At 66.8% G+C, this 57671-nt stretch carries 50 protein-coding genes (2 of these 50 only partly in view); 33 read left to right on the top strand and 17 right to left on the bottom strand.

Annotated features, from left to right (window positions below; translation table 11 throughout):
• A protein-coding gene (locus HZY97_RS15785; protein WP_180145739.1) for a TonB-dependent receptor crosses the window boundary here: on the top strand, positions 1-1099 show its 3' portion. Its footprint begins 1706 nt before the window's first position; only the last 1099 of its 2805 coding nucleotides appear in the window; the start codon falls outside the window, past its left edge; the stop codon is at positions 1097-1099.
• A gap of 88 nt (positions 1100-1187) precedes the next feature.
• On the top strand, positions 1188-3068 hold the full coding sequence (locus HZY97_RS15780; protein WP_180145736.1) for a family 43 glycosylhydrolase: 1881 nt from the start codon (positions 1188-1190) through the stop codon (positions 3066-3068).
• Positions 3069-3144: 76 nt separating this feature from the next.
• On the opposite strand, the gene HZY97_RS15775 is transcribed toward HZY97_RS15780, so the two are convergent.
• A complete protein-coding gene (locus HZY97_RS15775) occupies positions 3145-4065 on the bottom strand; it encodes a Gfo/Idh/MocA family protein (RefSeq protein WP_180145733.1) in 921 nt (306 codons plus the stop codon).
• Between the two features lie 115 nt (positions 4066-4180).
• Here HZY97_RS15775 and HZY97_RS15770 point away from each other — a divergent pair, with 115 nt between their 5' ends.
• Genes HZY97_RS15770 through HZY97_RS15750 form a run of 5 tightly spaced genes read left to right on the top strand, consistent with a single transcriptional unit; the run spans position 4181 to position 10080 of the window.
• Positions 4181-5983 carry an IlvD/Edd family dehydratase gene (locus HZY97_RS15770; protein ID WP_180145730.1) on the top strand — a complete coding sequence of 601 codons (1803 nt, stop codon included), beginning with the start codon at positions 4181-4183 and terminating at the stop codon, positions 5981-5983.
• The gene (locus tag HZY97_RS15765) at positions 5983-6837 is read left to right on the top strand and encodes an SMP-30/gluconolactonase/LRE family protein (protein WP_180145727.1); all 855 of its coding nucleotides are present in this window, start codon (positions 5983-5985) and stop codon (positions 6835-6837) included. The genes HZY97_RS15770 and HZY97_RS15765 overlap by 1 nt, the downstream gene beginning before the upstream one ends.
• 11 nt (positions 6838-6848) lie before the next feature.
• Complete coding sequence (locus tag HZY97_RS15760) at positions 6849-8003, top strand: aldose epimerase family protein (RefSeq protein ID WP_180145725.1); 1155 nt, start codon at positions 6849-6851, stop codon at positions 8001-8003.
• Positions 8004-8017: 14 nt separating this feature from the next.
• Positions 8018-9154 (top strand): cellulase family glycosylhydrolase, encoded by a 1137-nt coding sequence (locus tag HZY97_RS15755; protein WP_180145723.1) that lies wholly within the window; start codon positions 8018-8020, stop codon positions 9152-9154.
• Positions 9154-10080 carry a family 43 glycosylhydrolase gene (locus HZY97_RS15750; protein ID WP_180145720.1) on the top strand — a complete coding sequence of 309 codons (927 nt, stop codon included), beginning with the start codon at positions 9154-9156 and terminating at the stop codon, positions 10078-10080. The genes HZY97_RS15755 and HZY97_RS15750 overlap by 1 nt, the downstream gene beginning before the upstream one ends.
• A 13-nt stretch (positions 10081-10093) precedes the next feature.
• Here HZY97_RS15750 and HZY97_RS15745 read toward each other — a convergent pair whose 3' ends face one another.
• Positions 10094-10831: a FadR/GntR family transcriptional regulator gene (locus tag HZY97_RS15745; RefSeq protein WP_180145718.1), complete on the bottom strand. Its 738-nt coding sequence runs from the start codon at positions 10829-10831 to the stop codon at positions 10094-10096.
• 153 nt (positions 10832-10984) lie between these two features.
• Between HZY97_RS15745 and HZY97_RS15740 the strand changes: the two genes are divergently transcribed.
• The 5 genes from HZY97_RS15740 (at position 10985) to HZY97_RS15720 (ending at position 16019) form a co-directional block, all read left to right on the top strand.
• Positions 10985-12628 (top strand): sodium/sugar symporter, encoded by a 1644-nt coding sequence (locus HZY97_RS15740; RefSeq protein ID WP_373684398.1) that lies wholly within the window; start codon positions 10985-10987, stop codon positions 12626-12628.
• Positions 12619-13488 carry a 2-dehydro-3-deoxygalactonokinase gene (locus HZY97_RS15735; RefSeq protein ID WP_180145995.1) on the top strand — a complete coding sequence of 290 codons (870 nt, stop codon included), beginning with the start codon at positions 12619-12621 and terminating at the stop codon, positions 13486-13488. The genes HZY97_RS15740 and HZY97_RS15735 overlap by 10 nt, the downstream gene beginning before the upstream one ends.
• Positions 13485-14117 (top strand): 2-dehydro-3-deoxy-6-phosphogalactonate aldolase, encoded by a 633-nt coding sequence (locus HZY97_RS15730; RefSeq protein ID WP_180145715.1) that lies wholly within the window; start codon positions 13485-13487, stop codon positions 14115-14117. Before HZY97_RS15735 ends, HZY97_RS15730 begins: the two co-directional genes overlap by 4 nt.
• 81 nt (positions 14118-14198) lie before the next feature.
• The gene (locus HZY97_RS15725) at positions 14199-15230 is read left to right on the top strand and encodes a family 43 glycosylhydrolase (protein WP_180145712.1); all 1032 of its coding nucleotides are present in this window, start codon (positions 14199-14201) and stop codon (positions 15228-15230) included.
• An 87-nt stretch (positions 15231-15317) separates the two neighbouring features.
• On the top strand, positions 15318-16019 hold the full coding sequence (locus tag HZY97_RS15720) for a toll/interleukin-1 receptor domain-containing protein (RefSeq protein WP_180145710.1): 702 nt from the start codon (positions 15318-15320) through the stop codon (positions 16017-16019).
• Positions 16020-16185: 166 nt separating this feature from the next.
• On the opposite strand, the gene HZY97_RS15715 is transcribed toward HZY97_RS15720, so the two are convergent.
• Entirely contained in the window at positions 16186-17514 is a 1329-nt protein-coding gene (locus HZY97_RS15715; protein WP_180145707.1) for an MFS transporter, read from the bottom strand.
• 202 nt (positions 17515-17716) lie between these two features.
• Between HZY97_RS15715 and cyoA the strand changes: the two genes are divergently transcribed.
• From cyoA to HZY97_RS15680, 7 genes are read left to right on the top strand one after another with little or no spacing between them, the layout of a single operon-like run.
• Positions 17717-18856, top strand: a complete 1140-nt coding sequence (gene cyoA, locus HZY97_RS15710; RefSeq protein ID WP_257215100.1) for a ubiquinol oxidase subunit II — start codon at positions 17717-17719, stop codon at positions 18854-18856.
• A gap of 14 nt (positions 18857-18870) precedes the next feature.
• Positions 18871-20871 (top strand): cytochrome o ubiquinol oxidase subunit I, encoded by a 2001-nt coding sequence (cyoB, locus tag HZY97_RS15705; protein WP_180145701.1) that lies wholly within the window; start codon positions 18871-18873, stop codon positions 20869-20871.
• A 3-nt stretch (positions 20872-20874) separates the two neighbouring features.
• Complete coding sequence (gene cyoC, locus HZY97_RS15700; protein WP_180145697.1) at positions 20875-21504, top strand: cytochrome o ubiquinol oxidase subunit III; 630 nt, start codon at positions 20875-20877, stop codon at positions 21502-21504.
• Entirely contained in the window at positions 21501-21866 is a 366-nt protein-coding gene (gene cyoD, locus HZY97_RS15695) for a cytochrome o ubiquinol oxidase subunit IV (RefSeq protein ID WP_180145693.1), read from the top strand. The genes cyoC and cyoD overlap by 4 nt, the downstream gene beginning before the upstream one ends.
• The gene (locus HZY97_RS15690; protein ID WP_373684397.1) at positions 21863-22570 is read left to right on the top strand and encodes an SURF1 family protein; all 708 of its coding nucleotides are present in this window, start codon (positions 21863-21865) and stop codon (positions 22568-22570) included. Before cyoD ends, HZY97_RS15690 begins: the two co-directional genes overlap by 4 nt.
• Complete coding sequence (locus tag HZY97_RS15685; RefSeq protein WP_180145690.1) at positions 22567-23859, top strand: ATP-binding protein; 1293 nt, start codon at positions 22567-22569, stop codon at positions 23857-23859. Before HZY97_RS15690 ends, HZY97_RS15685 begins: the two co-directional genes overlap by 4 nt.
• Positions 23856-24389 carry a response regulator transcription factor gene (locus HZY97_RS15680; protein ID WP_180145687.1) on the top strand — a complete coding sequence of 178 codons (534 nt, stop codon included), beginning with the start codon at positions 23856-23858 and terminating at the stop codon, positions 24387-24389. Before HZY97_RS15685 ends, HZY97_RS15680 begins: the two co-directional genes overlap by 4 nt.
• Positions 24390-24411: 22 nt before the next feature.
• Here the strand turns inward: HZY97_RS15680 and HZY97_RS15675 are convergent, their stop codons facing one another.
• Positions 24412-25119, bottom strand: coding sequence for an imm11 family protein (locus tag HZY97_RS15675; protein WP_180145685.1), 708 nt, complete (start codon positions 25117-25119; stop codon positions 24412-24414).
• 190 nt (positions 25120-25309) lie between these two features.
• Here HZY97_RS15675 and HZY97_RS15670 point away from each other — a divergent pair, with 190 nt between their 5' ends.
• The 6 genes from HZY97_RS15670 to HZY97_RS15645 all read left to right on the top strand — a co-directional run bounded on the left by HZY97_RS15670 (position 25310) and on the right by HZY97_RS15645 (position 32704).
• A complete protein-coding gene (locus tag HZY97_RS15670; RefSeq protein ID WP_180145683.1) occupies positions 25310-25720 on the top strand; it encodes a hypothetical protein in 411 nt (136 codons plus the stop codon).
• Between the two features lie 104 nt (positions 25721-25824).
• Positions 25825-27417 carry a glycosyltransferase family 39 protein gene (locus tag HZY97_RS15665; RefSeq protein WP_180145680.1) on the top strand — a complete coding sequence of 531 codons (1593 nt, stop codon included), beginning with the start codon at positions 25825-25827 and terminating at the stop codon, positions 27415-27417.
• Between the two features lie 79 nt (positions 27418-27496).
• Positions 27497-28012, top strand: coding sequence for an RNA polymerase sigma factor (locus HZY97_RS15660; RefSeq protein WP_180145677.1), 516 nt, complete (start codon positions 27497-27499; stop codon positions 28010-28012).
• A gap of 33 nt (positions 28013-28045) precedes the next feature.
• Positions 28046-28981 carry a FecR domain-containing protein gene (locus HZY97_RS15655; RefSeq protein WP_180145673.1) on the top strand — a complete coding sequence of 312 codons (936 nt, stop codon included), beginning with the start codon at positions 28046-28048 and terminating at the stop codon, positions 28979-28981.
• Positions 28968-31352, top strand: coding sequence for a TonB-dependent receptor domain-containing protein (locus HZY97_RS15650; RefSeq protein ID WP_180145671.1), 2385 nt, complete (start codon positions 28968-28970; stop codon positions 31350-31352). Before HZY97_RS15655 ends, HZY97_RS15650 begins: the two co-directional genes overlap by 14 nt.
• A 203-nt stretch (positions 31353-31555) precedes the next feature.
• On the top strand, positions 31556-32704 hold the full coding sequence (locus HZY97_RS15645; RefSeq protein WP_180145669.1) for a glycosyltransferase family 2 protein: 1149 nt from the start codon (positions 31556-31558) through the stop codon (positions 32702-32704).
• Positions 32705-32817: 113 nt separating this feature from the next.
• Here HZY97_RS15645 and mprF read toward each other — a convergent pair whose 3' ends face one another.
• The 3 genes from mprF to HZY97_RS15630 all read right to left on the bottom strand — a co-directional run bounded on the left by mprF (position 32818) and on the right by HZY97_RS15630 (position 36618).
• The gene (gene mprF, locus HZY97_RS15640; protein ID WP_180145666.1) at positions 32818-35385 is read right to left on the bottom strand and encodes a bifunctional lysylphosphatidylglycerol flippase/synthetase MprF; all 2568 of its coding nucleotides are present in this window, start codon (positions 35383-35385) and stop codon (positions 32818-32820) included.
• Positions 35385-35813, bottom strand: a complete 429-nt coding sequence (locus HZY97_RS15635; protein ID WP_180145664.1) for a DUF2147 domain-containing protein — start codon at positions 35811-35813, stop codon at positions 35385-35387. The genes mprF and HZY97_RS15635 overlap by 1 nt, the downstream gene beginning before the upstream one ends.
• A gap of 73 nt (positions 35814-35886) precedes the next feature.
• Positions 35887-36618 carry an AcvB/VirJ family lysyl-phosphatidylglycerol hydrolase gene (locus tag HZY97_RS15630; protein ID WP_180145661.1) on the bottom strand — a complete coding sequence of 244 codons (732 nt, stop codon included), beginning with the start codon at positions 36616-36618 and terminating at the stop codon, positions 35887-35889.
• A 118-nt stretch (positions 36619-36736) separates the two neighbouring features.
• Between HZY97_RS15630 and HZY97_RS15625 the strand changes: the two genes are divergently transcribed.
• From HZY97_RS15625 to HZY97_RS15615, 3 genes are read left to right on the top strand one after another with little or no spacing between them, the layout of a single operon-like run.
• The gene (locus tag HZY97_RS15625; RefSeq protein WP_180145660.1) at positions 36737-37204 is read left to right on the top strand and encodes a PDZ domain-containing protein; all 468 of its coding nucleotides are present in this window, start codon (positions 36737-36739) and stop codon (positions 37202-37204) included.
• Positions 37173-37856 carry a response regulator transcription factor gene (locus HZY97_RS15620; protein ID WP_180145657.1) on the top strand — a complete coding sequence of 228 codons (684 nt, stop codon included), beginning with the start codon at positions 37173-37175 and terminating at the stop codon, positions 37854-37856. Before HZY97_RS15625 ends, HZY97_RS15620 begins: the two co-directional genes overlap by 32 nt.
• Positions 37825-39219 carry an ATP-binding protein gene (locus HZY97_RS15615; RefSeq protein WP_373684396.1) on the top strand — a complete coding sequence of 465 codons (1395 nt, stop codon included), beginning with the start codon at positions 37825-37827 and terminating at the stop codon, positions 39217-39219. The genes HZY97_RS15620 and HZY97_RS15615 overlap by 32 nt, the downstream gene beginning before the upstream one ends.
• Positions 39220-39305: 86 nt before the next feature.
• On the opposite strand, the gene HZY97_RS15610 is transcribed toward HZY97_RS15615, so the two are convergent.
• The 6 genes from HZY97_RS15610 to HZY97_RS15590 form a co-directional block, all read right to left on the bottom strand.
• Positions 39306-39650 carry a hypothetical protein gene (locus tag HZY97_RS15610; protein WP_373684395.1) on the bottom strand — a complete coding sequence of 115 codons (345 nt, stop codon included), beginning with the start codon at positions 39648-39650 and terminating at the stop codon, positions 39306-39308.
• Positions 39647-42970, bottom strand: a complete 3324-nt coding sequence (locus tag HZY97_RS15605) for a glycosyltransferase (RefSeq protein WP_180145654.1) — start codon at positions 42968-42970, stop codon at positions 39647-39649. Before HZY97_RS15605 ends, HZY97_RS15610 begins: the two co-directional genes overlap by 4 nt.
• A gap of 313 nt (positions 42971-43283) precedes the next feature.
• Positions 43284-43412, bottom strand: a complete 129-nt coding sequence (locus HZY97_RS21010) for a hypothetical protein (RefSeq protein WP_257215099.1) — start codon at positions 43410-43412, stop codon at positions 43284-43286.
• Between the two features lie 80 nt (positions 43413-43492).
• Positions 43493-44884 (bottom strand): PepSY domain-containing protein, encoded by a 1392-nt coding sequence (locus tag HZY97_RS15600; protein ID WP_180145651.1) that lies wholly within the window; start codon positions 44882-44884, stop codon positions 43493-43495.
• Entirely contained in the window at positions 44881-47172 is a 2292-nt protein-coding gene (locus HZY97_RS15595) for a TonB-dependent receptor (RefSeq protein ID WP_180145648.1), read from the bottom strand. The genes HZY97_RS15600 and HZY97_RS15595 overlap by 4 nt, the downstream gene beginning before the upstream one ends.
• A gap of 57 nt (positions 47173-47229) precedes the next feature.
• The gene (locus HZY97_RS15590; protein ID WP_373684394.1) at positions 47230-47664 is read right to left on the bottom strand and encodes a DUF2946 family protein; all 435 of its coding nucleotides are present in this window, start codon (positions 47662-47664) and stop codon (positions 47230-47232) included.
• A 79-nt stretch (positions 47665-47743) separates the two neighbouring features.
• Between HZY97_RS15590 and HZY97_RS15585 the strand changes: the two genes are divergently transcribed.
• Entirely contained in the window at positions 47744-48235 is a 492-nt protein-coding gene (locus tag HZY97_RS15585; RefSeq protein ID WP_180145645.1) for an asparaginase domain-containing protein, read from the top strand.
• Between the two features lie 192 nt (positions 48236-48427).
• On the opposite strand, the gene hutU is transcribed toward HZY97_RS15585, so the two are convergent.
• From hutU to hutI, 4 genes are read right to left on the bottom strand one after another with little or no spacing between them, the layout of a single operon-like run.
• Positions 48428-50083 (bottom strand): urocanate hydratase, encoded by a 1656-nt coding sequence (hutU, locus tag HZY97_RS15580; RefSeq protein ID WP_180145641.1) that lies wholly within the window; start codon positions 50081-50083, stop codon positions 48428-48430.
• On the bottom strand, positions 50080-50889 hold the full coding sequence (hutG, locus tag HZY97_RS15575) for an N-formylglutamate deformylase (protein ID WP_180145638.1): 810 nt from the start codon (positions 50887-50889) through the stop codon (positions 50080-50082). Before hutG ends, hutU begins: the two co-directional genes overlap by 4 nt.
• The gene (hutH, locus tag HZY97_RS15570) at positions 50886-52415 is read right to left on the bottom strand and encodes a histidine ammonia-lyase (RefSeq protein ID WP_180145635.1); all 1530 of its coding nucleotides are present in this window, start codon (positions 52413-52415) and stop codon (positions 50886-50888) included. The genes hutG and hutH overlap by 4 nt, the downstream gene beginning before the upstream one ends.
• Positions 52412-53599, bottom strand: a complete 1188-nt coding sequence (hutI, locus tag HZY97_RS15565) for an imidazolonepropionase (RefSeq protein ID WP_180145632.1) — start codon at positions 53597-53599, stop codon at positions 52412-52414. The genes hutH and hutI overlap by 4 nt, the downstream gene beginning before the upstream one ends.
• 59 nt (positions 53600-53658) lie before the next feature.
• On the opposite strand from hutI, the gene HZY97_RS15560 reads away from it, so the two are divergent.
• The 4 genes from HZY97_RS15560 to dgcN all read left to right on the top strand — a co-directional run.
• Positions 53659-54999, top strand: a complete 1341-nt coding sequence (locus tag HZY97_RS15560; protein ID WP_180145630.1) for a formimidoylglutamate deiminase — start codon at positions 53659-53661, stop codon at positions 54997-54999.
• Positions 54996-55688, top strand: coding sequence for a UTRA domain-containing protein (locus tag HZY97_RS15555; protein WP_180145627.1), 693 nt, complete (start codon positions 54996-54998; stop codon positions 55686-55688). The genes HZY97_RS15560 and HZY97_RS15555 overlap by 4 nt, the downstream gene beginning before the upstream one ends.
• A gap of 69 nt (positions 55689-55757) precedes the next feature.
• Positions 55758-56639, top strand: a complete 882-nt coding sequence (locus HZY97_RS15550) for a LysR family transcriptional regulator (RefSeq protein WP_180145624.1) — start codon at positions 55758-55760, stop codon at positions 56637-56639.
• Between the two features lie 83 nt (positions 56640-56722).
• A protein-coding gene (dgcN, locus tag HZY97_RS15545) for an N-acetyltransferase DgcN (RefSeq protein WP_180145620.1) crosses the window boundary here: on the top strand, positions 56723-57671 show its 5' portion. The gene runs 86 nt beyond the window's last position; only the first 949 of its 1035 coding nucleotides appear in the window; the start codon lies at positions 56723-56725; the stop codon falls past the right edge of the window.

Genomic DNA, 57671 nt, shown 5'->3' with positions numbered 1-57671 from the left:
CTACACCGGCTATCTCCAGGCGCGTTATGCCTTCGACATCGCCGGCGTGCCGATCGACGGCCTGATCGGCGTTCGTGCGACCAAGGCAGAGGTCTCGCTCGACGGTCTGCGCCGCACCACCACCGGCACCGGCGCTGCCGCGGTGACCACGATCACGCCGATCTCGACTTCGTCGAGCAACAGCGATTTCCTGCCCAACGTCAGCATGCGCATCAAGCTCGACCCGAAGCTGCAGATGCGCATCGCCTATACCGAGACGCGCACGCGCCCGGGCTTTGGCCAGCTCAATCCGACGCTCACGATCGGGGCGCTGCCGACCGGCAACACCTGCGCCGATCCGAATGGCGCGGACTGCATCCGCAGCGCCAGCTCGGGCAATCCGGACCTGAAGCCGACCACCTCGAAGAACTATGACGCCTCGGTCGAATATTACTTCAGCCGCAGCGGCGCGCTCACCCTGGGCGGGTTCTACAAGGACGTGAACGGCTTCATCAACACGTTCACTACCGACGTTCCGGATCCCGTGTTCGGCCGCCTGCGCATGAGCCAGCCGCAAAATGGCGGCGCGGGTCGGATCAAGGGCATCGAGGCCGGGGTGCGCAGCTTCCTGCGTGCACCGTGGCTGCCGACCTGGCTGAACGATTTCGGCGGGATGGTGAACTATACCTATCTCGACGCGAAGTCGGTGCTGGCACCCAGCCTCGCCGCGACCCTGCCGGGCCTGCAGCGCATCGCCGGCACATCGAAGCACACGGTGAACCTGTCGGGCTGGTACGAGAACAAGTTCGTCTCGCTGCGCGTCTCGTACAATTATCGCACCGACTTCATCGACAGCTACGGCCAGGTCGCCGATCCGGCGCTGGGCACCCCGGCGCCGCTGGGCCCGACGCTGCCGATCAAGGTCGATGCGCGCGGTACGGCAGACTTCGCCGCGACGCTTTCGCCGACGGATAACATCACGCTGAGCTTCAACGTGAACAACTTCCTGGGCGGCGCCTACCGCAACTACCGCACGTTCAACGCACAGGGGCAGGCCTATGCGTGGCAGACGCGCTTCCTGGAGAGCGTCTATCGTGCGGGCATCCGCTTCCGGTTCTGATCGCCGGAACGACGTAGCTTAACCTGGTACCGGGCGGCGTCGCGACGGAAGGATCCTTCCCGAGCGGCGCCGCCTTTTGTTTGATGTGATGAGGGACGACATCGTGAAGTATTTCCTGGCCGCCGCGCTCGCCGCCACTTCGCTCCTTCCGGCCGCGGCGCTGGCCCAGCAGGCAGCGCCGGCGAACCGCCCGCCGGCGGACGACATCTTCCTCGATCACCCGTCGCAGGATCGCAACGCGACGGTGATGCCTGCGGCCGATGCGCAGCCGGTCAGGTCCTTTTTCAACGCGCATGCGATCACCGATGCCTCGGTCGCACAGGCCGCCGATGGCCGCTGGTTCGTTACCGGCACGGTGATCCGCGACGGGCGGCGCGACGGCATCCAGCTCTGGTCCTCCGCCGATGACGGCAAGAGCTGGACCGCGCTCGGCGTCGTCCACGGCGCCGGCCACCGCTATCTCGCGCCGGACATCCAGATCCGCGGCGATCTCGTCCAGCTCGCCTTTGCCGACGACAATGGCTGCGCGCATATCGCCCGGGGCTCGCTCGCCAATCTGAAGGGCGGGTTCACTGAAAGTCCCTGCCTGGTGACCGACGTGGCCGACGTCTCGTCGTTCATCGATGCGGACGGCGCCAATTATCTGCTCTGGAATGGCGGCATGATCGCGAAGGTCGCCGCCGACTCCTCGAAGCTCGCCGACGCGCCGCGCTTCCTCAAGCCCGATCCGGCGCTGTTCAAGACCGATCCGCCCGCGGGCAAGGACTGGCCGGTGCGGTTGCGCGTCGGCAAGGCCGGCGCCTCGATGTTCAGGGACGGTGACCAATATGTGATCACCGCCAGCGAAGTGACGGGCCGCATGCGCACCGCCACCGACGACCTCTATATGGCGACCGGCCCGTCGCCTTATGGCCCCTTCTCCAAGCGGATGCTCGCGGTGCCGCATGCAGGTCAGAGCAACATCGTGCGCACCAGGGACGGCAAGCTGCTCGCCAGCTACAATCCGCGCTGCGAGGATGATTTCGCGATGTTCTGCGAGCAGGTCGGGCTGGTGCCGCTTGAGCGTGCGCCGGACGGCCGCATTCGCCAGGCGGCGTCGGTGCTTACCGAGAACAGCGCCGTGGCCGATCGTCTGGCGCTGATCGCCGACGAGACGATGCGCGATCCTTCCGCCACTCTCGGCGGCGACGGCGCTTATTATCTGGTCGGCACACAGAAGGGCTTCGGCTTCCAATACCCCGAAGGCGGGGTGAACCTCTATCGTTCGACCGATCTCAAGACCTGGACTTCGCAGAACAAGATGATCTTCGACTGGAAGGGGCTGGGCTACACGTTCAAGGACGTCGCCGAGCTCTGGGCGCCGGAGATCCACTGGTCGGCCCGCGACAAGACCTATTATCTCGCCTTCTCGGTGATGGAGCGCGGGGTAGGGGGCAAGTCGTGGCTGTTCCGCTCGACCAGCGGCAAGGCGATCGGGCCGTACGTCAACACGCGCGACAGCTATTTCGTCGAAGGGATCGACGCCTTCCCGTTCGAAGACGAGAGCGGCTTCTATCTGCTCTGGGGCGGCGGCCGGATCGGCAAGCTCAACGCCAAGCGCAGCGGGTTCGAGGGTGAGGTCAAGCGCCTGGTCGATACCGATGGCGAGAATGTCGGCTATGAGGGCAATGGCCTGATCAAGGTCAAGGGCACCTATTTCCTCACCGGTGCCGAATGGAATGGTCCGCTGCGGACCGACGGCACCTATGACATGATGTACGGCACGTCGAAGTCGCTGATGGGGCCGTACAGCAAGCGCCGCCTCGCGGTGCCGCATGGCGGGCACGGTACCGCCTTCCGCGATGCCCAGGGCCATTTCTGGTACACGATGTTCGGCAACGACACGACCGCACCCTGGCGCCGTCACTTCGGCCTGGTGCCGATCGAGATCTCCGAAGACGGGATCCGCGTGCCGCAGATCGAGCGCTGATTTTCAGGTCTCTCCAACCGAGCCTTCTCCGTCGGCTCGATACTGGGCCCCGGTCGTGACCGGGGCCCGTTTTGTTTTAGAATTTGAACGCCTCGGTTTCGCGGCGCTCGGCGAGAAGGAAGGCATCGGCGACCAGCCGCATCGGGCTGACGTCGACATCGCTGGTGCCGCTGGCGAGCAGTTCGGCGAAGCGGGCGTAGAGGCGCGGATACTCCTGGTCGGCCGCGGTCACTTCGCTCTCGCCGGGCAATTGGAGCACGCTCCCGCCTAGCGACAGGCGCAGCGTGCCGGCGTCGGTGTCGACTTCGATGTCCCAGGTCTGCGGGCCGGTCTGCAGGAAGTCGAACGAGGCGCGGCCCTTGGCGTTGCCGCAGCGCAGCTGCATCTCGGCGGCGAGCGGTCCTGCGCGGCCCGCGGGCACGTCCATCGTCGCGGCAGTGACGAACAGCGGGGCGGGGAGGATCGCAGTGGCGATCGAGAGGGCGTTGATGCCCGGATCGAACACGCCGAAGCCGCCGGGGGCGAGAATCCACTCCTGGCCGGGATGCCAGCGGCGAATATCCTCGCGCCAGTCGATCCGGACGTCCTTGATCTCGCGATTGGCGAGCCAGGCGCGCGCGGTGGACACGCCGGCCGCTTCGCGCGAGTGCCAGCTTGTGAACAAGGTGACGTTCTTCTCGCGCGCCAATGCGGCCAGCGCCTCGATCTCGGAGAGCGTCGCGGCGGGCGGCTTTTCGAGCATCACATGCTTGCCGGCGGCGATCGCGATTCGCGCCAGTTCGTGGCGACCCTCAGGCGGGGTGCAGAAAGAAACAGCATCCAGCGCGGTCCCGGTGATCATCGCCGCAGTGTCCGGATAATTGGGAACGCCATCGACCCGCCCGTGCCGGCTGGCGATCGCCGCAAGCTCGAAACGGCGGTCGCCGGCAATGGCCGGAAGATGCTGATCTCGGGCGATTTTTCCGATGCCGACCAGGCCGAGGCGAAAGCGTTGCACCCTTAACTCCCTTTTATACGATATATATGCTTCCTATCCGTCGCGAACCGCACTATCAATACGCCACGTATTAACAGGGTCGCGTTCAGTGACCGGAGTGTTCGAGAGGGAATCTATGTCAGGGGGCGGTGAAGTCGAGGGCAAGCGCGCCAATCTACGGTCGCGCGCCTGGTTCGACGATCCGTCGAATCCGGACATGACAGCGCTGTACGTGGAGCGCTATCTGAATTTCGGCATCAGCCTGGAAGAGTTGCAGTCGGGCCGACCGATCATCGGCATCGCGCAGACCGGCAGCGACCTTACCCCGTGCAATCGCCACCATCTCGAGCTCGCCAAGCGCGTGCGCGAAGGTATCCGCGACGCAGGCGGCATCGCGCTCGAATTCCCGACGCACCCGATCCAGGAAACCGGCAAGCGCCCCACCGCGGGGCTCGACCGCAACCTGCAATATCTCAGCCTGGTCGAATCGATCTACGGCTATCCGATGGACGGCGTTGTCCTGACCATCGGTTGCGACAAGACGACCCCGGCCTGCCTGATGGCTGCCGCCACGGTGAACATTCCGGCGATCGCCCTGTCGGTCGGCCCGATGCTCAACGGCTGGTTCAAGGGCGAGCGCACCGGGTCGGGCACGATCGTGTGGAAGGCGCGCGAGATGCTCGCCGCGGGCGAGATCGATTACAAGGGCTTCATCGAGCTGGTCGCCAGCTCGGCGCCGTCGACCGGCTGGTGCAACACCATGGGCACCGCGACGACGATGAACTCGCTGTGCGAGGCGCTCGGCATGTCGCTGCCGGGTTCGGCCGCGATCCCCGCGCCGTACCGCGACCGCGCCGAATGCGCCTATCATACCGGCGTGCAGATCGTCGAAATGGTGCATGCCGATCGCAAGCCCTCGGACGTGCTGACCCGCCAGGCGTTCCTCAACGCGATCCGCGTTAACTCCGCGATCGGCGGCTCGACCAACGCCCCGATCCACCTGAACGCCATTGCCCGCCATATCGGCGTCGAACTGAGCCTCACCGACTGGGAGGCGCATGGCGCCGACATCCCGCTGCTGGTCAACCTCCAGCCTGCGGGCAAATATCTGGGCGAGGATTTCTACCGCGCCGGCGGCGTGCCGGCGGTGATGGGGCAGTTGCTCCGTGCCGGGCTGATCGACGGCAGCGCGCTGACGGTCAACGGCAAGACGGTCGAGGCGAATATCGGCACCGCCACCGCGCAGGACGCCGATGTGATCTTCCCGCTCGACGCGCCGCTCAAGGCGGCCGCGGGCCTGACCGTGCTCTCGGGCAATCTGTTCGACAATGCGGTGATGAAGCTCAGCGTGCTCTCCGAAGAGTTCCGCGGGCGCTATCTCTCCGATCCCGAGCATCCCGGCATGTTCGAAGGCACTGCGATCGTGTTCGACGGGCCCGAGGATTATCATCGCCGCATCGACGATCCTGCGCTGGGCGCCGACGATCACTCGATCCTGATCATGCGCGGCGCTGGGCCGGTCGGCTATCCGGGCGGTGCTGAAGTCGTGAATATGCGTCCGCCGGTGGCGCTGATCCAGGCGGGCGTGCATGCGCTGCCGTGCCTCGGCGACGGCCGCCAGTCGGGCACCAGCGGCTCGCCTTCGATCCTCAACGCGGCACCCGAAGCAGCGGTTGGCGGCGGGCTCGCGCTCGTCCAGACCGGCGACCGCATCCGCATCGATCTCAACAACCGCACCGCGGACATGCTGGTCGGCGACGAGGAACTGGCGCGTCGCCGCGCCGCGCTCGACATCGAGTATGTTCCCGAGAGCCAGACCCCCTGGCAGGAGATCCACCGCGACCTGGTCGGTCAGTTCGACGGCGGCGCGGTGTTCGAGAATGCCGTGAAGTACCAGCGCATCGCGCAGAAATACGGCGTGCCGCGGGACAGCCACTGATGTCTCTCGTCCGGATCGTTGAGCGCGACCGGCGCGATGTGCTCGGCGAGGGGCCGCTCTGGTCGGCGCGCGACAATGCGCTCTACTGGACCGATATCCTCTCGCACCGCCTCAACCGGCTGTCACTCGACAGCGGCGCAATCGCTGGCTGGGTATTCGACGACTATCTCGGCTGGGCGATCGAGCGGGATGCGGGCGGCTTTGTCCTCGGCCTTGGCCGCCGCTTCGTCCGCTTCGATCCTGAGACCGGCACCACGCGGACGATCGCCTCGCCCGAGACGGACCGCGTTGAGAACCGGATCAACGACGCCAAGGCCGATGCGCAGGGGCGCATCTGGGCCGGTACCATGTCGATCAATTGCACCGACCCGACCGGCAGCTTCTACCGGCTCGACACCAACGGCGCCGCCACCCGCGTCGATCGCCCCTATGCGATCGCCAACGGCCCGGCGATCGCCGCGGACGGCAGCTGCCTGCTGCACACGGACACCTCGCTGGCGACGATCTTCCGCTTCGACATCCACGACGACGGATCGCTCGGCCCGCGGACCCCGTTCATCGAATTCCAGCCCGAATGGGGCAATCCGGACGGCATGACCTTCGACGCCGAAGGCTGCCTGTGGGTCGGCTGCTGGGGCGCGGGCTGCGTCACGCGCTTCTCGCCTGAGGGCCAGCGCGAGCGTAGCATCACGCTGCCGGCGAGCCAGATCACCAGTTGCACCTTTGCCGGCCCCGATCTGGACCGCATGTTCGTCACATCGGCCTGCGACGGGGTGGACGAGCCCCATGCAGGCGCATTGTTTGAAGTCGATCCGGGCTGCCGCGGCCTGGCGACTCAGCTCTATCGCGGTTGAGGAGGAAAGCGATGACCCTGAACAAAAGCGCACTGCTTCTGGGAGCGGCACTCGCCTGCGCGCTCGCCTCGAACGCCGAAGCGGCGACCGCCAAGCGCGGCACCTTCGGCCGGCTGGCGGATGGCCGCGCGGTCGCTTCGGTGACGCTGTCCAACGCCAAGGGCGTTTCGGCGAACATCATCGCCTGGGGGGCGACGATCCAGTCGGTGATCATGCCCGACCGCAATGGCCGCAAGGCGGACGTGGCGCTCGGCTATGACAATATCGAGCAGTATATCGCCAAGCCGCAGTATTTCGGCCCGATCGTCGGCCGTTTCGGCAACCGCCTGGCGGCGGGCCGCTTCAAGCTCGACGGGCAGACCTACCAGACCCCGGTCAACAACGGGAAGAACGCGCTCCACGGCGGCACCACCGGCTTCGACAAGGTGCTGTGGGAGGTGGTCTCGGTGAAGAACGGCCCGACCGCATCGGTGACGCTGCGCTATGTCAGCCCGGACGGCGACCAGGGCTATCCCGGCACGATGACCGTCGACGCGACCTATTCGCTCGACGAGCAGAACAATCTGACGATCGAATACACTGCGACCACCGACAAGCTGACGATCGCGAACCTGACCAACCACGCCTATTGGAACCTGTCGGGCGAAGGCTCGTCGAATGGCGCGATGGGCCATGTCGTGACGATCCCGGCGCAGACCTATCTGCCGACCGACGACGGCGCGATCCCCACCGGCGAGTTCAAGCCCGTGGCCGGTACCGTGTTCGATTTCCGCAAGCCGATGGCCGTCGGCCTGCGCGTGCGCGAAGCCAAGGACCAGCAGATCGTCTGGGCGCGCGGCTATGACCATAATTGGGTGATCGGCCGCGAAGTCACCAAGACCCAGCACATGATGGCGAAGGTCTATGATCCGGTCTCTGGCCGCGGCTTCGAGCTGTGGTCGAACCAGCCGGGCCTGCAATTCTATTCGGGCAATTTCCTCGACGGCACCTCTTACGGCAAGTCGAAGAAGGTCTACCGCGAGGGCGACGCCATCGTGATGGAGCCGCAGATCTTCCCGGATGCACCGAACCAGAAGGGCTTCCCCGATGCGCGCCTCGCGCCGGGCCAGACCTATCGCAACGTCATGACCTATCGCCTGACCACCGGTCAGGCCGGCAAGCGCTAAGAAGGGACACGAAGATGAACCGGATCTTCCTATTCCTCGCCGCTCTGCTCGTCGCGACGCCGGCAATGGCGCGCGACCAGTGGACTCCCGCCCAGGCGAACGCCTGGTATGCCAAACAGCCCTGGCTGGTCGGCGCCAACTTCACGCCGGCTAATGCGATCAACCAGCTCGAAATGTGGCAGCCCGAGACCTTCGATCCCGCCACGATCGACAAGGAACTGGGCTATGCCGAGTCGATCGGGATGAACACGATGCGCGTGTTCCTGCACAATCTGCTCTGGGAGAATGATCCCGAGGGGCTGAAGAAGCGGATGGACGTGTTCCTCACGATCGCCGCCAAGCATCACATCAAGCCGCTGTTCGTCCTGTTCGACAGCTGCTGGGATCCCAACCCGGTCGCAGGGCCGCAGCATCCGCCGATCCCCGGTGTTCATAATTCGGGCTGGGTCCAGGCGCCGGGCGCCGCCCGCCTCAAGGACGAGAGCCAGTATGGCAAGCTCGAAGGCTATGTGAAGGGCGTCGTCGGCGCCTTCGCCAACGACCCGCGCGTACTCGGTTGGGATCTGTGGAACGAGCCGAACAATGGCGGCGGCGGCAACTACAAGCCGACGCCGAACAAGAAGGAAATGGTCGCCAAGCTGCTGCCGCAGGTGTTCGCCTGGGCGCGCTCGGTGGACCCGAGCCAGCCGCTGACCTCCGGCGTTTGGATCGGGGAGGACTGGAACAACATGAGCAAGCGCGACGCGGTCGAGAAGACGCAGCTCACCCAGTCGGACGTGCTGACCTTCCACGATTACAGCTGGCCCGAGACCTTCGAGAAGCGTGCGCACCAGATGCTCAGCTTCGGCCGCCCGGTGATCTGCACCGAGTATATGGCACGCGGTAACGGCTCGACCTTCGACGGTTCGCTGCCGATCGCGAAGCGGCTGAACATCGGCATGATGAACTGGGGCTTTGTCGACGGGAAGACGCAGACGCGCCTGCCCTGGGACAGCTGGAAGAAGCCCTATACTTCGGATGAGCCGACGATCTGGTTCCACGAAGTGTTCCGCGGCGACGGCACGCCCTATCGCCAGGCCGAGACCGACCTGATCAAGCGCCTCGCCACTTCGCCCAAGGGCGTTGTGCCCGCGGCGCCGGCAGCCAAGTGATGCGGCACATCGTTTCGGCAGCGCTGGCGGGGCTCGTCCTCGCCGCGCTGCCGGCGCACGCCCAGGACGCGCCGTCGTTCTTCGATGGCGCCGATCCCGATTTCGAAGTCGCGGAAGGTCAGTACTGGCTCTACCCGACCTTCGGCGGGAAGACGCTGGTCGCGTGGCATTCGCTCGACATGCAGAAGTGGGAGAAGGGGCCCGTCCTCCTCGACCATACGATGATCCCGTGGATCAACGACGACAAGGCGCCCGAGCATCGCCTGTGGGCCCCGGACATGGTACGCGTCGGCAGCCGCTACTATTTCTATTATTCGGTCGGCCCCCAGAACCCGACGCCGAGCCGCATCGGCGTGGCGACCTGCGAAGGTCCGGCGGGGCCGTGCAAGGACAGCGGCAAGCCGCTCGTAAATGATGGCGGCCACGGCTTCGAGGCGATCGACCCGGCGGTGTTCGTCGATCCCAGAAGCGGCAAGGCCTATCTCTATGCCGGCGGCAGCGCGGGTGCGACGCTGCGCGTCTGGCAGCTCAAGCCCGACATGGTCAGCATTGACCGTGAAGTGAAGGTGAAGACGCCCGCGCACTTCACCGAAGGCTCGTTCATGTTCGAGCGCAAGGGCGTCTATTACCTGTCCTACTCGTCAGGCAATTTCCGCGACACGACTTATTCGGTCCACTATGCGACCGCGTCGTCGCCGACTGGCCCGTGGAAGTATCGCGGGCCGATCCTGGTGAGCGATGCCAAGTATAAGGGCCCGGGGCATCACGCGTTCCTGCGCGATCCCAAGGACGGGCGCTGGTACATTGCCTATCACCGCTGGGAAGGGCAGCCGCATGACGGCCCCTATACCGGCTCGCGCCGGGTCGCGATCACTTCGATGACCTTCGGCAAGGACGGGTCGATACTGCCGATCAAGATGGATTGATCGGCAGTCCGGCTCAGCTGGCGGAAGGTTCGTAGGTGTCGATCAGTTCGAGCACATCGGAGATCAGGGCGCGCATCGCGATGCGGGCTGCATCGGGGTCGCGGGCCTTGATCGCATCGAGCACGCGGCCGTGATCGCCGACATTGGCGGTGCGGCCCTTCACGCGGTTGGTGAAGCGGATCGATGTGCGCAGCGCGGTGCCCACCACGTCGCGGAACTGCGCGTAGAAGGGGTTGCCCGAAGCGCGCAGGATCGAGACGTGGAAGGCGATGTCGGCCTCCAGCGTGTCGTCCAGCCCCTTCTCGGCAGCGACCATGCGGGCCAGGCCCTCGGCGATCACCGTCATGTCGTCCTCGTCGGCGAATCGCGCGGCGAGTGCGGCGGCCTCAGGCTCGATCGCGACGCGCAACTGGTTGAACTGCTTGAGCAGGTCGACCGAGAATTGCCGCTCGAGCAGCCAGCGCAGCACGTCGGTGTCAAACAGGTTCCAGGACGAAGTCGGCTCGACCACGGTGCCCTGGCGCGGGCGAGCGCTCAACAGGCCCTTGGCCGTGAGCATCTTCACCGCTTCGCGCGTCACCGAACGGCTCACGCCGTGCTGTTTGGTCAGCTCAGCCTCGGTGGGGAAGGGCTGGGTCTCGTACTGGCCGGTAACGATTGCCCGGCCGAGACGGTCGAGCAGTCCATAGGTCAGGTTGCGCCCGAGCTGCGGCCGCAGCTCGTCTTGCGACCTGGAAAGAGACGTTGCCACGCGCGGGTTTTCCTTTTCTATCGAGGCGACGATCGTCGCTTGCCCTCTCTCGCTAGCTGTATCCCAAACTGAACGCTAGACAAGACCAATTAATACGATAAATGAACCATTCAGCCGCCCTATAGCGCGCGGCGCCTTAGGGAGGGATAGCGCGTGACAAGTCTGTCGCAAATCGACCTGATCGTGGTCATTATCTACGCAATCGGTATTTTCGGCCTAGCCCAATGGGTTAGCCGCGAGAAGGCCGGTCACGCCAAGGATACGTCCGACTATTTCCTCGCGTCCAAGTCGCTGCCCTGGTGGGCAATCGGCGCGTCGCTGATCGCTGCAAATATTTCTGCAGAACAAATCGTCGGTATGGCCGGTTCGGGCTACAAGATCGGCCTGGCAATCGCCTCCTATGAGTGGATGGCGGCGCTCACGCTGCTGATCGTCGGCAAATATTTCCTGCCGATCTTCCTCAAGAACCAGATTTACACCATGCCGCAGTTCCTCGAGCAGCGGTACGGCAAGATCCTGCCTGTGCTGATGGCGGTGTTCTGGCTCGCGCTCTACGTGTTCGTGAATCTCACCTCGATCATCTGGCTCGGCTCGATCGCCGTCCACAAGGTCGCGGGCGTCGACCAGACCGCGGCGCTGATCGGACTCGGCGGCTTCGCTTTGCTCTACCAGCTCTATGGTGGCCTGAAGGCCGTGGCGCTCACCGACATCGTCCAGGTGACGCTGCTGGTGATGGGCGGCCTGATCGTCTCGTACCTGACGCTCGACCAGATCGGCGGCGGGCAGGGCATCTTCGCCGGCTTCCACACGCTGGCGACCGCCCATCCCGAGAAGTTCGACATGATCCTCTCGCCCGACAATCCTTTCTACAAGGACCTGCCGGGCATCGCCGTGCTGATCGGCGGCATGTGGATCGCGAACCTGAGCTATTGGGGCTTCAACCAGTATATCATCCAGCGCGCACTGGCTGCGAAGAACCTTGGCGAGGCGCAGAAGGGCATCACGCTCGCTGCCTATCTCAAGCTCCTCATGCCGGTGATCATCGTGCTGCCGGGCATCGCCGCGGTGATGCTCGCGCCGAACCTCGCGGTGGGTGACGAAGCCTATCCGACGATGCTCAAGCTGCTGCCGCCCGGCCTGCTCGGCCTCGTCTTCGCCGCGCTCGTCGCCGCGATCATCGCGTCGACCGCGTCGAAGATCAATTCGATCGGCACGATCTTCACGCTCGACCTCTACGCCAAGGCGCGCGGCATCAACACGCGTGGCGAGAATGGCACCGGCAAGACCGGCCAGGAAAAGCACCTCGTGCTCGTCGGCCGCGTCGTCGCCGCTATTGCAGTCGTGATCGCGATCATCGCCGCCAAGCCGCTGATCGGCCAGTCGGACCAGGCGTTCCAGTTCATCCAGGAGTTCTCGGGCTTCTTCACGCCCGGCATCACGGTGATCTTCCTGCTCGGCCTGTTCTGGAAGCCGGCGACGGAGAACGGTGCGATTGTCGCAGCGGTGACGTCGGTGGTGCTGTCGCTGGTGCTGAAGTCCGTCATCAGCATCGAGCATCCCGCGACCTACATCCCCGAGGCGCTCAACACCTGGCTGTTCCCCTTCATGAACCGCATGCTGTTTGTGTTCCTGGTCAGCCTGGCGCTCGCGATGATCGTCTCGATCGTGTTCAAGGGCCGCGGCGACGCCAATCGCGTGACCATGGAGGGCGTCAGCTTCAAGACGCCCAACGTGTTCAACGTGGCCGGCATCGGCGTGATCCTCATCCTCATCGCGCTGTACGCGACCTGGTGGTGAGCTTCTCGGGTACCTTTCTCGCCATCGATTGGGGGACGACCAACCGGCGCGTCTTCTTGATCGAGGGCGGCCAGGTCGTCCGCACCGAGCGGGACGATCGCGGCGTGACTTCGGTCACCGACTTCGAAGCCGAGGCGGCGGGCATTCGCTCCCGCTTCGGCGACCTGCCGATGCTGATGGCCGGCATGGTCGGCTCGAACATCGGCTGGCGGGTGGCGCCCTATGTTTCGGCCCCGGCCGGGGTCGAGGATCTCGCCGCCAATCTGCTGCGGATCGACGACAATACCGCCATCGTCCCCGGCGTCTCGGTGACCGGGCCGGCGGACGTGATGCGGGGCGAGGAAGTCCAGCTTCTCGGCGCCGTCGCAGCGGGGCTGGTTCCGCACGACGCGCTGCTTGCCCAGCCGGGCACGCACTGCAAATGGGCGCTGATGGAAGGCGGCCGGATCGCCGGCTTCACTACGGCGATGACCGGCGAGCTGTTCGCGCTGCTGCGCAAATATGGGCTGCTTTCCTCGCAGCTTAGCGACGAAGTAACGATCGGCCAGGCATTCCTTGACGGGGTGGAGGAGGGGCGCAAGCGCGACCTCGCCGCCTCGCTGTTCGGCATCCGCGCCGCCAAGCTGCTCGGTGAGCGGAGCGATGTCGACGCGGCGAGCTATGCCAGCGGGCTGCTGATCGGCAGCGACGTTGCGGCGCGGCTCGAGCGGGTGGGACATGACGAGGTCCACATCCTCGCCGACCGCATGCTCGGCGGTCTCTATGTCGCGGCGATCGAGGCGCATGGCCGCCGCGCCGTGCTGGTCGACAGCCATGCGGCCTTCGTGGCCGGGATCATCGCAATCGGGAGTGTATCGTGAGCCATATCGCCAGTTTTGACCAAGATTTTGCCCGCTGCCCGCTGGTCGCGATCCTGCGCGGGGTGAAGCCCGATGAGGTCGAGGCGATCGGCGAAGAGCTTGTTTCTGCTGGCTTTACCCTGATCGAAGTGCCGATGAACTCGCCCGATCCGTTGGAGAGCGTTGCCCGCCTCGCCAAGCGCTTCGCGGGCCGAGCCCAGATCGGCGCAGGGACCGTGCTCACCGAGGCGCAGGTGGCTGCGGTGCAGGGCGCCGGGGGCACGATGATCATCTCGCCTAACGCCAATATGAAGGTCATCGCCGCCAGCGCCGCTGCGGGGCTGGTCTCGCTGCCCGGCATCGCGACGATGAGCGAGGCCTTTGCCGCGCTCGACACCGGGGCGACGGCGCTCAAGCTGTTCCCGGCCGAGGCGGCGAATCCCGGTATTCTCAAGGCGATGCGGGCAGTGCTGCCCAAGGACGCCAAGGTGCTGCCGGTGGGCGGTATCGCCCCCGACAATATGGACCCGTGGCTTGCCGCGGGGGCCAATGGCTTCGGGCTCGGTTCGGCGCTGTACAAGGTGGGGATGAGCGCCGCCCTGGTGGGGGCCAATGCCCGTGCCTTCGTCGCGGCGCTTCCGAACGCCTAAGCTGGCGAAGTTGGCGCCGGGAGGCTTGTTTCCGCCGCCATATTATATGATAAGTCATCTCACAAAATTGGGAGAGATGGCATGATCAGGCGCGAGCTCTGGACCGGGGCGCTCATTGGTGCGGTGCTGTGCCTGGGCACCGCGAACGTAGCGGCACAGGACGCTTCGGACGCGAAAGTTTACACCAACCCGCTGCTGCCCTCTGGGCCCGACCCATGGATCACCCAGGTCGACGGCACTTATTACTACATGCATACGCAGCGCGACGGGATCACGCTCTACCGGACGCGCAACATCGCGGACCTAGCGCGTGCCGAGAAGAAGCTGGTGTGGACCCCGCCCAAGGAGGGCCTCAACGCGCACCTGATCTGGGCGCCCGAGCTGCACCGTATCGGCAAGAGCTGGTTCCTCTACTACACCGCCACCGCAAGCGGCTTCAGCGACGACGCGCACCGGGCAGTGTTCGTGTTGGAGAACAAAGCGTCCGATCCGCTGAGCGGGACCTGGATCGACCGCGGCCGGATCAACACCGCACATGCCGGGATCGACGGCACCACCTTCGCGTGGCGCGGGAAGAACTATTTCGTCTACTCGCCCTATCTCGGCCCCGACTCCGGCCTGGCGATCGCCGAGATGAAGAATCCCTGGACGCTCAAGGGCAAGGAGCAGGTGATCGCCATGCCCGACCAGCCCTGGGAGCGGCTGGACGGTCGCCAGATCCTTGAAGGACCCGAGTTCCTGCCCGGGCCCAAGGGTGACCTGTTCCTGACCTATTCGGCCAGCCCGTGCTGGTCGGATGACTATGCGCTCGGCCTGCTGCGCGCCGCACCGGGCGCCAACCCGCTCGACCCCAAGGCGTGGAGCAAGTCGCCGACGCCTGTGCTCCACAAGGGGAACGGTGTGTACGCAACCGGCCATAACGGGTTCTTCCTGTCGCCCGACGGCAAGGAGAACTGGATCATCTACCACGCCAATGCGGCGGCCGGGATGAAGTGCACCGCGAAGCGGGCACCGCACATCCAGAAGTTCGGCTGGACCGCGGACGGGCGCCCCGATTTCGGGCTGCCGGTGCCCGAAGGGGCGCCGCAGGCGGTGCCTTCGGGGACGAAGTAGTTTTCGATCCTCGCCGGAGGGGGAAGGGGGCAGCGCTCTTGCTCCCGACGCCTCACCCCTGTTAGTCGAAAATAAAGGGGGAGAACCGTGAAGGCTACAGAGCGGCTAAATCTGCTGCAGCAAATTGGAAGCGAGCTTCAGAGCCGCTACACTTTCGCCGAATTAGATGCTTTCTTCGCTGCAGTTGGAATTAGCACCGCCGACTACGAACACGGCGGCAGCAAGCGGATTTACGCTGTCGATGTGCTGAAGCACAGATCAGAAGCCGAAATCCTGAGGATCGCCGCAGAACTGGAGCTTGTCAGTAACGGTGCGGTTGTGCGCCCCAATGAACCCCCGGCGAACTGGAAAAACACGAAGGCATTCCGGCTCTTTATCTCTCACATCAGCGTAGATAAGGCGATAGCCACCCGCTTGAAGGAGGCACTTGCCCCCTTTGAGATCGCGGGTTTCGTCGCGCACGAAGACATTCACCCGACGCTCGCGTGGCAAGACGAGATTGAGCGAGCGCTCTACACCATGGACGCCATGGTTGCAGTGCATACGAAAGGGTTCTCGGCCTCTTTCTGGACCCAACAAGAAATTGGCTTCGCTCTTGGCAGAGGCGTGAAAATCGTCTCGTTCAAATATGGGGAAGATCCCACTGGGTTCATCGGAAAGCATCAGGCGCTGCCTCGCCTCCGCCGAACCGCCGACCAAATCGCCGAAGAGATCAACCGTCTCCTTTCAGGCGATTCTCGAACCGCCGACCGCCTGAAAGATGCCCAAGATGTATGGCCATCTTTCTAACGGACGGCAGATCGAACCGGTTACCCCGCCCGTTCCTGTCGCGGGAATACCCTCCACCACCGGTTTCGCCGGCGGTCCTCCTCCTTTCGGGGGAGGATCTAGATACAAAAAGAGCCGGTAGCCCCCAGGGCGCCGGCTCTTTTCGTTTCCGTCCGACCCTTCCGGATCAGTCGATATTCTTCGCCAGCTCGCGGTTCAGCCAGAGCGCGAGCAGGGTGATCGCCGAGCCCGAGAGCAGATAGGCGCCCGCGGCGAGCAGGCCGAAGCTGCTGCCCAGCCACAGCGCGATCAGCGGCGCGAAGGCGGCGCCGAACAGCCAGGCGAGGTCCGAGGTCAGCGACGAGCCAGTATAGCGGTGCGGCTTGGAGAAATTGGCCGAGAGCGCGCCCGAGGACTGGCCGAAGGAGAGGCCGAGCAGCGTGAAGCCGATCAGCATGAACGCGATCTCGCCGGCTTCGCCGCCGGCGAGCAGCTGTGGGGCGAAGCCGCTGAACGTCGCAATCGCCAAGGCGGTCGCGGCGAGCAGGGTACGGCGGCCGACCCGGTCCGCAAGCAGGCCCGAGACGATGATCGCGACGGTGCCGACCATGGCGGCGCCCGCCTCGATCACCAGGAAGCCGGTAGGGCTATTGCTGGTGTAGAGGAACACCCAGGAGAGCGGGAACACGGTGACCATGTGGAACATGGCGAAGCTGGCGAGCGGGGCGAGCGCGCCCATCAGCACGATCCGCCAGTCGGCCGCCAGCGTCTCGGCGATCGGCGCGGGCTGGAGCTCGCGGTCTTCGAACAGGCGGGCATATTCGGGGGTCACCACGATGCGCAGGCGGGCGAACAGCGCCACCACGTTGATCGCGAAGGCGACGAAGAAGGGATAGCGCCAGCCCCAGGCGAGGAAATCCTCGGCCGGCAGCTCGGTGACGAAGAAGGCGAAGAGCAGGCTTGCCACGATCAGGCCGAGCGGCGCGCCGAGCTGCGGGATCATCGCATACCAGCCGCGCTTGTTGGCGGGCGCGTTGAGCGCGAGCAGCGAGGCGAGCCCGTCCCACGAGCCGCCGAGCGCGACGCCCTGGCCCATGCGGAACAGGCAGAGCAGCAGCACCGCGGCGGTCCCCGCATCGGCATAGCCGGGGAGGAAGGCGATTGCCGCAGTCGAGCCGCCGAGCAGGAACAGCGCGATCGTCAGCTTGGCGCCGCGGCCATAGGCGCGGTCGACGGCAGTGAAGATCAGCGTGCCGAACGGGCGGGCGATGAAGGCGAGCGCGAAGATCGCGAACGAAGCGAGCGTGCCCTGCAGCGGATCGAGAAAGGGGAAGAACAGCTTGGGGAAGACGAGGACCGACGCAATCGCGTATACGAAGAAGTCGAAGAACTCGGAGGTGCGGCCGATGATCACACCGATCGCGATTTCGCCGGGATGGATTCCGTGGCCATGCGCGGCATTGAGGACGCGTGCATCCCGTTCGGCTTCAAGGGTGGGGACGGTATCGCCGCTCATCGAATTGGAACTTTCTGCAACAACGCGCCGCGCGAGCGCGTTACCTAATGCCATGGAGGGCCGGGTAGTTCCCGGCGCGGCGCTCTTGCGTCATAGCAGACAATGCGGGGATTGGACAAAATGTCCTATGTGCGCTGCAACATGGGAGGCCTAGGCGCCCGCCATGCCTAGACCCAAACTCCTCTCCGCGCGTCTCCGTGCAATGCTGGCCTTGCCGGCATTCGCGGCTCTTTGCGGTTGCAACATGATCGTGCTCGATCCGGCCGGCGATGTCGCCCGCCAGCAGGGCGATCTGGTGATCGCATCGGTGCTGCTGATGCTGCTGATCATCATCCCCGTGATGGCGCTGATCGTGCTGTTCGCCTGGCGCTACCGCGCCACGAACACCGAGGCGACGTACGAGCCGGACTGGGATCACTCGACCAGCCTGGAGCTGGTGATCTGGGCCGCGCCGCTGCTGATCATCATCTGCCTGGGCGCGATCACCTGGACGAGCACGCATCTGCTCGACCCGTATCGCCCGCTCTCGCGCACCGGCCCGAACCAGCCGGTGGCGGCGAACGTCAAGCCGCTCGAGGTGCAGGTCGTCGCGCTCGATTGGAAGTGGCTGTTCATTTATCCCGAGCAGGGCATCGCCACGGTCAACGAGATGGCCGCCCCGGTGGGCCGCCCGATCCGCTTCCGGATCTCGGCCTCGTCGGTGATGAACAGCTTCTACATCCCGGCGCTCGCCGGCCAGATCTATGCGATGCCGGCGATGGAGACTCCGCTCAACGCCGCGTTCGACAAGACCGGCGTGTTCCAGGGCTTCTCGGCCAACTATAGCGGCCATGGCTTCTCGAAGATGCGCTTCAAGGCGCATGCCGTCGATCAGGCCGGCTTCGATGCCTGGGTTGCCGAGGCCAAGAAGGCCGGCGCCACGCTCGACCGCGCCGAATATCTCAAGCTCGAGCGCCCGAGCGAGGGCGAGCCGGTGCGGCATTATGCCAGCGTCGAGACCGGGCTGTTCGACCGCGTGACCAATATGTGCGTCGAGCCGGGCAAGATGTGCATGCACCAGATGATGGCGCTCGATGCGCAGGGCGGCATGGGCAAGGCCGGGCTCTACAATGTCCGCCAGCTTGCCTATGACAAGACGGGCGCGCGCGGCACGCACAGCCACGACGGCAAGAGCTTTGTCGGCGAGATCTGCGACGAGGACAAGCCGCTGATGGCGCGGATGCAGCCCAAGCCGGGCAAGCTCGCGCCGCTCACCGGCGCCGGCCTGACCATGCCCTCGGCCAAGCCGACCCCGACCGCTCCCAGCGTTGCGTCCGAAACCCGGCCGCGTCCCCTTTCCTGATCGCGAAAGCAGCCATGATCCCGCAACCCGCACCCGTCAGCCCGATCCTGGGCAAGCTGTCGCTCGACGCGCTGCCGCTCCATGAGCCGATCGTCGTCGCGACCTTCGTGGGCGTCGCCCTGGGCGGCGTCGCGCTGCTCGCCGCGCTGACCTATTTCAAGCTCTGGGGCTATCTCTGGAAGGAGTGGTTCACCACCGTCGATCACAAGAAGATCGGGATCATGTACATGATCCTCGGCCTGGTGATGTTCCTGCGCGGCTTTGCCGACGCGATCATGATGCGCGGCCAGCAGGCGATGGCGTTCAACGGGTCCGAGGGATACCTGAACGCGCACCATTTCGACCAGGTGTTCACCGCGCACGGCGTGATCATGATCTTCTTCGTGGCGATGCCGTTCGTCACGGGCCTGATGAACTATGTCGTGCCGCTGCAGATCGGCGCGCGCGACGTGTCGTTCCCGTTCCTCAACAACTTCAGCTTCTGGATGACCACCGGCGGCGCGGTGCTGGTGATGGCGTCGCTGTTCGTCGGCGAGTTCGCGCAGACCGGCTGGCTGGCCTATCCGCCGCTCTCGGGACTGGCCTATAGTCCCGGTGTCGGCGTCGATTATTATATCTGGGCGCTGCAGGTGGCGGGTGTCGGCACGACACTTTCCGGCATCAACCTGATCGTGACGATCCTCAAGCTGCGTGCCCCGGGCATGGGCCTGATGAAGATGCCGGTGTTCACCTGGACGTCGCTGTGCACCAACGTGCTGATCGTCGCGTCCTTCCCGGTGCTGACCGCGGTGCTCGCGCTGCTCGGCCTGGATCGGTACGTCGGCACCAACTTCTTCACGAACGACTTTGGCGGCAGCGCCATGATGTACGTGAACCTGATCTGGATCTGGGGCCACCCCGAGGTCTACATCCTGATCCTGCCGCTGTTCGGCGTCTATTCCGAAGTCACCTCGACCTTCACCGGCAAGAAGCTGTTCGGCTATTCGTCGATGGTCTACGCCACGATCGTCATCACGATCCTGTCGTACCTCGTCTGGCTGCACCACTTCTTCACCATGGGCTCGGGCGCGAGCGTCAACAGCTTTTTCGGCATCACGACGATGGTGATCTCGATCCCGACGGGCGCGAAGATCTTCAACTGGCTGTTCACGATGTATCGCGGCCGCATCCGCTTCGAGCTGCCGATGATGTGGACGATCGCCTTCATGCTGACCTTCGTGATCGGCGGCATGACCGGCGTGATGCTCGCCATCCCGCCTGCCGACTTCGTGCTGCACAACTCGCTGTTCCTGATCGCGCACTTCCATAACGTGATCATCGGCGGCGTGGTGTTCGGCGTGTTCGCGGCGATCAATTACTGGTGGCCCAAGGCGTTCGGCTTCAAGCTCGACGTGTTCTGGGGCAAGGTGAGCTTCTGGTGCTGGGTCCCCGGCTTCTGGCTGGCCTTCGCGCCGCTCTACGTCATGGGCCTGATGGGCGTGACGCGGCGCATGCGCGTGTTCGATGATCCCAGCCTGCAGATCTTCTTCATCATCGCCGGCATCGGCGCGGCGCTGATCGCGGCGGGCATCGGTGCGATGCTGGTCCAGTTCGCGGTGAGCATCTGGAAGCGCGAGGAACTGAAGGACACGACGGGCGATCCGTGGGGTGGCCGTACGCTGGAATGGGCGACCTCGTCGCCGCCGCCGGAGTATAACTTTGCCTTCACGCCGGTGATCCACGACCTCGACGCATGGTATGACATGAAGTCGCGCGGGGCCGAGCGTCCGCTGGGGGGCTTCAAGGACATCCACATGCCGAGCAACACCGGGGCCGGCGTCATCCTGGCGGGCATCAGCACGCTGATGGGCTTCGCGCTGATCTGGCACATCTGGTGGCTGGTCGGGCTGAGCTTCGTCGGGCTGATCGGTGCCGCGATCTTCCACACCTTCAACTACAAGCGCGATTTCGACATTCCCGCCGAAACCGTCGCCGAGACCGAGGCTGCGCGCACGCGCCAGCTCGCCGGAGCCTGATCGATGAGCACCACGACGATCCCCGCCGCGGACGAACCGGTCCGCTTCTACGAACTGGACGAGCATCCGCATCCTGAAGGCTACAGCACGATGCTGGGCTTCTGGATCTACCTGATGAGCGACTGCCTCATCTTCGCGATCCTGTTCGCCTGCTATGCGGTGCTCGGCGGAAACTTCGCGGCCGGCCCCGGCCCGAAGGAGCTGTTCGACCTGCCGCTGGTCGCGCTGAACACGGCGATGCTGCTGTTCTCGTCGATCACCTATGGCTTCGCGATGCTGGCGATCCAGCGCGAGAACAAGGCGCAGACCTTGCTCTGGCTTGCGGTGACCTTGTTCTTCGGCGCCTGCTTCCTCGGGATCGAGCTCTATGAGTTCAACCATCTGATCCATGAGGGCGCCGGCCCGTGGCGCAGCGCCTTCCTGTCGAGCTTCTTCACGCTGGTCGGCACGCACGGGCTGCACGTCACCTTCGGCTCGATCTGGCTGGTGACGCTGATGGTCCAGGTCGGCCGCTTCGGCCTGACCGCAGCGAACAAGCGCCGCCTGGCCTGCCTGAGCCTGTTCTGGCACTTCCTCGACGTCATCTGGATCGGCGTCTTCACCTTTGTCTATCTGATGGGAATGCTGCGATGAGCCACGATCCGCACGCGCATGGGGCGCACGAGGTCGAAGTGCCGCACGGTTCGATGCGCGATTACGTCATCGGCTTCGTGCTTTCGGTGATCCTCACTGCGATCCCGTTCTGGCTGGTGATGACGCGGCCGCTGTCGAACGCGGCCACTGCGGCGGCGATCATGGCGTTCGCGGTGGTGCAGATCATCGTCCACATGATCTATTTCCTCCACCTCAAGCCCAAGGCCGAGGGTGGCTGGACGATGACCGCACTGCTGTTCACGATCATCGTCGTGGGGATCATGCTCTCGGGCTCGCTGTGGGTGATGTACCACCTCAACGCCAATATGATGCCGCTGCACGACCCGAGCCAGCTTCCGTGACAAAAGGCCGCCGCCGCGCGGGCTGGGGTGTCGCCGCGGCGATGCTCGTCTGCGCGGCGCTGCTGGCGGCGCTTGGCATCTGGCAGCTCGAGCGGCGCGAATGGAAGCACGCGCTGATCGCGGCGGTGGAGGCCCGCATCCACGCCGCGCCGGTCGCCGCGCCCGGGCCCGAGGCCTGGGGCGCGATCACAGCAGAGAACGACGCCTATCGCCGTGTCACCGCGATCGGCCATTTCCGCAACGACAGCGTCACGCTGGTCAAGGCCGTGACTGAGCGCGGATCGGGCTATTGGGTGATGACCCCGCTCGAGACGCGGGACTTCACCTTGCTGATCAACCGCGGCTTCATCCCCGACGCGATGCGCGCGCGCGTTCCCGCAGGCCCCGACCAGGCCCAGGTCACCGGGCTGCTGCGCGTCACCGAACCCAAGGGCGGGTTCCTGCGCAGCAACGATCCGCAGGGCAATCGCTGGTATTCGCGCGACGTCGCGGCTATCGCCGGGAGCCATGGGCTCAGCAATGTCGCGCCTTATTTCATCGATGCGGACGCCACGCCCAACCCGGGCGGCTATCCGGTGGGCGGGCTGACCGTGGTCAACTTCCCTGACAGCCACATGGTCTATGCGCTCACCTGGTTCGGCCTCGCCGCGATGGCGCTGTGGGCGGCGTGGTTCGTCACGCGGCGGCGCGAGGCGACTGCATGATCTTCGCCGGGGGGCTGGAGGACACCGACCCCGGCCGGCGCAACATGTGGCTGCTCGTCCAGCTGCGCTGGATCGCCGTGGGCGGCCAGCTCGCCACGATCGGCTTCGTCCATTTCGTGATGGGCGTGCACCTGCCGCTGGTGCCGCTGTTCATGGCGCCTTTGGTGCTCGCCGGCATCAACCTGGGCACCTATCCGCTGCTCGACCGGCGCAGCGAGATCACCAATTGGGAGCTCACCGTCGCGATGCTGGTCGATGTGGCCGCGCTCGCCTGGCAGCTCCACTTCACCGGCGGGCTCGCCAATCCCTTCGCCTCGCTGTTCCTGCTTCAGGTCGTCACCGGCGCGATGCTGCTCCAGCCCTGGTCGAGCTGGGCGATCGTCGGCGCGGTGGGGGCGGCGATCTTCGCCATCGCGGTCAGCCCGGTGCCGCTCGACCTGCCGCCGGGGCTGCGCGACCCGTTCCGCCTCTATCTCGGCGGGAGCCTGATCTGCCTCGCGCTGATCGCAGTGCTGCTCGTCACGCTGATCACCCGCATCGCCCGTAATCTGCGCGACGGCGACGCCGCGCTCGCCGAAGTGCGCCAGCGCGCGGCGGAGGAGGACCATATCGTCCGCATGGGCCTGCTCGCCTCGGGCGCGGCGCATGAGCTGGGCACGCCGCTTTCCTCGCTCTCGGTGATCCTCGGCGACTGGCAGCGCATGCCGCGCCTCGCCGCCGACAAGGACATGGCGCAGGACATCGCCGACATGCAGGCCGAAGTGGCGCGCTGCAAGACGATCGTCAGCGGCATCCTGCTCTCCGCCGGAGAGGCGCGCGGCCTGGCGTCGGAGTTCACCACGGTGCGCGGCTTCCTCGATGCGCTGGTCGCCGACTGGCGCGCGAGCCGCCTGACCGGCACGCTTGATTTCGAGGACCGGTTCGGGCGCGACGTGGCGATCGTCTCCGACACTGCGCTCCGCCAGGTGCTGAGCAACGTCATCGACAATGCCGCCGAGGTCTCGCCCGACTGGATCGGCATCACGTCGCTGAGGGACGCTGACGACCTTGTGATCGAAGTCGCCGATCGCGGCCCGGGCTTCGCGCCCGAGATGCTGGGCGGCTTCGGCCAGCCCTATCGATCGAGCAAGGGCAAGCCGGGCGGGGGGCTGGGGCTGTTCCTGCTCGTCAACGTGCTGCGGACGCTGGGCGGCACCGCCAGCGCCGAGAACCGGCCCGAGGGCGGTGCGCTGGTCCGCATCCGCCTGCCGCTTGACGCGATCGCGCGGGAGGGGGAGGAACAGGCATGAGCCAGCCCCGCAAGCTGCTGATCGTCGAGGACGACGAGTCCTTCGCCCGGACGCTGCGCCGGTCGTTCGAGCGGCGCGGCTATGAAGTCGAAGCGGCGGCGAGCCATGAGGACCTGACCGCGCTGCTCGAGACTTTCCGGCCGGGCTATGCGGTGGTCGACCTCAAGCTCGGCGGCGCCTCGGGACTGGTCTGCGTCCAGACGCTGCGCGCATCGGATGCGGCGATGAAGATCGTCGTGCTCACCGGCTTCGCCAGCATCGCCACCGCAGTGGAGGCGATCAAGCTGGGCGCGTCCTATTATCTCGCCAAGCCTTCGAACACCGACGACATCGAAGCTGCGTTCGGCCGCGAGGAAGGCGATGTCGACGCGCCGCTCGCCAGCCGGCCAAGCTCGATCAAGACCGTGGAATGGGAGCATATCCACCAGACCTTGGTGGAGACCGACTTCAACATCTCCGAGACCGCGCGGCGGCTGGGGATGCATCGGCGGACGCTGGCGCGGAAGCTGGAGAAGCGGCAGCTTAGGTAGGAGCGGTCAGCCCCCTGCGCAGTCAGACTTCGATCATCGGAAACTGCTTGGGAATGCGCAGCCCCGCATCGGTGATCTCGGCGTGCAGCCGGTCTGAAAAGCAGGTCAGGAAGCCGAGTATATGGCGTTCGCGCCAGAGATGGGCGTTGCCGAACGCCTCCCGCCGGAAGGCGAGCTTTCGCGCCTGGGGGGCATTCTCCGAATAGGAATACAGGCCGGGCAAGCAGACCTTGAACGAATCCTGTGCGCTCCTTGCGGGCGAAAAGCTGTCGAGGTGCTGGCCGATCACGAGGATATAATGTTGATCGGGATGGACCCTGTTGCGCGGCATCCGGATTTCGATCGGGAAGAAATGGTGCACGCCGGGCTCGAGCCACTCGATGAACTGCTTGAGTGCTTCGTTGACCGTCAGCACGTTGCCGGCGAACCGCGCCAGCGCGGCGAGGTTCTTCGGGTCCTGCCTGGTCTTGAAATATCGCGGTACTTCATGGGCGGCGATCGGCGTGACGGCCTCATCGACGAGCCGCTGCGGCTCGTTATTCAGGCTGAATTTCTTGACGGCGTGCCAGGCGTAGGAATCCGCGTCCTCGAACAGCACCTGCTGCGCTTCGGGCATTTCGTTCGAATAGTGATCGGCCATGCGCATGCGCCAGCCATCGGAGGTGATGGGAGGCTCGCCCTCGAATGCGCCTTCCAGATAGAACCCGTTGCTACCGGGTGGGATGTTCATGCCCCAAACCATCGCGCACCTCCGCCGCGGCCATCGCGTCCCTTTCCTGGCAGAAAAGCGATAAGGTTTGATTGCCCGGCGGTGCGCGTGCGTCGCGGATCCCCGCCGCCGGCGGGTCCGGCCCCTGTTACCAAATGCGGGTCCTTCCTATATACTCCGTCATCCCCACGGGGGCGTGAAAGGAAGTGCCATGACCAGGATTTCGACTGCTCTGCTCGGCGCCACCTTGCTGGCTGCGCTTGCCATGCCCGCCACTGCCGCCACGCAGGATGGCAAGGGCGAGGCCGAGATCGCCAAGGCGATTGCCGGGCGCACCGCCGGCAAGCCTACCGACTGCATCTATCTGCGCGACATCCGCTCGTCGAAGATCATCGACAAGACCGCGATCCTCTACGAGATGAACAACGGCCTGATCTATGTGAACCGGCCGAAGAGCGGCGCGAGCTCGCTCGACTGGACCGATGTGCTGGTCACCGACACGCATTCGTCGCAGCTGTGCAGCATCGATACGGTGAAGCTGTACGACACCGGCCTGCGCATGCCGACCGGCTGGGTGGGGCTGGGCGATTTCGTGCCCTATCCGCGCCCGCCCAAGAGCTGATCCGCCGCTCATCGCCCGGCGGGTGCATTTGACCGCTGCACCCATGCGGAATTGCCGGCGCTGCTCCGTCCCGACAGACGATAACCTGTCGGGTGTTTGTGAGTATGCAGCGTTCCCCAGCCCGTAGCTGGACCGATTCCCCGCATTTCCGGCAATTGCGCCTCGTTGCGCCGGCCCCGCTGCCCTGGACCGCGCGGCTGGCGGCGGCGACGCGGGTGTGGGCGACCAACCCGGCATTGCTCGCCGCGCTGCTGCTGATCGTCGCGATCGCGGCGCGCTCGGCGCAGTTCGGCAACCCGGTCGTCCAGGTCGATGACGAATTCTACCTGCTCACCGGCGACCGCATGCTCCACGGGGCGCTGCCCTATGTCGACATCTGGGATCGCAAGCCGGTCGGGCTGTTCCTGATCTATGCCGCGATCCGCCTGCTCGGCGGCGCGGGCGTGCTGCAATATCAGCTGGTGGCGACCTTGTTCGCGGTGGCGACGGGCTTCGTCATCGCGCGGATCGCGCGCAACCTGGCCGGGCCGCACGGCGCGGCGGCGGCGGGCGTGGTCTATATCCTGTACCTCGGCATGTTCGGTGGGGAGGGCGGCCAGTCGCCGGTCTTCTACAACCTCTTCGTCGCGCTGGCGGTCTGGGCGATGACCGACATTGCCCGGCGGCCGGGCTTTGGCAGGCGGGCGTTCGCCATGGGGCTGGCGGCGATGCTGCTGGTCGGCGTGGCGATGCAGGTGAAGTACACTGCGCTGTTCGAGGGGATGTTCTTCGGGCTCGCCTTGCTGTGGTTCGGCTGGCAGCGCGGGGTGGGGCGTGTCGCGCTCGCCGCGATGGCCGGCGCGTGGATCGCCGCGGCGCTGCTGCCGACGCTGGCCGCCTGGGGCTATTATGCCGCGATCGGGCATGGCGACGCCTTTGTGCAGGCCAATTTCGTCTCGATCCTCGATCGCACTTCGGACGGGGTGGGCATCACGCTCAAGCGGCTCGGCTGGATCGCGCTGTGCCTGGCGCCGCTGGGGATTGCCGCCTGGCTCGGGCGCGGGCTGGCGCGGCCGGTGGGGGAGGATGTCCGGCGGTTTCTGCAGGGCTGGGCGATTGCCGCGATTGGCGGCGTGCTGATCTTCGGCACCTATTTCGACCATTATGCGCTGCCGTTGATCGCGCCGCTCTGCGTGCTCGCCGCCGCCTGGTTCGGTGATGCCGAGGCCGGGGTGGTGCTCGCCTCGGCCAATGTCCGGCTGCGCATTCCCGCCGGGGTGGCGCTGATGGCGCTGGTCACCGGGCTCTCGCTGCTGCTGATCAACGACAATCGCCGCGACCGGGGCTGGGGGCCGCAGGTCGAGCGAATGGCCGATTTCATCCGGCCCCAGCTGAGGGATTGTCTGTACGTGTTCGACGGCGAGCCTTCGCTCTACCAGCTCACCGGCAGTTGCCTGCCGACGCGGTGGCCGTTTCCGAGCCATTTGAGCCTCAGCCGTGAGTCGCAGGCGATCGGTACCGATCCGGTGGCCGAGATCCGCCGCATCATGGCGGCGAAGCCCGAGTTCGTCGTGGCGAGCACGCGGCCCGATCCCGATCTCAATCCCAGGGCACTCGATTACATGACGGCGCTGCTCGCGCGCGACTATGTGCCGGCGCTCGAAGTGCCGGTCGGCAGCCGCAGCCGGATCGTCTATCGGCGGCGCCCGAATGGCTAGGCTCCTTTCCGCTGCCGCAATTAAGCCATCGCGTAGCCAAGGCTTGGCAATAGCCGCGCACAATGCTTTTGGCGGCCGCATGACCTCGACTTCCTCGCTGACCAGCGGGTTGCAACGTGTGCTCGAGAACGAGCGCCCTCGTTTGCTGCGCTTCCTCGCCGCGCGCGGGGCGGGGGACGATGCCGAGGATGTGCTGCAGGATCTGTGGCAGAAATTGTCGGGCGCCGAGGCGCGGCCGGTGGCCGATCCGGTCTCCTATCTCTTCCGTGCCGCCGAGAATGTGCTGCGCGACCGCCAGCGCGCCAGCCTGAGCCGCGACCGGCGCCAGCATGAATGGCAGGACCTTGCTGCCGGCGATCCCGAGCCGCTGGGCGACCGGGTGCTGATCGCGCGCGAGCGGCTGCGCGAGGCCGAGACGACGCTGCTTGCGCTGGGCCCGAGAGTCGATCAGATTTTCCGTCGCTACCGGCTCGAGGGGATCGGGCAGGCAGCGATTGCGCGTGAACTGGGGGTCAGTTTGAGCTCGGTAGAGAAGGATCTGCAAAAGGCCTATCGGGCGCTTGCCCTGCTCAGGGAGAAGTTCGATGCGGAATAGGCGCATCGGCTCCGTCCTTGTTCAGAGGTGGGCATGAACGGGGTTACTGAACTGATCGCAGAGGACGCCCGAACCTGGGTGATCCGGCTGCAGGATACGGCATTTGCCGATTGGGACGCGTTCGCCGACTGGCTTGAGCGCGATCCGGCGCATCTGGCTGCCTATAACGCAGCGCTCGACAGCGACGAGGTGATGGCGGGGCTGTTCGCGCAGGCGCCCGTGCAGGATCTCGAGCCTGCCGCGCCGCCGCAGCGCCGGCTCTACTGGCTTTCGGGCGGTGCCGTCGCCGCCGCGCTCGCGCTGGTCGTCGGCTGGACGAGCCTGAGCGGCCCCGCCGCGCGGACGGAATATGCCACGGCTCCCGGCGAGCATCGCGAAGTCGCGCTGGCCGACGGGTCGAGGATGGTGCTCAACGGCGGCACCCGCGTCGCGCTGATCGACAAGCGCGAGGCGGAGCTGATCCAGGGCGAGGCGCTGTTCGAGGTCCGCCACGATGCGGCGAACCCGTTCATCGTCAAGACCGGTGGGGCGGTGCTGCAGGATGCAGGCACCGTGTTCAACGTGGTGCGCGACGAAAGCGGGCTGCGTGTCTCGGTGGCTGAGGGTGCGGTGATCTACCAGCCTGGCAGCCAGGCGGTGCACCTGGCGCCCGGCGATGCGCTAAGCGTTCCCGCCAGTGGTGCGCCGCAGCTGACGCGCACCGTGCCCGCCGATGTCGGCGCGTGGCGCGGGGGGCAGCTCGTCTATCGCAACGCTACGCTCGACCGGGTCGCCGCCGACCTGTCGCGCAACCTCGGCATCAAGGTGCGCGCGGGCAAGGGGACCGAGGCGATCCCGTTCACCGGCACCATTTCCACCCAGGGCGGCCCCGGCGCGGTGATCGAGCGGATCGCGGCGCTCACCGGCACCAGGGCGACGCGCGCAGGCAAGGGATGGACGCTGGACGCGATCGACGGTGCGCCGCGCTGAGCTGATCCTTCCGCTCGCGCTGCTGGCTGCCCCGCCTGCCTTTGCGCAGGAGAAGCGGCATAGCGTTTCCGTGCCCGCGGGGCGTCTCGATGCCGCCGTCTTCACGCTTGGCCGCCAGACCGGCAGCAGCATCGGGCTGCGCGAGCCGGGGCTGGGCGCGGTCAGGGTCCGCGCGGTCAAGGGCAAGCACAGCGTCGACGGCGCGCTGGCCGAGATGCTCAAGGGCAGCGGCACGCGGGCGCGGCGCGTGGCCAACGGCACCTGGCTGATCGAGCGCGCGCCGGTCGAGCGGCCCAAGCCACGCCCCGCGCCGCCGCCCGAAGAGCCCGACGCGCCGCCGGCCGAGATCCTGGTCACCGGCAGCAAGCGCGACATTCCGCTCAAGGCCTATCCGGGCGGCGTCCAGATCGTTGAGGGCAGCGACATCCCGGTGTCCGAAGGGGGCAAGGGCAGCGACGTGATCGCCAACCGCGTCGCCAGCCTGGCCTCCACGCATCTCGGGCCGGGGCGCAACAAGCTGTTCATTCGCGGCATCGCCGATTCGAGCTTCGTCGGCCCCACCCAGGCGACCGTCGGCCAATATTGGGGCAACAGCCGGATCACCTACAGCGCGCCCGATCCCGACCTGAAGCTCTACGATATCGGCCGGGTCGAAGTGCTCGAGGGGCCGCAGGGCACGCTCTACGGCGCGGGATCGCTGGGCGGTGTCGTCCGCGTGGTGCCGCGCGCGCCCGATTTCTGGGCGAGCGGCGGGCAGGTGTGGGGCGGCGGGTCGATCACCGAGCATGGCACGCCGAGCTGGGACGTGGGCGGCATCCTCAATTTGCCGATCAAGGAAGGCGAGCTGGCCGCACGCGTGCTTCTCTTCAGCGGGCGCGACGGCGGCTATATCGACGACCGCGAGCGCGACCTGAAGGACGTCAACAGCGTGCGCACCACCGGCGGGCGCGCGGCGCTGCGCTGGGACGTCGATGGCTGGACGATCGACCTGAACGGCGTCGGCCAGAGCATCAAGGGCGACGACGCGCAATATTCGGACGGGCAGGGCAACGGCCTGTCGCGCGCCAGCTCGATCGCGCAGCCGTTCGAGAATGAGTTCTGGCTGGGCGAGCTGGTCGCGCGCAAGCGCTGGGGCACGCTCGAGCTGAGCTCCGCCTATGCCTATGCGCAGCAATATGTATCGGAGGTGTTCGCCGGCGCCTCGGTGAGCGACATCAATGCCGCTTTCCCGGTCGTGACGCCCGCAGCGCCGCTGATCGGCTATCAGCAGGTCAACCGCGTTAATATGCTCACCACCGAGACCCGGCTCTCCCGGCGCGGCCCGCGCGGCACCGGCTGGCTGATCGGCGTGAGCCTGTTGCAGAACAAGGGACGGGTGAACCGCAGCTTCGGCAGCCGCCGCTTCGCGCTCACCGGCGTGCGCAACACGGTCGACGAGGCGACGCTGTATGGCGAGGGCACGATCGAGCCGATCCGCGGCGTGACGATCACCGCCGGCGGCCGGCTCACTCGCTCGCATCTGACCGGCAATGCCGAGGATACCGACCGCTTCCTCGCCTTCCGCGAAGACCCGGCCGCCAAGGCCGCGCGCACCGAGACCCGTCTGCTGCCCTCTGCGGCGATCGCCTATCAGCCCTATTCGGGGCTCACGCTGTTCGGCCGGTTCGAACAGGGCTTCCGCCCCGGTGGCCTCGCGGTGCGCCGCGATCTGATCCAGCGCTTCCAGGGCGACCGGCTCTCCACGGTCGAGGCGGGCACGCGCTATACCGGTAACGGGGTGAGCCTGACGGCCAGCGCATCGATGACCTGGTGGACCAGCATCCAGGCCGATCTGATCGACGGCTTCGGCTTTCCGACCACGGCGAATATCGGCGACGGCCGCGTGCTCTCGCTGGGCTTTGCGGCGCGCTGGAAGGCGGCGCCGGGGCTGGACCTCGATGCCTCGCTCTATCTGAACGGCTCGAAGGTCACCAATCCGTCGCAGGCGGTGTTCCCGCTCGCCGAGGGGCCTTCGGACTTCAATCGGCTGCCCAATGTCGCCGACGCCAGCGGCCGGCTGGGCGCCGCCTATCGCACCAGGCTGGGCGGGGGCGACACCGAATTCTCGGCGACCAGCTATCTGCGCTATGTCGGGAAATCGACGCTCGGCATTGGCCCGGTGCTCGGCAAGTCGCAGGGCGATTATGTCGATACCGGGCTGGAGCTGCGGCTCGAGCGCGGGCGCCGCGCGCTGACCCTGTCGGCCACGAACCTGCTCGATACCCGCGGCAACCGTTTCGCGCTCGGATCGCCGCTGCTGATCCGCGACAACAATCAGATCACGCCGCTGCGCCCGCGCACGCTGCGGCTCGGCCTCGAAGTCGGCTTCTAAAATTTTTTAAAAAAGCGTTGCGGGATCGCCACACGGGCTCCGTCTCATCATTGCCCCCGAGGCAAGGCGAGCCTGACCGTCCCCCGGCACGCTCGCCTGTCCTCGAACCCCCGGGAGGGCGCGCCATTTGCGTATCCGTGCCCCGGCGCGTCCCTCCCGGGGTCTTCAGAGCCGACATTCAGCGGGGCCAGTAAAGGGATCGCATGAAGCTCTTCCTCGACGGCGAGATTGCCCGTTTCGCCCGCGTCGCGCCTGGTGCCGATCTCGAACTTGCCGTCGTCATCCCGACCTTCAACGAGCGCGCCAATGTGCCGCTGATGATCGAGAAGCTCGACAAGGCCCTGGCCGGGCGGAATTGGGAAGCGATCTTCGTCGACGACAACAGCCCGGACGGCACCGCCGAAGCGGCGCGTGCGCTGGGCCGGATCGACCCGCGGGTGCGGGTGATCCAGCGGATCGGCCGGCGCGGGCTTTCCTCCGCCTGCATCGAGGGCATGTGCGCCACCGCCGCGCCCTTCGTCGCGGTAATCGACGGCGACCTGCAGCATGACGAGCGACTGCTGCCCCGGATGCTCGATGCGTTCGATGCCGATCGCGGGCTCGAAGTGATCATCGGATCGCGCTTCGTCGCAGGCGGCGGGACCGGCGAGTGGGACAGCGACCGCGTCGCCAAGTCGGCGCTCGCCACCCGCCTTTCGCGCAAGGTGCTCAAGGCCGACCTGTCGGACCCGATGAGCGGCTTCTTCATGATCCGCACCGGGCTGCTCCGCGACCTGGTGCCCAGGCTCTCGGCGATCGGCTTCAAGATCCTGCTCGACATCATGACCGCGGCGCCGCGGCCGCTGAAGTTCCTCGAGCTCCCCTATGTGTTCCGCACGCGGGAATTGGGCGAGAGCAAGCTCGATCATGTCGTGGCGATGGAATATCTCATCGCGCTGTACGACCGGATGTTCGGCAAGGTCGTGCCGGTGCGCTTCGTGATGTTCTCGGGCATCGGCGCGCTGGGCGCCGCGGTGCATTTCCTCGTGCTGGGGACGCTGTTCGGTGCGCTGAACTGGCCGTTCGTCGGCGCGACGGTGGCGGCGGTGGTCGCGGCGGTGAGCTTCAACTTCCTGCTCAACAATGCGCTGACCTATCGCGAGCAGCGGCTGAAGGGCTTCGCGCCGATGCTGCGCGGCTGGGCGAGCTTCTGCTTCGTCTGCGGCGTGGGCGCGGCGGCGAATGTTGGCGTCGCGGCGTTCCTCCACAACGTTCAGCATGGCGACTGGCGCTTTGCCGCGATGGCGGGGATCGCCGTGGCAGCGGTGTGGAATTTCGCGCTGTCGTCGCGCTTCGTCTGGGGGCGCTACTAAGCAGCACCTGAGCTGTTCCCCGGCGAAAGCCGGGGCCCAGAGTTTCTCTGCCGTATCGCTTGTGGCCCTGGGCCCCGGCTTTCGCCGGGGAACAGAAGAAGTAGCCGCGAAGATCAGGCCGCCAGCTTCAACTTCCCGCGCCGCGCGGCACTGCGTGCGCCGCCGCCGATCAGGGTCTGCAGGTCGATCATCCCGCGTGCCAGCCCCAGCCCGGGAGGCGCGGCGATGTAGCGCGCGGTCCAGACGGGCGAGAATTTGTCCTTGTAGGCGCGCAGCCCTTCAAAGCCGTAGAATGCGTCGCCATGCCGGTAGAGCAACGCCCCGATCCGCGCCCAGATCGGCGCGAGGCGGCGGGATTCGATCCCCGATAGCGGCGCCATGCCGAGGTTGAACCAGCGATAGCCCTGGTCGCGGCCCCATAGCATGAGCTGGACGAACAGATAGTCCATCGTCCCGTACGGCATGTCGGCAAGGTGGCGCATCAGGTCGACCGACAGCTCCTCGCGATTCTCGGTCGCCCAGACATTGGCGAAGGCGACGATCGCGCCGCCACGCCGCACCACCGCGCAATCGAAGCGGCCGATATAGGCAGGGTCGAAGCGGCCGACCGAGAAAGCCTTTTCGCTATTGCCCTTGTCGCGCAGCCAGGCGTCGGAGATCGCGCGCAGCTCGGCCATGATCGCGGGGAGTTGCGCGGCGGGAATAATCTCGAAGCTGGCGCCCTCACGCGCGGCGCGGCGCTCGGAATGGCGCAGCGAGCGCTTCTCGGGGCCTTCCATCGTGAAGCCAGGCAGCGAGACGCGGGCTTCCTCGCCATATTTCACCAGCTGGAGACCGAGATCGATCGCGATCGGCAGGCTCTCGGTGGAGATCTGGTAGAGCAGCAGCCGGCCCTGCGCGGCGTCGGCCATTTCGCGGATCCGCCAGAGCAGGTCGCCCCATTCCGCGCGCGGGCCCACCGGATCGCCCATCACGATCCAGCTCTGGCCCTGCACCTGATACATCAGCAACGTCTCGCCGCTCGGCGAACGCAGGAAGCGCTTGTCGCCGGTATAAGCGAGCATCGCATCGGTGCGGTTGGCATAAGCGAGCGCGGTGCGCGGCATGTCGGTGTCCGACTCGTGCGCCTCGCGCTTCGGCTGGGCATAGCCGAACCACTGGGTTACCGCGACGCAGGTCAGCGCCACAGCGGTGGCGAAGCTTGCGCGCAGGAAGCGCGAGGCGTCGCCGCGCCAGGCGAATTCCCACCAGAGATCGTCCTGATAGGGCACATGCTTGAAGGCGAAGAAGCCGATCCAGGCGGCGAGCGCGACGGCGACTGCGACCGAGAGCAGCGCGCGGGGCGACAGCGCGCTGGTCAGCGCGGTCTTGCGATAGAAGGCGGTGCGCGAGAGCTGGAGCAGGCCGGCGATGATCAGCAGGATCGCGGCTTCCTCATAATCGACGCCCTTGAGCAGCGAGAACAAGGCCGCCGCGAGCAGCAGCGTGCGGCAGAGGTGGAAGGCGGCGTCGAGGCGGCGGTAGAGCGCGGGCGCGATGAGCAGCAGCGCGGTGCCGGCGAGGCTGGCGGCGATGTGTGATGCCTCGACAAAGGGGAGGGGCACGAAGGCGTGGAGCACCTTGAGGCGCGCGGGGATTGCCGGGAGCGAGCCCGAGACGAGCAGCACGATCCCGCCGACAAAGACGAGTGCGGCGAGGAAGGTCGGCGCGAGTCCGTGCATCGCCAGCCCGGCGGCACGAAGCGCGGCGATCGGCTTCTTGAGGTGGCGGCGCTCATGCACCGCGAGCAGCGCGCCGGCGACGAGCAGCGGCAGCACGTAATAGATCAGCCGGTAGAGGATCAGCGCCGCAAGGATGTGCGAGGGGTCGGCACTGGGGAGCACCGCCAGCATCACCGCCTCGAACACGCCAACGCCGCCGGGGACGTGCGTCACCAGCGCGGCGATGATCGCCAGTGCATAGCCGAGGAAGAAGGCAGGGAAGGCGTTGAGGCCGGCGCCCGGCACGAGGATCAGCAGCGCGGCGCTCGCCAAAGCGAGGTCGATCGCGGAGGTTGCGATCATGCCGAGCGCCTGGGCCATGCTGGGCAGGCGGAAATGCCAGCGCCACAGCTTCCGCTCGCGCGGCCGGCCGCGGAGCAGCGCGAGCCCGCAAAAGGTCGCGCCGAGGATCGCGGTGCCGAGCAGATGCTGCGCGGTGGTAGAGATAGAGACGCTGCCCAGCGCGAGGGCGCTGCGGTGGACCGCCAGCGCGGTGCCGGCCATCACCACTACGCCCGACCAGAAGGTCATGCTGGCGGTGGCGACGACCTTGACGATGTCGGGGGTGTCGAGCCCGGCGGCGCTGTAAACGCGGTAGCGCGCCGAGCCGCCGGTGAGCAGCGCGAAGCCGAGATTATGGCTGAGCGTGTAGCTGGTGAAGGACGCCAGTGCCGCGGTGCGATAGGGGAGCGGCCGGCCGACGATGCGCAGTGCCAGCACGTCGTACAAGGTGAGCATGAGGTAGCTGGCGGCGGTCATGGCGAGCGCGCCCGCGATCTGCCACGCGCCGATCGCGTGAAAGGCCGCGCGGACGTCGCGCCAGCGCACTTCGTGGAGCAGCCCGTGCAGCGCCGCGAAGGCGAGCGCGACGATCGCGACCACGGCGCCGATCTGCAGCGCGGCCCTGGGCGCGCGGCGCATCAGCCGCGGTTCCATACCTGCGACTTGCAGATCCAGCCGCCCAGGATGCACCCGCTGATCTTCAGGCTGTTCGGGCCCTGCTGCTCGATCTTCGAGTAGAAGGTCCGGCCCATGTCGGGGACATAGACCTGGCCCTGCCACTTGCCGTTGCCGGTGGGGTGATAGTCCTGGAGCAGCTCGGTGCCGATCAGCTTGGGGACGCCGCTGTCCCTGGCGTCCTGCTGCGCCTGGGGATTGGCCCAGACCACCCAGCCGCAAAGCTTGTCGCCGCACGCGCCGGTCTTCACCTTCACGGTGCCGCGCGGATTGACCCAGGTGCCGACCACGCCGGCGGTCGCGGCGGCGACGGGGGCCTGGGCCGAGGCCTGGACCGCGCCGAGCAGCACCGCGCCCAGACCGATGCCGGCCAGGATCTTGCCAAAACGCATGGAAATCTCCCTAAACTCGCTCTCTCGTGGTGCGCTTTGCCCCCGCGCGCCTGTCGGGCGCGTGGTCGCATTCCTAAATTTTGGTAATGTCGGCGATTGCCCAGCGCAGCGTGCGGTAGAGGCCGTCGGCGTCGTAATGGAGGTTGTGCCCGCCCGGCAGCGCGACGCTGCGCAAATTATGCTGCTTGAGCATCGGGCACAGGCTGTCCTTCTCCTCGGCGCCTTGCACGCACAAGGCCGGCACCCAGGTGAGCCGGCGCGCGGTGGGCAGCGCCATCGCATCGGGCTTGGCCCAGTTGACCAGCTCGGAGGGGCTGGCGCGGTAGAAGACGGTGTCGGTCGGCACCACCAGCGCGACCATCTTCACTTTCGCGCGCAGGTCTGCGGGGAGGCCGGTCAGCCCGACGTGCACCATGTCCGCGCCGAAGGACTGGCCGATCAGCACCACCCGGTCGGCATGGCCGAAGGCGAGCCCGCGGCGCACCGCGTCGGTGATCAGCGCCTGGATCTCCGCAGGGGTGCGCTCGTGCCGGAAATAGGCGAGCGAGCTGACGCCGACCACGGGCATGCCGTCGGCGGCGAAGCGCCGGGCGATCTGCGGCCCCATGCCGATCTTGAAGCCCATGTCGCCCGAGACGAGCACCACCGCCACACCCTTGGCTGCGGCGGGCGTCGGCCGGGTCGGCGCGATGTCGTAATAGACCGGCCCGCCGAGATAGCCGATATAGCCCAGGAAGCCGGTGAACCCGGCAAGCAGCAGCGCCAGCGCGGCGAGTGTTATCCTGATCGTACGACGGCGGCGCATGCGTGAACTCCCATGAAGTCCCGTTCATTTAGGCAGGCAGAGTTCGCGGCGCGGTTGCCGGATGATGACCAAAGCTTAACGTGACTTGCCCGTGGCTTGCGGGCATCTCCACCGTGCAATGACCAGCAGCGACATCCAGGAAGGCGCCACCACTAGAGCCAGGATCGGGCGCGGGCCCGACGGCTTTGTGATGATGCTCGTCCTGTCCTTCGCGCTCAGTGCCATGGTGATCCTGGGCTGGGCGTGGCGATCGGGAATCAACCACGTCTTTTCCGCGCAGAGCGGTGCGGCCCTGTTCCCCGGCTTCACCGCCGAGCAGGGCAATGCCGCCGCGCACGGCCTGGTCGTCACCAGCCTGCGCTCGGGCAGCGAGGCGGCGAAGGACGGCATGGAAGTGGGCGACGCGATCGTCGCGATCGACGGCCGCCCGATGGACTCGCTCGATTCCGCACGCCGCTATCTGCGCGAAGACCATCAGCCGGCACTATCGCTCGACTTGGTGCACCAAAAGCAGCTACGCCATCTCAAGCTCTTGCGGAGTGCGAGTGGAGACAATGGGGCACAAGCTGCTGCTGGTGGAGGATGACGAACCTACCGCCGCGTATATAGCCAAGGGAATGGGCGAAGAGGGGTTCACCGTCGACCGCGCCGACAATGGCCGCGACGGGCTGTTCCTCGCCAGTGATGGCAGCTACGACGCGATCGTCCTCGATCGCATGTTGCCCGGGATGGACGGCATGGCCGTGCTCGGCGCGCTTCGGGCCGCCAAGATCGAGACCCCGGTCATCATCCTCTCCGCGCTCGGCACGCCCGACGACCGGATCAGCGGGCTCACCTCGGGCGCCGATGACTATCTCGTAAAGCCGTTCGCCTTTGCCGAGCTGCTCGCGCGCGTCCGCCTGCTGCTGCGCAAGCGCGGAGCGGCGGAGAATGCCGTCACCAAGCTGGGAATCGCCGATCTCGAGATGGACCTGCTCTCGCGCCGGGTGAAGCGCGGCGACCGCGTCGTCGATCTCCAGCCGCGCGAGTTTCGCCTGCTCGAATATTTCCTGCGCCACCCGGATCAGGTGATCACCCGCACGATGCTGCTCGAGGGCGTGTGGGACTATCATTTCGATCCCGGAACTAATGTGATCGACGTCCATATCAGCCGGCTCCGCAAGAAGCTGGACGATGGCGGCGAGCCGATCCTCCACACGATCCGCGGTGCCGGCTATCGGCTCGGCCCGGCTGCGTGAGATGAAACCGCGCTGGGGGCAGTTCCTGCGCTCGGTCACGGCGCGATTCGTGATCGTCGCCTTTCTGGTGCAGCTTACCGTCACCGGCGGCATCCTGCTGTTCGTCCAGCAATCGAGCGAGACCGCGCTTGCCGCCGAGCAGAAGGCGCTGGTCGTCGAGCTGCGCGATGATCTGGTCTCCGCCTGGCATGCAGGGGGTGACGCGGCGCTGCGCACGATCATCGACGTCCGGCTTCAGCAGGCGCATGGCAGCCCGCCGGTGATCCTGCTCGCCAGCGCCGGCGAGGATCCGATCCGCGGCAATCTGGGCGATTGGCCGACGGTGCTCCCGGCGCAGACCGATTGGCGCGCGATCGAGCTCTACCGCACCGGCAGCGACCGTGCCGAGCTGATGGGCGTCGCTTCCACCACGCTGCCGAACGGCGAGCGGCTGCTTGCCGGCCATGTCATCACCGCGAGCCTCCGCCTTGCCCGGGTGAATGAAGAAGCGATCACTGCGGCTTTGGTGATCGGCGTGGTCTTTGCGCTGCTCAGCGCGCTGCTGATCGGTCGGGTGCTCTCCAACCAGATCCAGGGCGTGGTGACCACCGCGCGCGACGTGGGGGAGGGGCGGCTCGGGCGCCGCGTCGCCACCGACGGCAGCGGCGATGCCTTTGATGCGCTTGGCCAGTCGGTCAACGCGATGCTCGACCGGATCGAGGCGCTGGTCTCGCAGCTGCGGATGATGACCGACGGGCTGGCGCATGATCTCCGCTCGCCGGTCACCCGGATCAAGGTCACGTTGGAGCGCGCGATCATCGAGACCGACGACGAGACCGCGCTGGCGGCGCTGGAGCGCGTGTCGAACGAGGCGGAGACGCTGCTCGGCATGCTCTCCACGGCGTTGCTGATCAGCCGGGCCGAGGCGGGAATCGGGCGCGACCGCTTCGTCGACACCGATGTCGCCGCGCTGCTCGAGGACCTGGGCGAAGTCTATGGCCCGCTGGCCGAGGATCGCGGCTTCGAGATCGCGGTCGAGGCCGAGCCCGGCCTGCATGTGGCGCTGCACCGCGAACTGATCGGCCAGGCGCTGGGCAATCTGATCGAGAATGCGACCAAATATGCCGAGGGCGGCGGGCATATCACTGTGCGGGCCGCGCGCGAGGCGGGCGGGATCGCGCTGTCGGTGGCGGACGATGGCCCGGGCATTCCGGAGGAGCGGCGCGAGGAAGCGATGCGGCGGTTCGGCCGGCTCGATCCCGCGCGGCACATCACCGGATCGGGACTGGGGCTCTCGCTGGTCGAGGCGGTGGCGCGGCTGCACCAAGGGAGCTTCGTGCTGGAGGATGCCGAGCCGGGGTTGCGGGCGGTGATCCGGTTCTAAAATCCCACTGCCGCTTTGCGGGAGAGGGGCATGAGCAGTCCTTCATGCCCCTCTCCCCGACCCTCTCCCCAAAAGGGGAGAGGGCGTTAGATCGCCAGCGCGTAGGTCAGCACCAGCGCGACCAGCGTCATCAGCGACATCGCCGCGATGAAGGTCACGTCCGCCACGCGCTCCAGCGAATGGAGCCGTTTCGACGGGCCGTTGCGCAGCGCGAAATAGCTCGTCAGCGTCGCAATCAGGAACAGCACCGAATCCAGCGCGAGCATGTCGTCGGCCAGCGTGTTCGCCTTCCGCATCGCGATCACCACACGCAATATTCCGATCGCGGTGAGGCATACGCCGACCATCGCCGCAGCGATCGGGCAGATCATTCGGCAGGCGCGCTCGTCGAGCGTGTACTGGCTGTGATGCTCCTGCGGCGGCCCCTTCACGCGGCGGCTGCCTGTGCCTCGACCCGGCCGCTGCGCTCGAGCTTGCCCCAGCCGACCCACGGCCCGCGCAGCGCGTTGGCGACAGCGCGGATCACCACCCAGTACATCAGCTGGCGATAGACAAAGCGCTGGGCGAGCAGCAGCAGCCCCGGATAATGCGTCTCGCGCTTCTCCATCCGGTACGCGACCCAGCCGCACAGATAGTCGATCGCCATGAACGACACCCAGTAGATCGCCATCCGGATCACATCGCTCTGCGTCTGCGCCCAGCCATGCTGGTAGACGCGCAGCGCGGTGCCGACGATCGAGATCAGCAGCGCCGCGTCGATCAGCGGCGAGATCAGCGCGAAGGCGATCTGGAACACCCAGGCCTGCGGAATGCCGACCAGCGCCAGCCCGGCGGGCTTACGGGTGCTGAGGATCGCGCGGTGCTTCCACAGGCATTGCAGCGTACCGAACGCCCAGCGGAAGCGCTGCTTGGCGAGCGCGCCGAAGCTCTCGGGCGCCTCGGTCCAGGCGACGGCGTCGATGTCATAGCCGACGCGCCAGCCCTTGCGCTGGATCGCGATCGTCAGGTCCTGGTCCTCGGCCAGCGTGTCGACCGGATAGCCGCCGACCTCGTCGAGCGCCGCCTTGCGCCACGCACCGACCGCACCGGGGACGACCATGATCGCATCGAGGCTGTCGAGCGCGCGGCGTTCGAGATTCTGCGAGGTGACATACTCGACCGACTGCCAGCGCGTGACGAGGTTGACCCGGTTGCCGACCTTGGCATTGCCGGCGATCGCGCCGATCTCCTCGTCCTCGAACCAGCGGGCGAGGCGGGCGATGGTCAGCGGCTCGAACTGCGTATCGGCATCGAGCGCGATGACGATGTCGCCGCGCGCGATCTCCAGCCCCTTGTTGAGCGCCCGCGCCTTGCCGCCATTTTCCAGCGTGAGCAGCTGGACGCGCGGGTCTTTCGCAAAGGCAGCGCGCACGACGTCGCTGGTGCCGTCCTTCGAGCCGTCGTCGAGCACGATCACCTCGACATTGACCTGCTCGCTGGCGAGCACGCGGCGGATCGAATTCTCGATCACCTTGACCTCGTTATAGGCCGGGATCAGCACCGAGACGAAGCGGCCGGGATCGATCTCGGGCGCGACCGGCCGGTTCTTGCGGCGGTTGCCGTTCACCGCCAGCGCGGCGAGGACGAGGGCACGCGCGATGCCCAGCGCGATCGCGGCGAAGAACAGCCACTTCAGCGCGAAGCCGATCATCGCGAAGATCAGGAAGATGCCGACATCGGTCCGCACGGCCGCCAAGTCTGCGCCCTGCACTTCGGGCATCACCTGGTCGCGGGACAGGCCGGCGAGCTGCGAGACGGGGACGAACTGATAGCCCCTGGCGCGCAGGGCATCGATGATCCTGGGCAGTGCCGCGATCGTCTGCGAGCGATCGCCGCCGCCGTCATGGAGCAGGATGACCTGGCCCGACTGGTTATAGTCGCCGGCCTCGACCTCGCGCAGCGTGGTATCGACGATCGCATCGACGCCCGGGCGCTGCCAGTCGTTCGGGTCCACATGCAGCCCGACATTGGTGTAGCCGGCGCGCTGCGCGGTGAGGGCGGGGATCAGTTCGTCCGCGGTCGTCGGCTCGGCGTCGCCGAAATAGGGTGCGCGGAACAGGCGGACCGAGCGGCCGGTATAGGCTTCCAGCAGGCGTTGGGTCGCGTTGAGCTCGATCCTTGTGCCGCGCGCCGAGGCGAGCGCGAGGTTCGGGTGGGTGAAGGTGTGGCTGCCGATCTCATTGCCTTCCTCGACGACGCGGCGGACGAGGAAGGGCTCCTCCATCGCATTCTCGCCGATCATGAAGAAGGTGCCGGTGACCTTCTTGGCCTTGAGGATGTCGAGGATCTTGGGCGTCCAGTCGGCATCGGGGCCGTCGTCGAAGGTCAGCGCGACCTTGCCGGGCATATAGCCCGTGCGGGTGACGACATAGGGGGTGGGCAGCGACTGGAACTGCTCGTCGACGATCAGCCCGTTGGGGTTCTGGAGGATCGTGCGCGCGCCGACGCTCGGCGTGCTGGTGATGCGCAGGATCTCGCCCGATCCTTCGACATCGACATCGCCCACCGCTTCGATGCGGCGCAGATCGGGGATCTTGCCCGAATGCGCGGCGGCGAGCGCCGGCCAGAAATTGGAATCCTCCGAGCCGAGGCGCCACAGCGCGACGCCGCCGACGCCGCGCAGGTTCGCCGCGCGCAGCTGGTTCCAGGCAGTGGTGGCATCGGCCAGCCACACGGTGTGCTCGGTGCCATTCTCTTCATAGGCGAAGCTCTGGTTGCCGCTCGTCCGGTCAAAGGTGATCGTCGCGTCGCTGTCATGCGCGATCAGCCAGGCTTCTTCGATCGAGATCGGATCGGCCTTGCCGGGGGCGGTCCAGTTATAGCCATAGTTGGCGATGCCGACGATCAGCTTGTCGGCGGGCACCTGCTTGAGCGCGGCGTTCATCTGGTTGACGAACCAGGCCTGGCTGGCAATCGGGCCCGCGCCGGTGGCGGGGGCGTGCTCGTCATAGTCCATCAGGATCACCCGGTCGGACACGGCGGCATAAGCCTTCATGTTCCAGTCGTCGTCCTGTGCCGGCACGGTGACGGCGATGCTCAGCTTTGCGGCGGCGAAGCGGGTGTGGGCGTCGCGCAGCAAAGCGAGATAGTCGTGCTGCGAGGCGGTCGGCAGCTCCTCGAAGTCGAAGACGGCGCCATCGGCCTTGCGGGCGACGAGGGTGCGCTGAAGGTCGTCGAGGAACGCGGCACGCGCCTTGGGGTCGTGGAGGAGCGCGGCGGCGCCGGCGCTGTCCCAATTGTCGCCGGTGGCGTTCTGCACCATCGGCAGCACCTTGGGGCGCCTGGTGGCACCGGCGATGATCGCGTCGAACGGGACATCGGGCGCGACCGCGACGCGGTGCTGCGGGCCGGTGACGGTGTAGAGCGACGGCACGACCCAATCGAGATCATTGACGTGGCGGCGCAGCGATGCGCGGCTGGCATCGTCCCAGGGCACATAGAAGCCCACCGCCAGCGGGGCGCTCGAGGCGTGCGCCTTGCCGCGCGGGAGCCATGAGGCGAAGCTGTGGCGCAGATGGTTGGCCTGCTGTTTCAGCGAGCGCGGCTGGGGATGCTCCATCGACATGGCGAGCGGGCCGGGGGTGGGGACGCGCACCAGCGTCATCGCGAAGGCGCCCGCCGCGAGCACGACGCCGAGCAGCAGCAGGAAGAAGGCCCGCATCGTCCAGCGGTTACGCTTTCCGCTCGCGTCGAAGAAGATCGGACGTTCCATCGCCATTGCCCTGTGATGTCGAAAATGGGTGCGGCGCCCGGCCCGAGGAGTGCGGAGGGGCCGGACGCCGCTGGTTTGCCGGCCCGTGAACGCTGATCAGGGCCGACCCTGTCTAGCTAGCGGGGCCAGCCCTTCCCGGACCTGCCCGCCAGATTAAAATCCTGTCATGTCCGGGTGCCGGACAAGCAAACGGCCGGCGCGCAAGGGGGGAACGCGCCGGCCGCTGCATGGGTGGGTGCGGGCTAAAAGAGGGAGACCCGCACCCTCGGCGTCGCTTCACAACAGGGCGTGAGGCGATGCCGATTTGGTAATGTCAGTTGCGTGCAGAAATAGTCGTCGCAGGCTTGTGCGCGAGGCGGGCATCCGCAGTCGACCAGGCCGCCGAACCGGCGATCACCGTGGCGATGGCCAGCAATGTGAGCGTGAGGCGGCGGTTGGGCATCTGGGATACTCCCTTCTCGCGATCGCTTCGGCGACCGTGAGACAGGGAATAGCCTTTGCAAGGTGTCGCGGCGCTGGCCGTCAGGTTACATTTCGGACATATTCGCGCAGGCCCAGCCAGCGGGCGATCCCCGGGGCGGTGCGCCGCGCGACCAGCTCAAACGCCGCTGCGAGGGCGAGCGTGATCCCGAACAGGGGCAGCAGCACGCCGAGCAGGACCGTCGCCCCGACCAGCGCCCAGCTGTGCCTGAGCGGATCCTTCGCCGCCGGCGCGCCCAGCCTGCCCTGAGGCCGCCGGCGCCACCACAGCACCGCGCTGGACACCGCGAGCAGCACCAGTCCGATCAGCACGAGCAGGTTGACGAGCTGGTTGAGCAGCCCCAGCCAGGCACCTTCGTGCACCGCCACGCCGAAGCCGACCGCCCGGTCGATCCAGTGCCGGTCGCCATAGCCCTGCGATCCGATCACCGCGCCATCGTCGCCGATCTCGACCGATACGCGCCGGGTGCGGTCTTCGGCCTGCGACTGGACAAGCCAGCGGCCGCCGATTTTGGTCGGTGGGCTCACTTCGGCGGGCGCCGCTAGTCCGAGCGTTATCGCCCTGGTCACCACCCGGTCGAGCGCCGGGCCCTTGGGCGCGACATGCATCATCGTCATCCCGTGATGCTCGGCATGTTCGTCGAGCATCGCGCGCACGCCCTTGTCGAGGTCGGCACGCGCCTTTGCATCCGCCTCGGACCCGGCAGACCAGTCCTGGCGGTAGGCGGCGGTGCGGGTCACGACGCGGACCTGCTTGAGGTAATCGCCCCAGTTCTTCGCCCAGGGCAGGCCTGAGGCGATCAGGAACACCGCGGCCAGCGACACCCACAGCCCGGTCACCGCGTGCATGTCGCGCCAGAAAATGCGCCTGCCACCGCGAAGGCGCGGCCAGGCGATGCCGCCGAGGCCCTTACCGGCGCGCCCGCGCGGCCACCACAGGAACAAGCCGGTGAGGATCATCACGATCGTCCAGCAGGCGGCGATCTCGACCAGCGCCGATCCCCATTTTCCGGCGAGCAACTCGCCGTGCAGCCGGAAGATCACGCGCATGAAGCGGTCTTCCTCCGTCACCTTCTTCAGCACCTGTCCGGTCTGGGGGTGGACCCAGACGCGTGTCTCCTCCGCGCCGGCGCCGACCAGCAGCTGCACCGCATCGTCCGGGGCCTCGGGCAGCACATATTTGTGGAGCACCGATCCCGGCACCGCCGCCGTGCCTGCGGCGACGATCTTCTCGGGCGCCAGCATCGGCATGCCGGGCTGGGCCACATGCGTGTACGGCGCGTAGAGCCAGCCCTCGATCTGCGGCTTGAACAAATAGATGCCGCCGGTCACCGACAGCCACAGGATGAAGGGCAGGCAGAAGATCCCGGCATAGAAATGCCAGCGCCACACCGCGCGAAACCAGCGCTCATGCCGAACGGTCGCCTCGCTCACAGCGTCCACCCCGCCTCGACCAGGAAGCTGCGCTGCGGATAGGGGTGATAGACCCAGGCGCGGTCGTTGGTGATGTTGTCCACTCCCACGCTCAGCCGCAGATTGTCGGTCATCTTCCAGTTCACCTTGGCATCGAGCGCGAACAGCTCGGAGGTATAGCCGAACGTATCGCCGCGCTGCGTTCCGAACAGATCGGTATTGGGCCGCGTCGCATAGCGCATTCCGATCGAGGCGAGCACGCGCGTCGTGACCGCGTAGCGCAGATTGGCGTTGAGCCGCCAGCGCGGGATGCGCGGGAACTGGACGCCCTCCGCTGTCGGCGCGCTGTCGTTGCGGACCGTCTTCGAGTCGATCCAGGCGACATTGGCGTCGAGATCGAGCCCGCGCACGCCGACGTCGCGCGCCTCGGCGATCAGCTCGAGGCCATATTGGCGGGTGCGGTCGATATTCTTGAAGTTCGAGGTGGTGATGCCGTTCTGGTTGAACCCGACGAACGAGAAGATCGTGTCGTCCACGTGCTGCCAGAAGGCCGAGCCGGTAAGCTTCAGCGCGCCGAAGTCGTGGGCCACCAGCAGATTGGCATCGCGCGAGCGCTCGGGCTTGAGGTTCGGATCGAAGCTGTTGGCGTTGAAGCTGCCATCGCCGTTCAGGCTGCCCTGGAACAGCTCGCCCACCGTCGGGAAGCGCGTCGCCTCCGCCAGGCTGAGCTGTACGCTGGTCGCGCCGCCATGCCATTCGGCCGAGAATTTGGGATCGAAGGCGGTGTCACTGCGCGCCACATAGCGGTTGGTCACCGGCGTGCCCGAGGTGCCGATCCGCCCGAGCCCGCCATCGAACGCCCGCCAGCTCTCGAAGCGCGCGCCGAGCGTGAAGGCCAGTGCATCGGCATGCAGCCGCCCCTCGGCCCAGCCGGCGAGCAGGCGCGTCTTGCCGAAGGTGCGGGTGGAAAAGGCACGTCCATCGTCCGCGCGCCAATTGGGCACGGCATAGTTGGTCAGGTCGGTCTGATAGAGATTGGCGCTCGCCCCGGCGGCGAGATCGAGCGCGCCCATCTTCGCATCCAGCGACGCCTCGGCGGTGTACCAGCCGGTCGGCCCCTGGCGCGCCAGTGTGCCAGCGCCGTTCGATGCGCCGGCGGCATAGCTGGCCGAGGTGAACCCGTCCGAACGCGTGACCTGATAGGTCGAGACATTGAGCTTCGCCGTCACATCGTCACCCAGCGGCGCGGCGATCTTGGCGCCCGCCAGATATTCGTCGCGCACGGTTCTCGACCATTTGGCGCCGGACGCGGTCCAGGTCTGGCCGAGCGTGGTCACGCGGCCTTCGCAGACCTTGTTGCCGGCCGCATCGCGCAGATAGCAGTCGGGCGCGTACTGGGCGTCGAGATTGTGCCAATAGGCGAACAGCAGCTCGCCGGTGACGCCCGAGGCGCCGTCATAGCCGATGCGCAGCTTTGCCTGGTCCTGCGTGGTTGCCGCCGGGCTCTGCGCTGCGAAGATCGGGTTGGCTGTAGTGCCGGGGGCGTTGGGAATCGCCTGGCCCTTGTCGACCACCGCGCCGGTGACGACCGTGCCGGCCGCGCCCGTAACCGGGGTCAGGCCGTACCAGCTCATCGGCTGGCCATCATTGCGGAAGTGCCGGCCGGAAAGCCGCGCCGACCACGGCCCGTCCTTCTGCCGCCAGCCAAGGCCCGCCTCGCCCGACCAGCCCCAATAAGTGGCGTGGGTACCGTACTGGTCGAAAGGCTCGGCCAGTCCCTGGACGGTGACAAAGCCTTCGGTCTTCTGGGGCGAGCGCGTGGTGATGTTGACGATGCCGCCCATCGAATTGCCCGAATAGCGCGCCGAATAAGGGCCATAGACAATGTCGAACTGCTCGACTTCGCCCGGACCGACCACGCCCCATTTGGGCGCGAAGCCGAACGAGTTGCCGAGGAAGTTCGACACCACGAACCCGTCGACCATCACCAGCGTACGGGCGCTCTGGGTCGAGTGGGTGCCGCGGAAGCCCGGCACGCCGTTGGAATCGCCGGCATAGCGTTTGCGCACGAAGAAATCGGGCGCGTACTTCATCAGATCCTCGACATTCTGCGCGTTGACGCCGGCGAACTGCTCTTCGCCGAGACTTACCGAGAGCCCGCGCGGATCGATGCTGATCGGCGCGTCCTTCTGGCCGACGACGAGAATGGAGCTTTCCTCCTGCTTGTCCTCGGCTTGCTGGGCGAGGGCAGGGGTAGCGAGACAGAAGAGCGGCAGCGCAACGATGCGCGCACGGCGAGACATGAACATGCGAATATCACCTGAAACGAACGAAAACCGTGCCGCGCAGCAGCGCGGCGGCGTGGTTCAGGTGCGGGCAGGCGGTCCTTGCGAAGGCGGACGGGCAAATGCACGGCGGCGCGGCGCGGGCTGGGCGGTCGCGGCAAAGCCGAGCGCGAGCAGGAAGAGGAACGCCGCGAGGAGCAGCACCGGATCGGCGCCGCCCATCGTCGCATGGCCCAGCGCGGAGAAGGCGCAGCCGCCGTCCTGCTTGGCGCTGTCAGGCTTCTTGGCGTGATCGGGATCCATCGGCACGTCGATGGTCATCGTCGCCGGGCCGTTGCCGTCGCAGATCGCCATGGTCAGCGTCTTGCCGCCGGTATCGGCGAGCATATAGCCCGCCGGGACGAACGCCTTCACCGCCAGCGCCGCGGCGATCAGCCACAATGCCAGCCAGCGATGCTCTTTCAGGAAGACGCGCCATGCCCCCATGGCCGGCGTGGCTACGCGGTTTGGCGCCACCTGTCACCTGCGTAATCGTGCAGGCGATATGGGCATTTTGTCCCATGACCTTGGCAAGGAAGGGGCGTAAGGCCCGCGCATGACCCAGCAACCGATCCTCGTGCTCACCACCGGCGGTACGATCGACAAGCAATATTTCGACGCGTCGAGCAAATACACGATCGTCGGCACGATGATGTCGCGGCTGCTTGAGGTCGGGCGTGTGCTGAATCCCTTCGAGATCGAGGAAGTGATGCGCAAGGACAGTCTGGAGATGGACGATGCTGACCGCGCGCTGATCGCGTCGCGTGCCGCTGCCGCTTCGGCGAGCCGCATCGTCATCACCCACGGCACCGATACGATGACCGAGACGGCCAAGGCGCTGGCGGGGATCGCCGGCAAGACGATCGTGCTGGTCGGCGCGCTTGCTCCGGCGCGCTTCGCGGAGACCGATGCGCCCTTCAACCTCGGCATGGCCTTCGCCACCGTCCAGGTCGCGCAGCCGGGCGTCTACATCACGATGAACGGCACCGTGTTCGAAGCGGGCAAGGTGGTGAAGGACCGCGAGGCGGGAAGGTTCGTGGAGATCTGACGCCTTCTTTCCTCGGCGAAGGCCGGGGCCCAGTCCTTGAAATCACGCGCCATGGCGCGTCTTCGCCGCGCACGCTTAATCTGGGCCCCGGCCTTCGCCGGGGAAAGTGCTGTCTATGAGATCGATTTTAGAGGCGGGCCGGTTGCAACGGCCCGCCTCCATCCCTTGCCGTTTCCGGCAAGGAAGGACTGCCTACAAGATACCGGGCAATTTCAGCCTCTTCTCACGCGCACAGTCCAAAGCTTCGACGTAGCCGGCGTCGGCGTGCCGCATCACGCCGGTTGCGGGGTCGTTCCACAGCACGCGTTCGAGCCGCGACGCCGCCTCCTGCGTGCCGTCGGCGACGATCACCATGCCGGCGTGCTGCGAATAGCCCATGCCGACGCCGCCGCCGTGATGGAGCGACACCCAGGTCGCGCCCGATGCGGTGTTGAGCAACGCGTTGAGCAAAGGCCAGTCGGATACCGCGTCCGATCCGTCGCGCATCGCCTCGGTTTCGCGATTGGGGCTGGCAACCGATCCGCTGTCGAGATGGTCGCGGCCGATCACGATCGGCGCCTTGAGCTCGCCGCTCGCCACCATCTCGTTGAAAGCGAGGCCGAGCCGGTGGCGGTCGCCCAGCCCGACCCAGCAGATCCGCGCGGGCAGGCCCTGGAAGTGGATGCGCTCGGCGGCCATGTCGAGCCAGTTGTGGAGGTGCGCGTTGTCGGGCAGCAGCTCCTTCACCTTGGCATCGGTCTTGGCGATATCCTCGGGGTCGCCCGACAGCGCCACCCAGCGGAACGGGCCGATCCCCCTGCAGAACAGCGGGCGGATATAGGCGGGGACGAAGCCGGGGAAGTCGAAGGCGTTGGCCACGCCCTCGTCGAGCGCGACCTGGCGGATATTGTTGCCGTAGTCGACCGTCGGCACACCCGCGGCGTGGAAGTCGAGCATCGCCTGCACATGCTGCGCCATCGAGGCCTTGGCCGCCTTGGCGACGGCTTCGGGATCGCGCTCGCGCTTCTCGAGCCACTCGGCGACGGTCCAGCCGATCGGGAGGTAGCCGTTCACGGGATCATGCGCGCTGGTCTGATCGGTGAGCAGGTCGGGGCGGATACCGCGGGCGAACATCTCGGGCAGCAGTTCCGCCGCGTTGCCGAGCAGGCCGACCGAGACGGGCTTGTCGGCGCGCTGGATAATGTCGAGCGCTTCCTCGATCGTCCCGGCTTTATGGTCGAGATAGCCGGTGCGCAGGCGCATCTCGATCCGGCTCGGCTGGCACTCGATGGCGAGGCAGGATGCGCCCGCCATCACCGCCGCAAGCGGCTGGGCGCCGCCCATGCCGCCCAGGCCGGCGGTGAGCAGCCAGCGGCCCTTGAGATCGCCGCCATAATGCTGGCGGCCCATCTCGGCGAAGGTCTCGTAGGTGCCCTGCACGATGCCCTGGGTGCCGATATAGATCCACGAGCCCGCGGTCATCTGGCCGTACATCGCCAGACCCTTGCGATCGAGCTCGTTGAAATGCTCCCAGGTCGCCCAGTGCGGCACCAGGTTAGAGTTGGCGAGGAGGACGCGGGGGGCGTTTTCGTGGGTGCGGAAGACGCCGACAGGCTTGCCCGACTGGATCAGCAGCGTCTCGTCGGCCTCGAGATCGCGTAGCGTTGCAACGATCTTGTCATAGCTCTCCCAGTCGCGCGCGGCGCGGCCGATGCCGCCATAGACGACCAGCTCCTCGGGCCGCTCGGCGACGTCGGGGTGGAGGTTGTTCATCAGCATGCGGAGCGGCGCTTCGGTGAGCCAGCTCTTGGCGGTCAGCGCGGTGCCGGTGGCGGGCTTGATGATGCGGCTATTGTCGAGGCGAGTCATTCCGGGGCTCCGGCGAAGGTCAGGCAGGCGGTGAGAACCTGGGTCAGGGCGGCACGCATCGGGGCGGCGCGGGCGTCGTCATAGGGCGTGGGCCAGTGGCCCTCGTCAAAGGCGGAGGGCTCGTCGATATAGCCGCGGCAGGCCAGCTCCATCTGGATGGCGTGGACGCCCTGTTCGGGGCGGCCATAGTGCCGCGTTGTCCAGCCACCGCGAAAGCGGCCGTCCGTCACCTGGCTCCAGGGGGTGGAGGCACAGGCCGCTTCGACGGCGCGGGCGAGTGCGGGGGCACAGGTGGTGCCGCCATTGGTGCCGATGTTGAACTGGGGCAGTTCGCCGTCAAACAGGCGCGGGACATGGCTGCGGATCGAATGGGCGTCGTAGAGCACGACCTTGGGGTGGATCGCGCGGAGGCGGGCGATCTCGGCTTCGATAGCGGTGTGATAGGGATCGAAGAAGGCGGTGCGTCGCCGTGCGATCTCGTCGGCATCGGGGTTGCCGTCGCGGTAGAGCAGGTCGCCGTCGAAGGTCGTGGTCGGGCAAAGCTCGGTCGTTGCCTGGCCCGGATAGAGCGACGCACCCGAGGGATCGCGGTTCACATCGATCACGCTGCGCGAGATCCGCGTCCGCACCGTCGTCGCACCGAGATCGGCGGCGAAAGCATAGAGCCGGTCGATCCACCAATCGGCATCCTTGGTCGCCAGCCAGGGCGAGATGAAGCGATCCTCGACATCGGCGAGGTCGGTGCCGGTATGCGGGAAGGCGACGATCAGCGGCGCTTCGCCGCGGTGAATCTCGAGCCAGCTCATGCGACGCCCGGTAGTGCGATCGCCGCCGCCTCGGCCACGCCGCCGCAGCGCACGATTGCCGTGGCGGCTTCGATGTCGGGGTGGAAATGCCGGTCATGGTCGAGTGTCTGCACTTCGCGGCGCAGGCGGGCGCGGACGCGTTCCAGCGCCTCCGACGAAGTGAGCCCTGCGTGGAAGTCGCAGCCCTGCGCGGCGGCGAGCAGCTCGATGCCGATCACCGCGCCGGTGTTCGCCGCCATTTCGAGCAGGCGGCGCGCGCCGTGGGCGGCCATCGAGACATGGTCTTCCTGGTTGGCAGAGGTCGGGATCGAGTCGACGCTCGCCGGAGTGGCGCGCTGCTTGTTCTCGGAAACGAGCGCGGCGGCGGTGACCTGAGGGATCATGAAGCCCGAATTGAGCCCCGGCTGCGGCGTGAGGAAGGCGGGCAGGTTGGAGAGTGCGGGATCGACGAGCATTGCCACCCGCCGCTCGGCGATCGAGCCGATCTCGCACAGTGCCAGCGCGATCATGTCGGCTGCGAAGGCGACGGGCTCGGCGTGGAAATTGCCGCCGGACAATGCTTCGTCGGTCTCGGGGAAGATCAGCGGATTATCGCTGACGCCGTTGGCCTCGGTCTCCAGCGTGGTCGCCGCCTGGCGGAGCAGATCGAGCACCGCGCCCATCACCTGGGGCTGGCAGCGCAGGCAATAGGGGTCCTGGACGCGCGGATCGTCGTCGCGGTGCGAGGCGCGGATCGCGGAGCCGGCCATCAGACTGCGCAGCGTCTCGCCGACGGCGATCTGGCCGGGATGGCGGCGGAGCATGTGGATGCGCGGGTCGAACGGCGCGTCGGTGCCCTTGGCCGCCTCGGTCGAAAGCGCGCCGGTGACGAGCGCGGCCTGGAACAGCGTCTCGGTCTCGAACAAGCCCGCCAGCGCATTGGCGGTGGAGAATTGGGTGCCGTTGAGGAGGGCGAGACCCTCCTTGGGGCCCAATGTCACTGGCTGGAGACCTGCCTCGGCCAGCGCCTGTTCGGCCGGCAGCACGCGGCCATCGACTTCGATCGAACCGACGCCGATCATCGTCGCGGCCATATGCGCGAGCGGGGCAAGGTCGCCGCTGGCGCCGACTGAACCCTGGCTCGGCACGACCGGCGTGAGCCCCATGGCGAGCATCGCCTCGAGCAACGCCACCGTCGCCGGCTGCACGCCCGATGCGCCCTGCGCCAGGCTGGCTAGCTTGAGCGCCATCATCAGCCGCACGATCGGCGCGGGGGAAGGCGCGCCCACGCCGGCGGCGTGGCTGAGCACGATATTGCGCTGGAGCGTCGCCAGGTCCTCGGCCTCGATCTTGACGCTGGCGAGCTTTCCGAAGCCGGTGTTGATCCCGTAGACCGGTTCGCCATGCGACAGGATGCGCGCGACCGCGGCGGCGCTCTCGGCGATGCGCGGGGCAGAGGCGGGGTCGAGCCTGGGCACCGCGCCGCGCCAGATTGCGCGCCACTCGGCCAGCGGCACGTCGCCGGGGATCAGCAGGATTTCGGTCATTCGCCCTTCCAGATGCGGGCATGAAGCGGGTTCAGCCCCATGCGATAAACAAGCTCGGCCGGCCGCTCGATGTCCCAGAGCGCCAGGTCGCAGCTCTTGCCGACTTCGATCGTGCCGATTTCGTGCTGGAGCCCGAGCGCGCGCGCCGCCTCGCGGGTCACGCCAGCCAGGCATTCCTCGACGGTCAGCCGGAACAGCGTGGCGCCCATGTTCATGACGAGCAGCAGGCTGGTGAGCGGCGAGGTGCCGGGATTGCAGTCGGTGGCGAGCGCGATTGGTACGCCGGCGTCGCGCAGTGCCTGGATCGGCGGGAGGCGGGTCTCGCGCATGAAATAATAGGCGCCGGGGAGGAGCGTGGCGACCGTGCCGGCTTCGGCCATCGCCGCGATGCCGGCATCGTCGAGATATTCGAGATGGTCGGCCGAAAGCGCGCCATAGGAAGCTGCCAGTGCGGCGCCCTGCTGGTTGGAGAGTTGCTCGGCGTGGAGTTTCACCTTGAGGCCGTGCTTCTTGGCGGCCTTGAAGACGCGCTCGGTCTCGGTCAGCGTGAAGCCAATGCCCTCGCAAAAGGCGTCGACCGCATCGGCGAGCCCGGCTTCAGCCACTGCTGGTATCATCGTCTCGCAAACGAGGTCGATATAACCAGATTGGTTTTCTGAATATTCGGGCGGCAAGGCGTGTGCGCCAAGGAATGTCGTTGCGATCCGAACCTTGCGTTCGCGTGCCAGCGCCTGTGCCGCGCGCAGCATCTTGCGCTCATCGTCGAGTGCCAGGCCATAGCCTGACTTCACTTCGACAGTGGTCGCGCCCTCGGCAATCAGCGCATCGAGCCGTGGAAGGGCGCTCGCAACCAGTTCGGCTTCGCTGGCTTCGCGGGTGGCGCGCATCGTCGAGACGATCCCACCGCCGGCCCGCGCGATCTCCTCATAGCTCGCGCCCTGCAGGCGGAGTTCGAACTCGTGTGCGCGGTCACCACCATGAACCAGATGGGTGTGACAGTCGATCAGCCCAGGCGTGATCCAGCGGCCTTCGCAATCGATCGTCTCGGCCGCCGCTGGGGCTTCGCTTGCCAGCCCGACCCAGGCGATCCGGCCGTCTTTCGCCGCCACTGCACCACGCTCGACGACACCCATCCCGGGGCCCGCCATCGTTGCGATCCGTGCATTGGTCCAGAGTCGGTCCATGCGCGCATCCTTGCCCGTGCGACCAGTTATGTCTAGACATAACGAACGGGAGGCTTGGAATGGATCTTTGGTTCGAAACCGCGCTGTTGCCGACTGGCTGGGCCGAGCGCGTCACGGTCCGCATCGCCGATGGCCGAATTTCGGAGGTTCTGCCCTCCACTAATCCCGCACCCGACGCCGAGCCTCACCGCGTCGCGATCCCGGGCATGGGCAATGTCCACAGCCACGGCTTCCAGCGCGGCATGGCCGGGCTCAGCGAGCGGCGCGGCCGGCCCGACGATGATTTCTGGAGCTGGCGCGAGATCATGTACCGGTTTCTCGACCGGCTCACCCCCGACGACATCGCCGCGATCACTGCCCAGGCCTATGTCGAGATGCTCGAGACCGGCTACACCCGCGTCGGCGAGTTTCACTATCTTCACAATGACATAGATGGCGCCCGCTACGCCGATCCGGCCGAGACGGCCGGCGCGATCGTCCACGCCGCCGAGCAAGCCGGCATCGGCCTGACACTGCTCCCCGTCTACTACGCGTACAGCGATTTCGGCGGACAGCCGCCCAAGCCCGGCCAGCGGCGCTTCCTCTCCGATATCGACAGCTTCGCCAGGCTGGTCGAGGCGAGCAAGGCCAAGCTCCCCGCTGACGCGATATTGGGTATCGCCCCCCACTCGCTGCGCGCCGTCACGCCTGAAGCGTTAACGGCAGTCACGGCGTTAACCTCTGGCCCGCTCCACATCCACGCCGCCGAGCAGGTCAAGGAAGTCGAGGCCTGCCTCGCCTGGAGCGGTGCCCGACCCGTCGAATGGCTGCTTGACAACGTTGAGCTGAGCGAGCGCTGGGCGCTGATCCACGCCACGCACCTCACCGATCGGGAAGCCGACCGGCTCGCCGCCTCGGGCGCTGTCGCCGGCCTCTGCCCGGTCACCGAAGCCAATCTCGGCGACGGCATTTTTCCCGCGGAGCGTTATCTCGCGGCCGGCGGACGCATCGCCACCGGCACCGATTCCAACATCCAGATCGACGCGGCGTATGAATTGCGGTCGATTGAATATTCGCAGCGGCTGGCGCGGCGCCGGCGTGCGATTCTTTTGCAAGAAGGTGCGTCGGTCGGCGAAACGCTGTTCGCCGCAGCGCTCAAGGGCGCAGGGCAGGCGCTTGGCGTCGCGACCGGGATTGCACCCGGTGCGCCGGCCGATATTGTCTCCCTGAACATGGAACATCCAAGCTTCGCCGGCGCGTCCGCCGGCACCTTCCTCGATCGCTGGATCTTCGCCGGCCGCGCCGGCGCGATCGACTGCGTCTGGCGCGCCGGTCAGCTGCGAGTCGTTCGCGGCAAGCACCTTGCGAGCGAGGCTATTGCTAATCATTATCACAAAATTTTGACGAATTTGCTGGCGTGACTCTGCAGGAACGCATTCGCTCGGACATCGAGGAACGCATCCGCTCGGGCGAGCTGCGCCCGGGCGATCGTATTCCGTTCGAGCATGAGCTGGTCACGCACTATGGCTGCGCCCGCGCCACCGTCAGCAAGGCGCTGGAGCGGCTCGCGCATGCCGGGCTGATCGAGCGCCGCCGCAAGGCCGGTTCGTTCGTCGCACACCCGCAGGTCCATGCCGCGGTGCTGGCGGTGCCCGACCTTGCCCAGCTGATCGCGGCGCGCGGTGAAGCCTATGGCTGGGAACTCGACACCTGCCGCGTGGTCAATCGCGATGCCGATATCGAGCTGTCAGGCATCCCGGCGCCGGCACTGCTGATCGAGGGCGTGCATTTCGCCGGTGGCCAGCCCTTCGCCGCCGAGCGCCGGCTGATCGCGCTCGATACCGTGCCCGTGCCGCGCGCCGATACGTTCGAGACCGAGGCGCCGGGCTCGTGGCTGCTCCACCATGTGCCGTGGACGGACGCTCGCCACCGCATCCGCGCCGTCTCTGCCCCGCGCGCGCTCGCCACGCGGCTCAAGCTCGAACCGCAGACCGCCTGCCTGCAGGTCGAGCGTTGGACCTGGCGCACGGGCAGGGCAGTGACCTTCGTCCGCCAGACCTTTCCGGGCGACCGCTATGACCTCGTCGCCGAGTTCACGCCGGGCGGATAGTTCTTGCTTCGAAACGATTGCGCCAAAGCGGGGCCTTTCGCTTTTCGCAAAGCACGATAGGCTGGCGCAATGAACTTGCGCCACATCGAGATCTTTCACGCGGTATATGTCAACGGCTCGGTGAGCGGGGCGGCGCGTGCGCTCAACGTATCGCAGCCCTCGGTCTCCAAGATGCTGCGCCATGCCGAGAGCCTGCTCGGCTTCCAGCTCTTCCACCGCACCAATGGCCGGCTCGTCCCGACCGAGGATGCGCACACGCTGTTCACCGAAGTCTCGGAGATCCAGGACCGCGTCTATGCGCTGCGCGAGGCGGGGCGGAACCTGAAGCGTGGTGCGGGCGGGATGCTGAAGATCTCGGCGCTGCCGAGTCTGGCGCTCAACGCGCTGCCGACTGCCGTGTCGCGCTTCATGCGCAATCACGAGGGCGTGCGCTTCGACCTGCAGACCGTCCACCACGACGATCTGCTGCGCAAACTCTATGAGCGCGAGACCGATGTCGCGATCGCCTATGAGGTCCCGCACGCGGCGCCGATCGGCCATCGCTGGCTGGGCGAGGGCGAGCTGGTGGTGCTCTACCGCGAAGAGGACATGCCCAACGCACCGGCGCGGATCGAGCTGGAGCGGCTGCGCGGCCGCCCGTTCATCAGCCTCGCCAATTCGGGGCCGATCGGCCAGCTGTTCAGCCAGGAATGCGCGCGGCTCGAGCTTGAGCTCGACGAAGTCATCTCCGCACGGACTTTCTACATCGCCACCGCGCTGGTCGCGCAGGGAGTGGGAATGACGGTGGTGGACAGCTTCACCGCCCAGGCCTCGCTCGTGCCCGGGCTGGCGATGCGGCCCTTGAAGCCGCAGCTGACCTTCGACGTCCACGCGATGTTCCTGCTCAATCGGCCGCCCACAGCGCTCGCCACCGATTTCCTCAAGGCGCTCGCCAAGGTGATCGACGCGTAAACTGCGGCCATAACAACAGGCTATGCCGAGGGCCCCACTCGCTATGTGCGGTGCCGGGAGCGGGGCGATAGCGTTATCTCAACATGATACCGGCACCTTTCCTCCTCTACCTCGGTCACAGCACCGATTTCGTGGGCATCAAGACCTCGCGTGGCCTCGCCGAATTTCGGCGGGACGATTGCGTGGGCGAGTTCCGTCACGACGACTCCACGCTAACCCTCGACCTGCCGCGCATGACGATCGCGGAAGGCGCTGCGGCGGGCGCTAAGACGCTCGTCCTCGGCATCGCCAATTCGGGCGGCCGGATGGGCGGCGACCTCGTGCGGGACGCGATCGCGGCGCTTGAGGCGGGGATGAACATCGCCGCCGGCCTGCACCAGCGGCTGCGCGACGTGCCCGAGCTGGCGGCGCTGGCGAAGGAGAAGGGCCTGCAGCTCTTCGACGTGCGTGACCCGCCCGCGGACCTGCGCGTCGGCAACGGCTATGCCCGTGCGGGCCGCCGCGTGCTCACCGTCGGTACCGATTGCTCGGTCGGCAAGATGTACACCACGATCGCGCTGGCCGATGCGCTGAAGGCGCGCGGCGAGAAGGCAGATTTCCGTGCGACGGGCCAGACCGGCATCCTGATCGCGGGCGAAGGCGTGCCGATCGACGCAGTCGTCGCCGATTTCATCTCGGGCGGCATCGAGATGCTCGCACCCGAGCGCAATGACGGCGGCTGGGACCTGATCGAAGGCCAGGGGTCGCTGTTCCACCCGAGCTTTGCCGGTGTTTCGACCGGCCTGCTGCACGGCGCACAGCCCGAGGCGCTGGTGCTTTGCCACGATCCGAGCCGCAGCCATATGCGCGGCATCCCGGGGCGTGCGCTGCCCGGCCTGAAGGAGTGTCTGGAGGCGAACCTCCAGACTGCGCGCCTGACCAGCCCGAACGTTCGCGCGGTGGGGGTGTGCCTCAACACTTCCCGCATGGAGGCCGATGAGGCCCGCGCGCTTTGCCGGCAGATCGAGAATGAGCTCGGCCTGCCCTGTACCG

It is taken from the genome of Sphingomonas sp. R-74633 (assembly GCF_013416555.1).
Taxonomy (GTDB): domain Bacteria; phylum Pseudomonadota; class Alphaproteobacteria; order Sphingomonadales; family Sphingomonadaceae; genus Sphingomonas.
Note: the sequence above shows the minus strand (reverse complement) of the source record. Positions and strands in the feature narration are given on the sequence as shown.

Coding starts and splice junctions, on each gene's coding strand:
- cyoD (WP_180145693.1), top strand. CDS start 21,501: ATGAGCCACGATCCGCACGCGCATGGGGCGCACGAGGTCGAAGTGCCG.
- HZY97_RS15765 (WP_180145727.1), top strand. CDS start 5,983: ATGTCTCTCGTCCGGATCGTTGAGCGCGACCGGCGCGATGTGCTCGGC.
- hutH (WP_180145635.1), bottom strand. CDS start 52,415: ATGACCGAAATCCTGCTGATCCCCGGCGACGTGCCGCTGGCCGAGTGG.
- HZY97_RS15675 (WP_180145685.1), bottom strand. CDS start 25,119: ATGAACATCCCACCCGGTAGCAACGGGTTCTATCTGGAAGGCGCATTC.
- HZY97_RS15560 (WP_180145630.1), top strand. CDS start 53,659: ATGGATCTTTGGTTCGAAACCGCGCTGTTGCCGACTGGCTGGGCCGAG.
- HZY97_RS15585 (WP_180145645.1), top strand. CDS start 47,744: ATGACCCAGCAACCGATCCTCGTGCTCACCACCGGCGGTACGATCGAC.
- HZY97_RS15620 (WP_180145657.1), top strand. CDS start 37,173: ATGGGGCACAAGCTGCTGCTGGTGGAGGATGACGAACCTACCGCCGCG.
- HZY97_RS15665 (WP_180145680.1), top strand. CDS start 25,825: ATGCAGCGTTCCCCAGCCCGTAGCTGGACCGATTCCCCGCATTTCCGG.
- HZY97_RS15645 (WP_180145669.1), top strand. CDS start 31,556: ATGAAGCTCTTCCTCGACGGCGAGATTGCCCGTTTCGCCCGCGTCGCG.
- HZY97_RS15685 (WP_180145690.1), top strand. CDS start 22,567: ATGATCTTCGCCGGGGGGCTGGAGGACACCGACCCCGGCCGGCGCAAC.
- HZY97_RS15660 (WP_180145677.1), top strand. CDS start 27,497: ATGACCTCGACTTCCTCGCTGACCAGCGGGTTGCAACGTGTGCTCGAG.
- HZY97_RS15595 (WP_180145648.1), bottom strand. CDS start 47,172: ATGTTCATGTCTCGCCGTGCGCGCATCGTTGCGCTGCCGCTCTTCTGT.
- HZY97_RS15770 (WP_180145730.1), top strand. CDS start 4,181: ATGTCAGGGGGCGGTGAAGTCGAGGGCAAGCGCGCCAATCTACGGTCG.
- cyoB (WP_180145701.1), top strand. CDS start 18,871: ATGATCCCGCAACCCGCACCCGTCAGCCCGATCCTGGGCAAGCTGTCG.
- HZY97_RS15725 (WP_180145712.1), top strand. CDS start 14,199: ATGATCAGGCGCGAGCTCTGGACCGGGGCGCTCATTGGTGCGGTGCTG.
- HZY97_RS15630 (WP_180145661.1), bottom strand. CDS start 36,618: ATGCGCCGCCGTCGTACGATCAGGATAACACTCGCCGCGCTGGCGCTG.
- cyoC (WP_180145697.1), top strand. CDS start 20,875: ATGAGCACCACGACGATCCCCGCCGCGGACGAACCGGTCCGCTTCTAC.
- HZY97_RS15715 (WP_180145707.1), bottom strand. CDS start 17,514: ATGAGCGGCGATACCGTCCCCACCCTTGAAGCCGAACGGGATGCACGC.
- HZY97_RS15625 (WP_180145660.1), top strand. CDS start 36,737: ATGACCAGCAGCGACATCCAGGAAGGCGCCACCACTAGAGCCAGGATC.
- HZY97_RS15550 (WP_180145624.1), top strand. CDS start 55,758: ATGAACTTGCGCCACATCGAGATCTTTCACGCGGTATATGTCAACGGC.
- mprF (WP_180145666.1), bottom strand. CDS start 35,385: ATGCGCCGCGCGCCCAGGGCCGCGCTGCAGATCGGCGCCGTGGTCGCG.
- HZY97_RS15750 (WP_180145720.1), top strand. CDS start 9,154: ATGCGGCACATCGTTTCGGCAGCGCTGGCGGGGCTCGTCCTCGCCGCG.
- HZY97_RS15635 (WP_180145664.1), bottom strand. CDS start 35,813: ATGCGTTTTGGCAAGATCCTGGCCGGCATCGGTCTGGGCGCGGTGCTG.
- hutU (WP_180145641.1), bottom strand. CDS start 50,083: ATGACTCGCCTCGACAATAGCCGCATCATCAAGCCCGCCACCGGCACC.
- HZY97_RS15780 (WP_180145736.1), top strand. CDS start 1,188: ATGAGGGACGACATCGTGAAGTATTTCCTGGCCGCCGCGCTCGCCGCC.
- HZY97_RS15605 (WP_180145654.1), bottom strand. CDS start 42,970: ATGGAACGTCCGATCTTCTTCGACGCGAGCGGAAAGCGTAACCGCTGG.
- HZY97_RS15755 (WP_180145723.1), top strand. CDS start 8,018: ATGAACCGGATCTTCCTATTCCTCGCCGCTCTGCTCGTCGCGACGCCG.
- HZY97_RS15760 (WP_180145725.1), top strand. CDS start 6,849: ATGACCCTGAACAAAAGCGCACTGCTTCTGGGAGCGGCACTCGCCTGC.
- hutG (WP_180145638.1), bottom strand. CDS start 50,889: ATGAGCTGGCTCGAGATTCACCGCGGCGAAGCGCCGCTGATCGTCGCC.
- HZY97_RS21010 (WP_257215099.1), bottom strand. CDS start 43,412: ATGCCCAACCGCCGCCTCACGCTCACATTGCTGGCCATCGCCACGGTG.
- HZY97_RS15655 (WP_180145673.1), top strand. CDS start 28,046: ATGAACGGGGTTACTGAACTGATCGCAGAGGACGCCCGAACCTGGGTG.
- cyoA (WP_257215100.1), top strand. CDS start 17,717: ATGCTGGCCTTGCCGGCATTCGCGGCTCTTTGCGGTTGCAACATGATC.
- HZY97_RS15670 (WP_180145683.1), top strand. CDS start 25,310: ATGACCAGGATTTCGACTGCTCTGCTCGGCGCCACCTTGCTGGCTGCG.
- hutI (WP_180145632.1), bottom strand. CDS start 53,599: ATGGACCGACTCTGGACCAATGCACGGATCGCAACGATGGCGGGCCCC.
- HZY97_RS15680 (WP_180145687.1), top strand. CDS start 23,856: ATGAGCCAGCCCCGCAAGCTGCTGATCGTCGAGGACGACGAGTCCTTC.